50 protein-coding genes, 7 tRNA genes and 1 pseudogene are annotated in these 57,671 nt (G+C 31.7%); 14 read left to right on the plus strand and 44 right to left on the minus strand.

Annotated features, from left to right (window positions below):
* A pseudogene (locus tag ACKTSW_RS08510) lies at positions 1 to 1,321 on the minus strand (hypothetical protein); the annotation flags it as partial.
* Between the two features lie 508 nt (positions 1,322 to 1,829).
* On the opposite strand from ACKTSW_RS08510, the gene ACKTSW_RS08515 reads away from it, so the two are divergent.
* Together ACKTSW_RS08515 and ACKTSW_RS08520 are read left to right on the plus strand one after the other, a co-directional pair.
* Complete coding sequence (locus ACKTSW_RS08515) at positions 1,830 to 2,741, plus strand: LytTR family transcriptional regulator DNA-binding domain-containing protein (RefSeq protein ID WP_408024852.1); 912 nt, start codon at positions 1,830 to 1,832, stop codon at positions 2,739 to 2,741.
* A gap of 545 nt (positions 2,742 to 3,286) precedes the next feature.
* Positions 3,287 to 3,388: an integrase core domain-containing protein gene (locus ACKTSW_RS08520; protein ID WP_408025023.1), complete on the plus strand. Its 102-nt coding sequence runs from the start codon at positions 3,287 to 3,289 to the stop codon at positions 3,386 to 3,388.
* A 296-nt stretch (positions 3,389 to 3,684) separates the two neighbouring features.
* On the opposite strand, the gene ACKTSW_RS08525 is transcribed toward ACKTSW_RS08520, so the two are convergent.
* The 6 genes from ACKTSW_RS08525 to ACKTSW_RS08550 form a co-directional block, all read right to left on the minus strand.
* Complete coding sequence (locus ACKTSW_RS08525; RefSeq protein WP_408024853.1) at positions 3,685 to 4,800, minus strand: C1 family peptidase; 1,116 nt, start codon at positions 4,798 to 4,800, stop codon at positions 3,685 to 3,687.
* Positions 4,801 to 4,870: 70 nt separating this feature from the next.
* Positions 4,871 to 7,270, minus strand: a complete 2,400-nt coding sequence (locus ACKTSW_RS08530) for a TonB-dependent receptor (protein WP_408024854.1) — start codon at positions 7,268 to 7,270, stop codon at positions 4,871 to 4,873.
* Positions 7,271 to 7,385: 115 nt separating this feature from the next.
* Positions 7,386 to 7,468: transfer RNA gene (locus ACKTSW_RS08535), tRNA-Tyr, on the minus strand.
* A gap of 45 nt (positions 7,469 to 7,513) precedes the next feature.
* Positions 7,514 to 7,586 (minus strand) — tRNA-Lys (locus tag ACKTSW_RS08540).
* Positions 7,587 to 7,720: 134 nt separating this feature from the next.
* Positions 7,721 to 8,485, minus strand: coding sequence for an ABC transporter ATP-binding protein (locus tag ACKTSW_RS08545; RefSeq protein WP_408024855.1), 765 nt, complete (start codon positions 8,483 to 8,485; stop codon positions 7,721 to 7,723).
* Positions 8,485 to 9,225 carry an MlaE family ABC transporter permease gene (locus ACKTSW_RS08550; protein WP_408025024.1) on the minus strand — a complete coding sequence of 247 codons (741 nt, stop codon included), beginning with the start codon at positions 9,223 to 9,225 and terminating at the stop codon, positions 8,485 to 8,487. Before ACKTSW_RS08550 ends, ACKTSW_RS08545 begins: the two co-directional genes overlap by 1 nt.
* Positions 9,226 to 9,344: 119 nt before the next feature.
* Here ACKTSW_RS08550 and pafA point away from each other — a divergent pair, with 119 nt between their 5' ends.
* Entirely contained in the window at positions 9,345 to 10,982 is a 1,638-nt protein-coding gene (gene pafA, locus ACKTSW_RS08555) for an alkaline phosphatase PafA (RefSeq protein WP_408024856.1), read from the plus strand.
* Positions 10,983 to 11,085: 103 nt separating this feature from the next.
* Here pafA and ACKTSW_RS08560 read toward each other — a convergent pair whose 3' ends face one another.
* Positions 11,086 to 11,241 carry a YqaE/Pmp3 family membrane protein gene (locus tag ACKTSW_RS08560; protein ID WP_073184478.1) on the minus strand — a complete coding sequence of 52 codons (156 nt, stop codon included), beginning with the start codon at positions 11,239 to 11,241 and terminating at the stop codon, positions 11,086 to 11,088.
* 265 nt (positions 11,242 to 11,506) lie between these two features.
* Here ACKTSW_RS08560 and ACKTSW_RS08565 point away from each other — a divergent pair, with 265 nt between their 5' ends.
* Positions 11,507 to 12,415, plus strand: coding sequence for a hypothetical protein (locus ACKTSW_RS08565; RefSeq protein ID WP_408024857.1), 909 nt, complete (start codon positions 11,507 to 11,509; stop codon positions 12,413 to 12,415).
* Between the two features lie 77 nt (positions 12,416 to 12,492).
* Here ACKTSW_RS08565 and ACKTSW_RS08570 read toward each other — a convergent pair whose 3' ends face one another.
* The 4 genes from ACKTSW_RS08570 to ACKTSW_RS08585 all read right to left on the minus strand — a co-directional run bounded on the left by ACKTSW_RS08570 (position 12,493) and on the right by ACKTSW_RS08585 (position 17,168).
* Positions 12,493 to 14,991 (minus strand): M14 family metallopeptidase, encoded by a 2,499-nt coding sequence (locus ACKTSW_RS08570; protein ID WP_408024858.1) that lies wholly within the window; start codon positions 14,989 to 14,991, stop codon positions 12,493 to 12,495.
* A gap of 118 nt (positions 14,992 to 15,109) precedes the next feature.
* Positions 15,110 to 15,730 carry a thioredoxin family protein gene (locus ACKTSW_RS08575; protein ID WP_408024859.1) on the minus strand — a complete coding sequence of 207 codons (621 nt, stop codon included), beginning with the start codon at positions 15,728 to 15,730 and terminating at the stop codon, positions 15,110 to 15,112.
* 6 nt (positions 15,731 to 15,736) lie between these two features.
* Positions 15,737 to 16,249: a TlpA family protein disulfide reductase gene (locus ACKTSW_RS08580; RefSeq protein ID WP_408024860.1), complete on the minus strand. Its 513-nt coding sequence runs from the start codon at positions 16,247 to 16,249 to the stop codon at positions 15,737 to 15,739.
* 130 nt (positions 16,250 to 16,379) lie between these two features.
* Entirely contained in the window at positions 16,380 to 17,168 is a 789-nt protein-coding gene (locus tag ACKTSW_RS08585) for a S1/P1 nuclease (protein ID WP_408024861.1), read from the minus strand.
* Between the two features lie 122 nt (positions 17,169 to 17,290).
* Between ACKTSW_RS08585 and ACKTSW_RS08590 the strand changes: the two genes are divergently transcribed.
* From ACKTSW_RS08590 to ACKTSW_RS08630, 9 genes are all read left to right on the plus strand, one after another.
* On the plus strand, positions 17,291 to 18,151 hold the full coding sequence (locus ACKTSW_RS08590; protein ID WP_408024862.1) for an SPFH domain-containing protein: 861 nt from the start codon (positions 17,291 to 17,293) through the stop codon (positions 18,149 to 18,151).
* A 29-nt stretch (positions 18,152 to 18,180) separates the two neighbouring features.
* Complete coding sequence (locus tag ACKTSW_RS08595) at positions 18,181 to 18,348, plus strand: DUF4177 domain-containing protein (protein ID WP_408024863.1); 168 nt, start codon at positions 18,181 to 18,183, stop codon at positions 18,346 to 18,348.
* A gap of 1 nt (position 18,349) precedes the next feature.
* Complete coding sequence (locus ACKTSW_RS08600) at positions 18,350 to 18,850, plus strand: hypothetical protein (protein ID WP_408024864.1); 501 nt, start codon at positions 18,350 to 18,352, stop codon at positions 18,848 to 18,850.
* A 139-nt stretch (positions 18,851 to 18,989) separates the two neighbouring features.
* The gene (locus ACKTSW_RS08605; protein ID WP_408024865.1) at positions 18,990 to 19,157 is read left to right on the plus strand and encodes an Arc family DNA-binding protein; all 168 of its coding nucleotides are present in this window, start codon (positions 18,990 to 18,992) and stop codon (positions 19,155 to 19,157) included.
* 96 nt (positions 19,158 to 19,253) lie between these two features.
* Complete coding sequence (locus ACKTSW_RS08610; RefSeq protein WP_408025025.1) at positions 19,254 to 22,454, plus strand: WD40/YVTN/BNR-like repeat-containing protein; 3,201 nt, start codon at positions 19,254 to 19,256, stop codon at positions 22,452 to 22,454.
* A 25-nt stretch (positions 22,455 to 22,479) separates the two neighbouring features.
* Positions 22,480 to 24,399 carry a S9 family peptidase gene (locus ACKTSW_RS08615; RefSeq protein WP_408024866.1) on the plus strand — a complete coding sequence of 640 codons (1,920 nt, stop codon included), beginning with the start codon at positions 22,480 to 22,482 and terminating at the stop codon, positions 24,397 to 24,399.
* A gap of 143 nt (positions 24,400 to 24,542) precedes the next feature.
* A complete protein-coding gene (locus ACKTSW_RS08620; RefSeq protein ID WP_408024867.1) occupies positions 24,543 to 25,196 on the plus strand; it encodes a DUF2490 domain-containing protein in 654 nt (217 codons plus the stop codon).
* Positions 25,197 to 25,257: 61 nt separating this feature from the next.
* Complete coding sequence (locus ACKTSW_RS08625) at positions 25,258 to 26,565, plus strand: DUF819 family protein (protein WP_408024868.1); 1,308 nt, start codon at positions 25,258 to 25,260, stop codon at positions 26,563 to 26,565.
* Between the two features lie 40 nt (positions 26,566 to 26,605).
* Positions 26,606 to 27,307, plus strand: a complete 702-nt coding sequence (locus ACKTSW_RS08630) for a DUF4369 domain-containing protein (protein WP_408024869.1) — start codon at positions 26,606 to 26,608, stop codon at positions 27,305 to 27,307.
* A 64-nt stretch (positions 27,308 to 27,371) separates the two neighbouring features.
* On the opposite strand, the gene ACKTSW_RS08635 is transcribed toward ACKTSW_RS08630, so the two are convergent.
* The 13 genes from ACKTSW_RS08635 to ACKTSW_RS08695 all read right to left on the minus strand — a co-directional run bounded on the left by ACKTSW_RS08635 (position 27,372) and on the right by ACKTSW_RS08695 (position 40,352).
* Positions 27,372 to 28,211 (minus strand): universal stress protein, encoded by an 840-nt coding sequence (locus tag ACKTSW_RS08635; RefSeq protein ID WP_408024870.1) that lies wholly within the window; start codon positions 28,209 to 28,211, stop codon positions 27,372 to 27,374.
* A gap of 82 nt (positions 28,212 to 28,293) precedes the next feature.
* Positions 28,294 to 28,992, minus strand: coding sequence for a sulfite exporter TauE/SafE family protein (locus tag ACKTSW_RS08640; RefSeq protein WP_408024871.1), 699 nt, complete (start codon positions 28,990 to 28,992; stop codon positions 28,294 to 28,296).
* On the minus strand, positions 28,992 to 29,438 hold the full coding sequence (locus ACKTSW_RS08645) for a FixH family protein (RefSeq protein ID WP_408024872.1): 447 nt from the start codon (positions 29,436 to 29,438) through the stop codon (positions 28,992 to 28,994). Before ACKTSW_RS08645 ends, ACKTSW_RS08640 begins: the two co-directional genes overlap by 1 nt.
* An 85-nt stretch (positions 29,439 to 29,523) precedes the next feature.
* Positions 29,524 to 30,945, minus strand: a complete 1,422-nt coding sequence (ccoG, locus tag ACKTSW_RS08650) for a cytochrome c oxidase accessory protein CcoG (RefSeq protein ID WP_408024873.1) — start codon at positions 30,943 to 30,945, stop codon at positions 29,524 to 29,526.
* A 39-nt stretch (positions 30,946 to 30,984) separates the two neighbouring features.
* Positions 30,985 to 31,908, minus strand: coding sequence for a cbb3-type cytochrome c oxidase N-terminal domain-containing protein (locus tag ACKTSW_RS08655; protein WP_408024874.1), 924 nt, complete (start codon positions 31,906 to 31,908; stop codon positions 30,985 to 30,987).
* 14 nt (positions 31,909 to 31,922) lie between these two features.
* Complete coding sequence (locus ACKTSW_RS08660) at positions 31,923 to 32,090, minus strand: CcoQ/FixQ family Cbb3-type cytochrome c oxidase assembly chaperone (protein WP_408024875.1); 168 nt, start codon at positions 32,088 to 32,090, stop codon at positions 31,923 to 31,925.
* Between the two features lie 6 nt (positions 32,091 to 32,096).
* On the minus strand, positions 32,097 to 34,298 hold the full coding sequence (gene ccoN, locus ACKTSW_RS08665; RefSeq protein ID WP_408024876.1) for a cytochrome-c oxidase, cbb3-type subunit I: 2,202 nt from the start codon (positions 34,296 to 34,298) through the stop codon (positions 32,097 to 32,099).
* A 108-nt stretch (positions 34,299 to 34,406) separates the two neighbouring features.
* Positions 34,407 to 34,574: a cbb3-type cytochrome oxidase assembly protein CcoS gene (gene ccoS, locus ACKTSW_RS08670; RefSeq protein ID WP_133537171.1), complete on the minus strand. Its 168-nt coding sequence runs from the start codon at positions 34,572 to 34,574 to the stop codon at positions 34,407 to 34,409.
* Positions 34,575 to 34,733: 159 nt separating this feature from the next.
* The gene (locus ACKTSW_RS08675; RefSeq protein WP_408024877.1) at positions 34,734 to 35,069 is read right to left on the minus strand and encodes a hypothetical protein; all 336 of its coding nucleotides are present in this window, start codon (positions 35,067 to 35,069) and stop codon (positions 34,734 to 34,736) included.
* An 89-nt stretch (positions 35,070 to 35,158) separates the two neighbouring features.
* Positions 35,159 to 36,523: an oxygen-independent coproporphyrinogen III oxidase gene (gene hemN, locus ACKTSW_RS08680; RefSeq protein WP_408024878.1), complete on the minus strand. Its 1,365-nt coding sequence runs from the start codon at positions 36,521 to 36,523 to the stop codon at positions 35,159 to 35,161.
* A 53-nt stretch (positions 36,524 to 36,576) separates the two neighbouring features.
* Positions 36,577 to 37,275 (minus strand): purine-nucleoside phosphorylase, encoded by a 699-nt coding sequence (deoD, locus tag ACKTSW_RS08685; RefSeq protein ID WP_408024879.1) that lies wholly within the window; start codon positions 37,273 to 37,275, stop codon positions 36,577 to 36,579.
* A 34-nt stretch (positions 37,276 to 37,309) separates the two neighbouring features.
* On the minus strand, positions 37,310 to 37,975 hold the full coding sequence (gene deoC / locus ACKTSW_RS08690; protein WP_408024880.1) for a deoxyribose-phosphate aldolase: 666 nt from the start codon (positions 37,973 to 37,975) through the stop codon (positions 37,310 to 37,312).
* A gap of 4 nt (positions 37,976 to 37,979) precedes the next feature.
* Positions 37,980 to 40,352, minus strand: coding sequence for a heavy metal translocating P-type ATPase (locus ACKTSW_RS08695; RefSeq protein ID WP_408024881.1), 2,373 nt, complete (start codon positions 40,350 to 40,352; stop codon positions 37,980 to 37,982).
* A gap of 102 nt (positions 40,353 to 40,454) precedes the next feature.
* On the opposite strand from ACKTSW_RS08695, the gene ACKTSW_RS08700 reads away from it, so the two are divergent.
* On the plus strand, positions 40,455 to 41,141 hold the full coding sequence (locus ACKTSW_RS08700; protein ID WP_408024882.1) for a Crp/Fnr family transcriptional regulator: 687 nt from the start codon (positions 40,455 to 40,457) through the stop codon (positions 41,139 to 41,141).
* A gap of 148 nt (positions 41,142 to 41,289) precedes the next feature.
* Here the strand turns inward: ACKTSW_RS08700 and ACKTSW_RS08705 are convergent, their stop codons facing one another.
* From ACKTSW_RS08705 to rpsU, 19 genes are all read right to left on the minus strand, one after another.
* A complete protein-coding gene (locus ACKTSW_RS08705) occupies positions 41,290 to 42,195 on the minus strand; it encodes a hypothetical protein (protein ID WP_408024883.1) in 906 nt (301 codons plus the stop codon).
* A 279-nt stretch (positions 42,196 to 42,474) separates the two neighbouring features.
* Positions 42,475 to 42,786, minus strand: coding sequence for a DUF3467 domain-containing protein (locus ACKTSW_RS08710; RefSeq protein ID WP_408024884.1), 312 nt, complete (start codon positions 42,784 to 42,786; stop codon positions 42,475 to 42,477).
* 86 nt (positions 42,787 to 42,872) lie between these two features.
* On the minus strand, positions 42,873 to 47,144 hold the full coding sequence (gene rpoC / locus ACKTSW_RS08715; protein WP_408024885.1) for a DNA-directed RNA polymerase subunit beta': 4,272 nt from the start codon (positions 47,142 to 47,144) through the stop codon (positions 42,873 to 42,875).
* A 98-nt stretch (positions 47,145 to 47,242) separates the two neighbouring features.
* Complete coding sequence (rpoB, locus tag ACKTSW_RS08720) at positions 47,243 to 51,052, minus strand: DNA-directed RNA polymerase subunit beta (protein ID WP_408024886.1); 3,810 nt, start codon at positions 51,050 to 51,052, stop codon at positions 47,243 to 47,245.
* A gap of 240 nt (positions 51,053 to 51,292) precedes the next feature.
* Positions 51,293 to 51,667, minus strand: coding sequence for a 50S ribosomal protein L7/L12 (rplL, locus tag ACKTSW_RS08725; RefSeq protein WP_047790108.1), 375 nt, complete (start codon positions 51,665 to 51,667; stop codon positions 51,293 to 51,295).
* A 49-nt stretch (positions 51,668 to 51,716) separates the two neighbouring features.
* Entirely contained in the window at positions 51,717 to 52,235 is a 519-nt protein-coding gene (gene rplJ / locus ACKTSW_RS08730; protein WP_408024887.1) for a 50S ribosomal protein L10, read from the minus strand.
* Positions 52,236 to 52,256: 21 nt separating this feature from the next.
* Positions 52,257 to 52,946 (minus strand): 50S ribosomal protein L1, encoded by a 690-nt coding sequence (gene rplA, locus ACKTSW_RS08735; RefSeq protein WP_408024888.1) that lies wholly within the window; start codon positions 52,944 to 52,946, stop codon positions 52,257 to 52,259.
* A gap of 20 nt (positions 52,947 to 52,966) precedes the next feature.
* Positions 52,967 to 53,404, minus strand: coding sequence for a 50S ribosomal protein L11 (gene rplK / locus ACKTSW_RS08740; RefSeq protein ID WP_133537197.1), 438 nt, complete (start codon positions 53,402 to 53,404; stop codon positions 52,967 to 52,969).
* 64 nt (positions 53,405 to 53,468) lie between these two features.
* Positions 53,469 to 54,017: a transcription termination/antitermination protein NusG gene (gene nusG, locus ACKTSW_RS08745; RefSeq protein WP_408024889.1), complete on the minus strand. Its 549-nt coding sequence runs from the start codon at positions 54,015 to 54,017 to the stop codon at positions 53,469 to 53,471.
* A gap of 2 nt (positions 54,018 to 54,019) precedes the next feature.
* The gene (gene secE, locus ACKTSW_RS08750; protein ID WP_408024890.1) at positions 54,020 to 54,211 is read right to left on the minus strand and encodes a preprotein translocase subunit SecE; all 192 of its coding nucleotides are present in this window, start codon (positions 54,209 to 54,211) and stop codon (positions 54,020 to 54,022) included.
* 52 nt (positions 54,212 to 54,263) lie between these two features.
* Positions 54,264 to 54,336: transfer RNA gene (locus ACKTSW_RS08755), tRNA-Trp, on the minus strand.
* Between the two features lie 60 nt (positions 54,337 to 54,396).
* The gene (gene tuf, locus ACKTSW_RS08760; RefSeq protein WP_408024891.1) at positions 54,397 to 55,584 is read right to left on the minus strand and encodes an elongation factor Tu; all 1,188 of its coding nucleotides are present in this window, start codon (positions 55,582 to 55,584) and stop codon (positions 54,397 to 54,399) included.
* Between the two features lie 75 nt (positions 55,585 to 55,659).
* Positions 55,660 to 55,732 (minus strand) — tRNA-Thr (locus tag ACKTSW_RS08765).
* Between the two features lie 11 nt (positions 55,733 to 55,743).
* Positions 55,744 to 55,816 (minus strand) — tRNA-Gly (locus ACKTSW_RS08770).
* Positions 55,817 to 55,838: 22 nt separating this feature from the next.
* Positions 55,839 to 55,921 (minus strand) — tRNA-Tyr (locus tag ACKTSW_RS08775).
* Positions 55,922 to 55,965: 44 nt separating this feature from the next.
* Positions 55,966 to 56,039, minus strand: a tRNA-Thr gene (locus ACKTSW_RS08780).
* Between the two features lie 98 nt (positions 56,040 to 56,137).
* A complete protein-coding gene (gene hpf / locus ACKTSW_RS08785; RefSeq protein WP_408024892.1) occupies positions 56,138 to 56,446 on the minus strand; it encodes a ribosome hibernation-promoting factor, HPF/YfiA family in 309 nt (102 codons plus the stop codon).
* 13 nt (positions 56,447 to 56,459) lie between these two features.
* Positions 56,460 to 57,350, minus strand: a complete 891-nt coding sequence (locus ACKTSW_RS08790) for a tyrosine-type recombinase/integrase (RefSeq protein ID WP_408024893.1) — start codon at positions 57,348 to 57,350, stop codon at positions 56,460 to 56,462.
* 81 nt (positions 57,351 to 57,431) lie between these two features.
* Positions 57,432 to 57,629 (minus strand): 30S ribosomal protein S21, encoded by a 198-nt coding sequence (rpsU, locus tag ACKTSW_RS08795; RefSeq protein WP_408024894.1) that lies wholly within the window; start codon positions 57,627 to 57,629, stop codon positions 57,432 to 57,434.
* Between the last annotated feature and the right edge of the window lie 42 nt (positions 57,630 to 57,671).

Below are 57,671 nucleotides of genomic sequence, written 5' to 3' on the forward strand. Positions count from 1 at the left end.
GGGTTCCTGCTACTGCATCTTGTACTAGCGTAGTCAAGGTTTCTTGTGCTGCTACTAATGCGCCTAAATTGATTTGGGTAGTAGCTCCATTTTCGTCCGTATAGTCTAAGTTTACTCCGTCTGCATTTAATGCTAAGGTTGTTAGGGTCTCTGCATTGCCTATCAACGTATTTAAATCCAACACTGTTGCTACTCCGTCTTCATCGGTATAGGTAAGGGTTCCTGCTACTGCATCTTGTACTAGCGTAGTTAAGGTTTCTTGTGCTGCTACTAATGCGCCTAAATTGATTTGGGTAGTAGCTCCATTTTCGTCCGTATAGTCTAAGTTTACTCCGTCTGCATTTAATGCTAAGGTTGTTAAGGTCTCTGCATTGCCTATCAACGTATTTAAATCCAACACTGTTGCTACTCCGTCTTCATCGGTATAGGTAAGGGTTCCTGCTACTGCATCTTGTACTAGCGTAGTCAAGGTTTCTTGTGCTGCTACTAATGCGCCTAAATTGATTTGGGTAGTAGCTCCATTTTCGTCCGTATAGTCTAAGTTTACTCCGTCTGCATTCAAAGCCAAGGTTGTTAAGGTCTCTGCATTGCCTATCAACGTATTTAAATCCAACACTGTTGCTACTCCGTCTTCATCGGTATAGGTAAGGGTTCCTGCTACTGCATCTTGTACTAGCGTGGTCAAGGTTTCTTGTGCTGCTACTAATGCGCCTAAATTGATTTGGGTAGTAGCTCCATTTTCGTCCGTATAGTCTAAGTTTACTCCGTCTGCATTCAATGCTAAGGTTGTTAGGGTCTCTCCTCCAGAAACAATAGCTGCTAATGGGGCACTCACTGTATTTCCTTCAGAATCTGTAATTACTAGGTCTGCACCGACAACTGACAAACTCGTATTTGTTGTATTCTTGTCTACTACAGCTGCGATACTTGCTAAAGGAACTCTTGCTGTATTACCATTCTCTAGGGTGATACTTAAATCTGTTCCTATAACACTGAAGTCTGTAATTATCTGGTTATCTAATACTTGAGCATCATCGATAGTTATTAGTCTGTTCCATTTATTATCCAACCAATAATAGTATCCTGGTGTTAAACCTGAGGTTGTACTTATATTAAATACTGTTAAATAATTAATATTACCACCAGATATTGTAGTATTATCTATTATTGAAGTTAATTCCACTTGAGGAATTAAAAGTCCTCTATTAGAGGATTTAATCTCTAATTGCGCTTGTTCAACAGGCACTGTCGTACCAATTCCTACTTGGGCGAATGATACCATACCTGAAATAAGCATTAAAAAAAGTAATGTTTTTTTCACGATTAATTTGTTTTGGTTAATTAATATTCTCACACAATAAAAACATGACAAAACGCTTAAAATAGCGTTAAGATGTATGTAAGTAAAACTCACTTAACCAAAATAAACATGTAATATAAAACACGTATTCAAAAATTCACAAATAAATATTTTTTACACATTACGCGACATAACAACCTGAAAATATGATACTTAAAATACATTACACGCATATAAATACATAAAAATGAACATCATATTCACGTATAAAATATTATTTAATATCTTTGAAATACGAAATTCATCATTTTAGATACATTTTTAATAAAATTTAGAACTTTATACACTAAAAACTAGAAAATTATATGATTCCTGTTTTTTTTTTTGAAAATGGTAATAAATTTAGCAACAAGAATGTTTTAAATAAATGTTAATATTAATTTTAAATAAATCCTTTTTTTGTATTCATTTTATACTTTCATTGGAGGCTTCTTCCTTATAAATTAAGCTAATTTTTCTCTCTCAAACTATGAAAAAATACATTTATTCTTTTTTGAAAGAAGATATCCCTAGGGGGCATCTTTCTTATAATCCAACTAAAACTTCCTTATATATATTTACAATAGTTTTTTACCTTTTATCATTTTTCCAACCATTCGGCTTAAGTACTCTTGAATCTATTCCTTTAATTATTTTAACCACAGGTTATTCAATTATCTCAGTGCTAGGTTATTCTCTAGCCATTACATTATTCAAACCTTTTTATAGACCAAAATGGACTAGATTTCATGAGTTTTTAACATATAACACTGCATTTATATTTATTTGGGCATACATTAATACCTATAGTTATTTTTGTTTTAATTTTTTGTTTACCCAACAATGGCTTGACCTCAAAAATGAAATTATAATATCAGAAGACTTTTATTTAAAAACGTTATATTATACATTAGGAACTGGGTATTTTATATACATTATTTTACGTATTTACGATATTTCATTTTCCTATTTAAACAAAAATAAATACGATGTCTCGAATAATGAATTGAAAAAAATCTCCTTTTTAAAAAAAACAGCTCCAACTATAACCTTAACTGGGAAAAACAAAAATGAAAGCATTACTATGGATAAAGCTTCTTTTGTATGCATCATAAGCAAGGGACACTATGTTAATATTTATTATTTTTGTAAAAACAGTTTTAACCTAAAACAAGAAATCTTTAGGAATTCATTAAAAAATATTGAGTTGCAATTACTACCATTTTCCTTTGCTTATAGATGTCATAATTCCTTTATCATCAATATTAATTTGCTAAAATCTGTTTATGGAAATTCTTATAAATCATATGCTCGCATTGAGCATTTTCCAAAAAAAATACCAATTTCTCAAAATAAAATTTCTTTCATGAAAAATGTAATAAAAGAGAAAAACAAATCTTGATAATACTAAAATATAGTAATCAAATTTGGTACTGTTTTTTAAGCCTCTTTTTTGGAATCTAATATAATTATACCAATTCTGCATTATGTAAGCCATGGTGATATTATATCCTCTTAATGTTGCAGGAATATGATATATGTTTAAGAGCTTAATCATTGGCGCACCCTCCATTAGAACAAAGTGTAGGCTTCCCAAAAATAGGACAGTTTTAAATTCGAGTTTACTAACTTTATTTTGATGAGTACTACTACAAAATTCGTTGTGAAGCTCTAGCAATAAATGCTGGACTTATCTATTCAGCTCGAGCAGTTTTAGAAACACTTGAAAATTTAAAAAAAGAGGTAGGAGTGCCAAAGTATGTTAGATGTGACAATGTTCTAGAGTTTATCTCTAAAACGTTTAAGAACTGATTTGAAAAGAATTTCATAGAAATCAAATATACCATACCTAGCTAGGTAAACCTATGCAAAATGGCTATATAGAACATTTCAACTGCTTTTTTAGAGAAGGTATATATTATTTAAAATGTCTATCAACTATAAAAGATAAGTGATAACTGGAGAGAAGATTACAATTTTAATCATCCTCATAAATCGTTAGGTAATATATCTCCTAAAGAATTTATCCCAGATTTAGAGATACCCTAAAATAGAGAAGTCTACAAAAGAAGGATGCTTTATTTCAAACGCTCATTTGCTTTATTAGCGTGTGCATAATAGTGGTTATTATTGGTGAGCATGCAGTTTGTGAGATGTAGCCTCTTGTTATAACTTTATAAGATGGCGCCTTACCAGTTATGATTTTAAATTGCTATAAAATAAAATATTTTTTTTCTTTATTCGAGCTTCAAAAATCAAACGTAGCCATAGTTACGTCTTCTTTTCCAAAGGAAGAAGAAAGGAAAAAAGGGTGTTTTATTACGAAAATTTTAATTATAAAGGTATTAGTTAATTTCTAATTTGTTTTTCAACTTTGGTGAAATTGCATCTTTATGTAATAAAACAGATATTGTTTTTAATTTATAGTAAGGAACCGACATATATACATAACCTTGATTTCCTTGATTTTTACCCCAAGAGTTCTTTACTTTAAAATAAGTGTTTCCTTTTTGGTCTTTCACCAAACCTACAATATGCATTAAGTGGTCGTCAGTTGTATTAAAGTTTTCAAACTCACTTTGACGTAAACTTGGCGTAATAGTTCTTTCTCCTACTATTTCAGTCAATGCTTTTTTGTTTTCTGTACTACTCGCAGGAATTACTGCTACTCCGTTTTTTGATGAAAATGTTTTTTCTGAAACATCACAATCTAACTCTACTGTATATCCTTTTTTAATTGCCTCTTCTGTTACTGATACTAATTCATCTAAAGAAACATTATAAAATGCCCCATTTGAAAAATTATCTGGAATGTTTAAAATGAATTGGTCGTATTTTTTTGCATGTTCAAAAGAACTAATTGTTACATAGTTTGAAGGGTCTATTTTTACGTATTCTGCAAAAGATTTTGGTGTGTATTGTTTACCTTCAAAAGTAAACTCCTCTTTATTTTTTCCTAAATAGACATTCAACACACTTTCTACTGATTGCTTCCACTTTGGACTTAATTCTCTTGCTGGGTTTTTAATGTAAGCATCCAACATCGATTTTAACACCGCAATCATTTCAGCGTGATTATGCCTATCTTGTCCAAGATCTAAACCTGTAAAAACCTGCTCAGGTACTAATCCATATTTTTCTACTGAATTAATTACATCGTGCGCCAACCCACCTTCGCTAAATTGTGCTTTTCCTTGGCGGTATAAATAATTATTTGCTTTATCAGAATAGGTGTTACGAACCGTATACATTTCAGATAAATCAATGTTTTTACCTGTTAATCTGATAATTTCCGATTCTAAAAAAGAGGTTGTAGAAAAACTCCAACATGTTCCTGTTCTTCCTTGATTTTTAACTTCAGTATCTTCAATATCTTTTACTGTTGAGAATTGATATTTTTGTGCTGAAGTTGAAGTTATACTTAAAAAAGTGAATGCTGCTCCTAATAGAATTTTTTTCATGTTTAAAACCTTATAATAATATAAGACAGCAATTTACTCTTTTTAAAAGAGTATCAAAACTTGAAAACTGTTAAAAATCTACAATAATTCCTATACGCGGTAGAGCCCTACCAGTAGTACTTTCTATTTCTTCTAGAAAATACCTAGAGTTATCATTAGGGTCTGTTACTCTACCATTTTCATCTTCAAGAGGCAATAAAAATGGTTGTTGCTTAGAACTACTAGCATATATATTCTGTACATCTAAATACAAATTAATCGCTGCTTTTTTTAAGAACCATGTTTTATCTACACGTATATCTAATTGTGTGTATGTATCTAATCTTTTTGTATTGAGTTTGGAGTAATCTAAAATTCCTCCGTTTTGCACATCATAATTATCTTTTAAAGAAGATGCTTCTAAATCGTATGGTGTGTATGGTTTTCCTCCAACTAATCGAAATTTTGTTCCTATTTCCCAGTTTTTATTTAGTTTTTTTCCTGCTGTAATTGTTAGTAAATGTTTATTATCCCATGTTGAAGGAATATACCTTCCTTGTGAATTTTTAAATTCACTTCTTACAAAAGTATACGACGCAATTCCGTACAACCCACTATATGATTTTTTCTGAGCTAATAATTCAAACCCATATGCTCTACCTTCAGATATTGAACTAACAGCTTCGTTTCCTATAATTCCAAAATCATCACCTAGGTTCGCTAAACTTATTTGATTTCTTAATGAGAATGGATAATTTTTATACCCTTTATAAAACCCTTCAAAAGTTATTTTTGAACTTGTATTAGGATTATAACTCAATCCGCTTACGAAGTGATCGGATTGTATATACTTCAATCCATTTTTATTCTCAAACTCACTTGCATCATTTTTATATCCTAATACCGTATAAGATGGTAATTGATAATAACGCCCTACTGAAGAACTTACCATCCATTTTTCAGATAGGTTATAACTTAGCGATAACCTTGGAGAAAACTGGTTTAATGGGTTTTTCATTGTTGCATTATAATCGACTCCATCCATTCTAAAACCAACAGAAACTCCTAATTGTTCATCTAAATACCTCTTTGATACTTGCCCAAAAACTCCATATTTAACAAAGTCTATAGTTGAATTAAAATCATAGATTATAACCCCGTCTGAATTTGCATCTTTTTGATAATTACTATTGGTGTATTTTGCAGTTTCTAAATTAAAGCCTAAATTAAAATCAATCTTGTTATTACTAACAAAATTATTTTCATATCGTAGCTTATTCTCTATTTCTTTTGATGAATAATCTAACAACAAATTAGCAGGTGTTTCTTCATTTAAAAAATATTTTACGGCCTTATTTTTCCATTCATTTCTACTGAGCACGAATAAGTGTGTTGAATTTGGTGCAAAATATTTATAACTTGCTCCCACTGTATAATTCCATTGACTATTAACTGGAACTGAGTTTAGAATGATTTTATTTCTTTTAATCGTTTCTAAGTCAGTTTCACCATCATTTACTTCTTTATTAATTTCAAAATCATCAATAGCACCAAGAGCAATTATTGACAACTCACTGTTTTTCGATAACTGTGATTTAATATTTACTTGAAAATCGCTGTATGTTGGTAAAAAAGGAAGTTTTATTAACTTGAACAAAAACTGTAGATATGATTGACGAGCAGAAAACATAAAGGTTGTATTCTTTCCTATAGGGCCATCTAAAGTGATTCCTGCGTCAGAGGTACCTATGGTAGCTCTAGTATTTAATGAATTTGGGTTTCCTCTTTTTTGAGTAAACTCTATAACTGAACTCAAAGTGTTACCTCTATTTGCTGGAAAGGCACTTGAATAAAAATCAACTTTCCGAATTAAATCAGCGTTCATAATCCCTACAGGGCCTCCTGTTGCTCCTTGCGTTTGAAAATGGTTTATTACTGGAACTTCAATTCCATCTAAATAAAATTTGTTTTCAAAAGTAGCTCCACCCCTAATAATAATATCGTTTCTAAACCCAGGGTTTGAAGCTACTCCAGGAAAAGATTGAATAACTTTTAACACATCTCTATTTCCTCCAGGGTTTTTCTCTATTTCTGCTATACCTAGACTTTGAAGTGATAATGGACTGTCTACCGATTCTTTGAACAGTGGTGCTTGTATTTGAACCTCATTTAACTGTGTTGAATCTTCTAGCAACTCTAGAGTTATAAAAGGTGAATTGTCTTTGGTTACTAAATACTCATCAGAAACTAATGTTTTATAACCTATGAAAGAGGTCTGTATCTTATTATACCCCAAAGGTACGTTACGCAATATAAATTCTCCTTTTTCATTAGATACTGCTCCTATTCGTGTTCCATATACCAAAACGTTTACAAAAGGGAGTACTTCTCTCGTTTTAGAATCGATAATCTTCCCTGAGATTTCTCCTTCGTTTTGAGCTATAACTACAAACGATTGAAATAAAACAAATAATACCAATACTTTTTTCATGTATCTACGATTTAAGAGTTAACAAAAATACATATTTTGTTTAACATTAATTAAATTAATTTAAACAAAACTATTTTAAAAACAAAAAAACTCAATCGATATGATTGAGTTTTCGTGGGGAGAGCAGGATTCGAACCTGCGAAGTCGTAAGACAACGGAGTTACAGTCCGTCCCATTTGGCCGCTCTGGAATCTCCCCAAAGCTTTAAAAAAGCTTCTCCGTAAAATAGAGAAGCTTTTCAAGTGACCGGGCTGGGGCTCGAACCCAGGACCCTCTCCTTAAAAGGGAGATGCTCTACCAACTGAGCTACCCGGTCATTTTTTTGCTTTTGCTTTTCTGCGTTTGCGGGTGCAAATATAGAAGGTTTTATTGTTCTCGCAAACATTTTTTTTAATTTATTTTGTTTTTTTTTTGATACTTTTTGTTACTCTTTAATTAACAGAAAGTTATCTAAAAATCATTTAAATATGCTTCTCTAACTTTTTTGAATAAATTAGATGAATACACAAAATCTACTATTGCTTCGTTGTCTGTTTTAAAGATTTCTTTGTGTGACCCTTCCCATGCTTTTACTCCATTTTTAAGAAAAACAATCTTATCTCCTATTTCCATTACCGAGTTCATATCGTGTGTGTTTATTACCGTGGTAATTTGATACTCATCGGTAATCTCTTGAATTAGGTTATCTATAACAATAGATGTTTGAGGATCTAGCCCTGAATTTGGCTCATCACAAAATAAATATTTTGGTTTCATTACTATGGCCCGAGCAATTGCTACACGCTTTTGCATACCTCCTGATAATTCAGGTGGAAACTTTTTGTTTGAATTATCTAAGTTTACACGTTTTAAAACAAGATTCACTCTATCTAGCATTTCACTTTCTGGTTGTTTTGTAAACATTTTTAAAGGAAACATTACGTTTTCTTCTACCGTTTGTGAATCGAACAACGCACTTCCTTGAAATACCATTCCTAATTCTTGTCGAAATTGACGTCTATCTTCTGTTGTCATATCAACATTAGCAAGTCCATCATAAATAATGGTTCCTTCTTCTGGTGTATGCAAACCAATTAATGATTTTAAAAACACGGTTTTACCAGAACCGCTCTGACCAATAATTAAACTTGTTTCTCCAGGTTTAAAGGAGGTTGTAATTCCTTTTAAAATCTCAACTCCATTAAAGCCTTTATGTAAATTATTTACTTCTATCATTAGGTTAATAACATTTGGGTTAAGAAATAGTTTGCGATTACAATAAGTACCGTAGTCCATACTACAGACTGCGTACTTGCTTTCCCAACTTCTAACGAACCTCCTTTTACGTAATATCCGTGATATGAAGGTACTGTTGCAATTAGAAAGGCAAAAACTACTGTTTTAATCAATGCGTAGGTAATTAAAAAAGGGTCAAAATCCATTTGAACTCCTGTAATATAATCTGCTCCTGAAAACAATCCTGATAAGACTCCTGCTACCCATCCTCCAAAAACACCTAAAAACATTCCTAAGATTATTAAAAACGGATAAAAGAAAACGGTTGCTATTATTTTAGGTAAAACTAAATAGTTTAGTGAATTAATCCCCATTACTTCTAACGCATCAATCTGCTCGGTAACACGCATCGTTCCTATACTAGAAGTTATGTATGAACCTACTTTTCCTGCTAAAATAATAGAACAAAACGTAGGTGCAAACTCTAAAATAACTGATCGCTTGGCAGCAAAACCAATCAACGATTTTGGTATAAATGGGCTTTCTAAGTTCAAAGCAGTTTGTAAGGCTATTACTCCTCCAATAAAAAACGAGATAAAAGCTATAATTCCTACAGACTTATGCCCTAACTCATCTATTTCTCTAAACAAAGCTTCACGAAACACCCTTGCTCTTTGAGGCTTTGTAAAAACCTGTTTTAGCATTATAAAGTATTTACCTATATGCTCAATGTAATTCATCAAACCCAATATATTTTCTTTTTTTGCTAAAGTATTAAAAAACCATTAACTCATCCCCTTATTTACAAGTTTTAGCTTCATTTTTATGTACCTTTGAGTTTTAATTTTGGAAAAATAAAATGAGAAAAATAGCTTTTTTGGTGGTTATAATATGTTTAACAAGCTGCTCTCTTAACAACAGAGCAAATACCCAAAAACCAAAACTTGTTGTTGGTGTAGTTATTGACCAAATGCGTTACGATTACCTTACACGTTTTGCCAATAGATATGGTAATGATGGTTTTAAACGCTTGCTAAGAGAAGGGTATTCTTTAGAAAATGCACACTACAATTACATCCCTACTTATACTGCTGTAGGACATACTTCTATATATACTGGAACCACACCTACAAACCACGGAATTATTAGTAATCATTGGTATGATAAATATTTAAAGAAAACGATTTATTGTGTAGATGATGATAATTACAAAACTATTGGTAATGATGGTGATGGAGGTAAAAAATCTCCATACAGAATGTTAACAACAACAGTCACAGACCAATTAAAACTTGCACAAAATATGAATGGTAAAACTATAGGTATTGCCATAAAAGATCGTTCTGCAATTTTACCTTCAGGTCACACAGCTAACGCTGCTTATTGGTTTGACGGTGGTGATAAAGGTCAATGGATTTCTTCTTCTTTTTATTTAAATGAATTACCTACTTGGGTACAAGAGTTCAATGCCTCAGGAAAAGCAGATGAGTATTTAAATAAGCCTTGGGAAACTTTATATGATATTAGTACTTATACACAAAGTATTGATGATGATAATAATTTTGAAGTTACTTTTAAAGGTGAAGAAAAACCAGTTTTCCCTCATGATATTCCAACTTTAAGAAAGAGTAATAACAATTATAGTATTATAAAAGGTATTCCTGCAGGAAATTCTATTACGACCGATTTTGCTAAAGCAGCTATCATAGGTGAAAATTTAGGAAAATCTGAGTATACTGACTTTTTAGCGGTTAGTTACTCTTCTACCGATTATGTTGGGCATCAATTTGGGGTTGCATCTAAAGAAATTGAAGATACTTATTTACGTTTAGATCAAGATTTAGCAGAGTTATTCAAATTCTTAGATACACAAGTTGGAAAGGGTAACTATACCTTATTCTTAACTGCCGATCATGCTGCAGTACAAGTTCCTTCATACTTAGAGTCTTTAAAAATACCTGCGGGTTATGTAAAACCTGTAGCTTTTAAAAACTTTTTAAATGAAATTACAATAAAAAACTTTAAATCTGACGAAATCATTGAGAATATTTCCAACTTCCAAGTTTTCTTAAATAAAGATAAAATTAAAGAGTTAAATCTTGATTACGAAAATGTAGCACAAACCATCGCTGATGAAGCTATTAATCATAATAAGATTTACAAGTCTGTAACTGCGAGAACTATGCAAACTACCACCTTTACTAACGGAATTTTGCATGTGTTACAAAATGGGTATAACCAAAAATTTTCAGGTGATGTAATTTTAGTTCCAAACCCCTCAACTATTGCTAGTAGTTCAAAAAAAGGAACTACACATGGTTCAGGGTATTCATATGACACACATATTCCTATAATTTTCTATGGAAATGGAATTAAACAAGGTGTTTCTAAACAGCTATACGAAATTATAGACATTGCCCCAACCTTATCTAATTTATTACAAATAGAATTTCCAAACGGATGTTCTGGTAAGGTTATTCAAGAGGTTCTTAAATAAAATATTTAGATAGTAAAAAGTAGAAAAAGTGCCATTTTAATAAAAATAAAAATGGCACTTTTGTTTAATTAATTCATTTTCAATACATCTATCTAATACATTGCTAATTCGGGTTATTTAATATAATAAGTGCTGCAATTACTCCTGGAACCCATCCACAAAGTGTTAGTAAAAACACTATAATAATAGATCCACAACCTTTACCTATTACTGCTAACGGTGGAAAAAATATTGCTAATAAAACTCTTAATAAACTCATAGTCCTTTTTTAGTTAGTATACTTAAAAGACGAGTTAATTAGAATTTTGTTACACTTGTGTTAAAAACATATAAGCTTACTTAATCTAACTAATATATTCTGCCGATGCATGCAAACTGCTTTAAAAGGAAATTATTTGCTGTGATATAAGAATGTCAATATATTTGAGAATTATTTAATTTTAAATTCAAAAAAATTGACATTTTCGAAAAAGAATATTTTGTATCTATTAAGAGTATTTTGTAGGTACTACATTGCCCTTCAAATGTTTTCTTATGCATTTGCTAAAATCCTTAAAACACAATTTAATTTAGGTTTTTCATCAACCATTGATGAGAATGTAAACAGCTTTAATGGTTTAATGCTCACTTGGCATTATTATGGTTATTCTAGAACTTATGGGTTAATCATTGCAGGCGTTCAAATAGCATCAGCTTTACTCTTATTATTTAGAAAAACTGAACGTATTGGTGTTTTACTTTTTCTAAGTTTTATGGTGAATATTTTATTAATAAATTACTTTTATGAAATTGATGGTGCAAAACCTATGTCAATTCAATTAACAATCATGGGTTTATTCCTTTTGTTTTCTGATTGGAAAGCCTTGACAAACTACTTTCTAAAATCTACTTCAAAAGAGTCTATTATTCCTGAATTAATACCCGCAAAGATAAAAATTCTTTATTGGTTAAAATTCCTAATCATTCCTTGTATGATACTATACGGGTATATACACATCAATAACCTTAAAGAAGAATACATGGTTAAAAACGAACTTTTTGGAGTATGGGAGATTACCCCAAGAAACACTAAAACCAAGATTGACAAACTTTATATTGAATTTAACAATAGAGTAAAGGTTAGGGATACATCTGATAATTTCTATTATGGAAAAATAGAACTCGATGACAAAAGCAAAAAATTAAAGTTTAAAGTAAAACATTACTCCGATAGAGCCTATAACTTTATTCAAGATAGTTTAAAAAAATTGAATGTTAAAGAAGAGAATCTTAAAGAAACAAAGGGTAATATTAGAGAATTCTACAATAACAAAAATAATACTCTACCTATAGAATTGAATTTTAAATACGAATTAAAAAATGATTCTTTGATTTTATTAACTGAAAAAAGAAAAAATACTTATTTAAATATTACTGATAAGTATAAAAATTAATAAAACTAAGCAGCTTATAAACCATTAATTTATAATTATACTATTTATCTCCATCTACCTCACACAAACCACTACCACTACATCAACTTCCCAAAGAAAATAGCATTCATCAATAATTTGTTAGTTCCAAACCAAAAACCTCTAAAATTAGTATTGTCTGTAAAAACGATTACCCTTCCACTACCTAAGTGCCCTGCTTTAAACGGAACGGTGTTTTTCAATTCCTTTAAGTTCTCTTTTGAAATATAACCACTCAATAGCGGATTACTTGTATACTGAATAGGGTTATTATAACTTTTTGTGTCTGGTTGAATAAACTGTTTTGTGTTTCTAAACAAGGCTATTTTATCGTTTTTATACCCAAAGCTTATTGGATGCGAACGATCTAGTTTCGCTTCAAAAATAGCTCCTCCTATTACTTGCGCTCCTGATTGTAACGAACGGTTTTCAAATGACACATTCTTTATAGAATCTATTTTAGTTTTATTAAACTTTACATTAATAAACCCTTTGTTAGATAACCAATTTACTGCATTTCGATATCCAATTAACACTCCTCCATCACGAACCCACACTTTTAGTTTCTCTACTAAATTCTTATCAATAGAGCGACTATTAGGAACAATAATCGTCGTATACTTATCAAGGTTTACTCTCGTAGCATAATCGGTATCTAACTTTGTTAGTTTCATATCGTAACGTTGATCTAACAAATGCCAAATCTCTCCTGCATCGTAACTCGTTACTCCTTTTCCAACCAACATCGCTACTTTTTGCTTTTTAACAGCTTCAAAATTTCTACTTCCTAAATCAATTCCTTCGTTCAATCCTGTAGACACTCCTTTAATTTCAATATGATTTTCATTCGCTATTGTACCTAAGAAATCAAATAATTCATTTCCATTTAATTTTTGATTTTGAGCTGGTATAAAAATAGTTCCGTAATCATACGAATTACCATCGTTTACAAACTCTTTCATCGCTACCTTCGCTCGCAATCCTTTTTCTAAAATCGTATTTAACGCTTTAGGAGTACTATACTCATTCCAAGAAAATAAGTAGCCTACACTGCTTTTTTGTTGAATTGTTCCTTGTTTTAATTGTAATTGAGCCACCTCAGCTCCTGCTTTTGATAATGAAACATTATCAGCAAAATCAACTCCAAACGCATGATTAAACGTCCACGCAGATACATCATAAAATAAACTATCTTTAAATGTAGTTCGTACATCAAACATTGCTTTTACCAACCCGTGATTTTTTTGATTCATAGGTACTACATAGCTATATCCTTTTTTAAATTCTTTTCCGTTTGATGTAAAATCTTCTTTTAACTCGTGGAGTTTTATTTGATGACGTTGTAAAACCTCCGCTAAATGATTTGTCTTTACAGCATCTTTTTCATCGCCAAATACAATAGCTTTATTAATTGCTGAGCTTCTTGAATTTTTATAAAAACCTTGTTGATATTGTAAGATTTTAGTTCGCATGTTTTTAGCAGCTTCTAGTGTTGACAATGCTGCTGTAAATTGATTGCGAATGGTAAACGGAAAGGTTAATATTCCGTTCTCACTTTCTTGTGCATGACCACGAGAACTTCCTTGTTCAAACAAAATTCCGATTCCTCCATTAATATCTGGAAAAGTAGAGCCTTTTCCATAATAAAAATCATCAAAACTTTCTTCTGAATAATACGTTGAACCAATTTTATCGAATGCTTTTGCATGATAGGTTGCAATTTCTCTGGTTAACTCTTGATTTTTTTTTGGTGTTAACGGATTGGTTCTACTCGGAATTCCTGGTTGAAAAAAGAACGTAGAATTCGTTCCCATTTCATGATGGTCGGTCAAAATATTAGGTAACCATTTATGAAAAGTTTTAATTCTTACTCTACTCTCTGGCAACTGAACTGGTAACCAATCACGATTCATATCAAACCAATAATGATTAGTTCTTCCTCCTGGCCAAACTTCATGATACTCTCTGTCATTCGGATCAGAATTTATATTATTTGCTTTGTTTGTATTTGCCCAATACGCAAAACGCTGCAATCCGTCAGGATTTAAAGAGGGGTCAAAAAGAATAACCGAATTATTTAGTAACTCTTCTATTTCTTGTCCTTCTGCAGCCGCTAAATAATAAGCTACCGCTAATGCTGCATTTGAACCACTTGCTTCATTTCCATGTATAGAGAATCCTTGATATACTATAATCGGACTGTCAGTTACGTCCACAGAAATATCATTTGTTGCTGCTATATGATTTTTTCTTATTACGTCTAAGTTTTGATGGTTTTTTGGTGAGGTAATCGTTAACAACATCAATGGTCTTCCTTCATACGTTCTTCCTCTATTTTCAAGTGTTACTCTATCAGAAGCATTTGCTAGTGTTTTCATATACTCTACCAATTTATCATGCGTTACATGCCACTCTCCTACTTCATGTCCTAAAACTGATTTTGGGGTTGGAATATTTTGGTTATAAACAACATTTTTTGGTAAATAATAACTCAAATCTATTTTTTGAGCAAAAAGCGCTGTATTAACAAACAGTAGTAATACTAATAATTTCTTCATTATTTTTTGTACTTTATTTTACTATTGACTATAAAATTAGCTTTTGAAATATAATAATGAGTAAAATCCCGCTGTTTATGCGGGATTTACCATTCTTATTTTATCTTTATCTATTCAATTACAGGTTTCTTTTATCTTTAATAGAGCATCCTATAGCTCTTGTATCTGTTTTTGTTGGTTTTTCTCCTTTTAACAATGCATTTACAGCAGCTTCAACAAAGCGTTCTTTTACATTTTGTTCGTTACGTGAGCTATCATCTATAGCTCCTATATACTCAACTATTAACTTATCATTTCTTTTGTTCAGAATATATACATGAGGAGTTTTTGTTGCTCCATACTCAGGGTATACTTTCTGACCTTCATCAAATAAATAAGGGAATGTAAACCCTTTTTCTTTGGCACGTACTTTCATTGCTTCAAAACTATCTCCTTTTGATACTTCTGGGTCATTCGGATTAATTGCTATTACAGGGAATCCCTTCCTTTTATATTTTTTATCTAAAGCAATTAATCTATCTTCATTAGCTACAGAATATGGACACATGTTACAAGTAAACACAACTATAAACCCTTTTGCTTCTTTATAATCTGCTAAAGAAACCATTTTACCATCTATATTTTTTAATGTAAAGTCTGAAGCTTCATCTCCTACTTTATAACCTCTGGAATTGTCATAAGTAAATGCTGAGATAGATGCAACCACCAATAACATCAATATTATTTTAATTGTCTTCATAATTATTTAGTTTAAAAAGGTTTGTAACTCGTTTTGCAACTCTTCATAGCTAAAGGTTCGTTCGTAAAATTTTCTTTTCTTAGAGTTATAAATTAATGTAGCTGGTATAGCTCCTGACCATTCGCTAGCAATATCTCTAATCCAAAATTGCTCATTTGAATCTTCAAAATGTACAATTTTTGACTGTAATTTTTTCTTTTGTATAAATGGAATTAGATTCGTTTCTATTTGTTTAGAAAAATCTAGACTCACCAAAACAACCTCAACATCTTTATCTTTATATTTCTTATACAGTTTTTCAAAAGCAGGTAACTCTTTTACACAAGGCATACACCAAGTAGCCCAAAAATTAACTACATAGGTTTTATTATTTTTTTTATGTAAAAAAGGCTTTAACTCTTCGTAGTTTAATGTTGTTATTTTAATTCTTTTAGAGGTGTTTTTAGCTTGAGCATTAGTTATTGTAACACTTAAAAGAGCTATTAATATAAATATAAGCAAGAATTTACTTCTAAACATTTTTATTTGATTTCCCTCAAAATTAACTGTTTATCACATTAAAAAAAATAGAATTAACTAAATATTAACAAGAAAAAGCTCGGAAATATATTTTCCGAGCTTTTTTCTGTTTGTCATTTACCTTGTTGTACTAACAAAAAATTTCATTTAGTAATTTAGCTAAACGTAAACCTCCTTTTTGCAATTGCTCTCTTACTACAGGAAAATATATATATGAATAACGGTAACGTAAATTTTCTCCTACCTCGGCAGATTTATATACTCTTTTGGTAATTTTATGAGTATCATACATCCAGTCTAACACATCTCCCTTCTGAATTACTTTGATTTGTTCTTTTGATAAATCTTTAGTATTATCAGCAAGTTCAATATAGCTCATATCCCATTTATTTATTAAGTTTTCATCCCAAACTCTATGCAAATTAGAACCTTTTCCATGCCATTGAACTTGGATAGTGTTACCTCCTTTGTCTTCTTTTTGTCCAATATGCATAGGCTGGTGTAAATCTCCTATTAAATGTACTAACATCTTTAAGTAAAAACGTTTATCTTCAACTGTACTATTTTTATCTTTCAATACCTTTACACATTCCCCTAAACCTGTAATTAAATCTCCCTTCGGGTTTTTTTCTTCATCTTCATAACGAGCATCTAAAGGCATATTTACATAATGCCATGTATAAAATTTACCAAACTTTTTTCTGTCAGATTTTATTTCATCTGCATAGGTAGATACAAATGCTAAACTTTCACCTTGAAGTAATTTATCTATTTTCTTTTTAGCTCTTTTTGTCAAATACTTCTCTGCTATTTTTCCTGTTGCCCTGTGTCCTGTTGGTCCCCAAACATCTTCATTATTAGCTATAGATGAAACACTTACTAAAAAAGCTGCAAACACTATTAAAAATTTTGTTTTCATGTATCTTATAAATTAAAAGTATGACGCTAAATTATAAAATATTTACTCAAAAATTTGGAAATACCAAAATTTAAATCATATCTTTGTGATATCATTTTAATATCAATTTAAATAAAACAAACATGAAAGCAGAAAAAATCATCAAACCAGCAAACGGATATGTAATGTTTTTTATAGTTCTTATTCTATTTATAACGGGGATTACTCTATCTATAAAAAATGAAACTCCTATTTATTTACCTATTAGTATTCTTGCTTTTATACTAACTTTAGGTTTTATTTTAGTAAACCCCAACTCTTCTAAAGTCTTATTATTCTTTGGAAAATATGTAGGTACAGTTAAACAAAATGGCTTATTTTGGGCAAACCCTTTATATAAAAAGAAAACTGTTTCATTAAGAGCTAGTAACTTTGACAGTGAACGTTTAAAAGTGAATGACAAATTGGGGAATCCTGTAATGATAAGTACCATTTTAGTTTGGAGAGTTACCGAAACTTATAAGGCTGCTTTTGATGTTGATAATTATGAAAACTTTGTTCGTGTTCAAACAGATGCTGCTGTACGTAAATTAGCTAGTATGTATCCATACGATAATTTTGCTGACGAAGGACATGAAGAAGACATCACACTTCGCTCTAGCGTAAATGAAGTAAGTGAAGCTTTAGAAAAAGAATTAGAGGAACGTTTAGCTATTGCTGGTATTGAGGTTTTAGAAGCACGAATTGGTTATTTAGCCTATGCACAAGAAATTGCAAATGCTATGCTGAAGCGTCAACAGGCTACTGCCATTGTTGCTGCTCGACATAAAATTGTGCAAGGAGCTGTTGATATGGTTGATATGGCACTAGAAGAGCTAAGCAAAAAAGAAATTGTTGATTTAGATGAAGAACGTAAAGCTGCCATGGTTAGTAACTTATTAGTTATTTTATGTGGAGACAAAGAAGCTTCACCTATAGTAAATGCAGGAACTTTAAATCACTAAATTATAAAAAGGAATAAAGACAACTAAAAATGAAAGAATACAAAATTATACATAGAAGATTCAGTTGGTCTAATGGAAGACAAAAGTTTGAAGATGAAATTAACAATTATGCTAAACAAGGTTGGCAAGTTACTAGTGCTTACCATGTAAGTGATGGTAATATTGAGGTTATTTTAGAAAGAGATAAAAACCGATAGAATGAAAGTTTTTAAAGAAGAACAACGATTTACACAATCATGGTTGCTTATTCTATTGACAATAAGCATAGTAGTTCCTGTTACTCTTATTATCAAAGAATATATGAAAGAAAACTCAACTATGGATACAGTCGAGTTTGTATTAACATTACTTGGCATCATCTTGTCTATTACATTTATATACTTCTTTAAACTAACCACCAGAATAGATGAAATTGGAATTCATTACCAGTTTTTCCCTTTTCACCTATCGATGAGAAAAATTGCTTGGATAGAAATTAAAAAAATACATGTTAGAAAATATGACCCTATAGGTGAATATGGAGGCTGGGGTTTAAAAGGTGGTTTTCTTTGGAATAAAAGAAAAGGAATAGCCATTAATATTTCTGGAAACATTGGCATTCAATTGGAACTTAAAAACAGTAAAAAATTATTGATAGGAACCAAAAAAGAACAAGAAGCAAAACGTGTATTAGAAAACTATCAATATAAAATCAACTAACGATGATACAAGTAATCACCATTACTATAGTATATATTTTAACTTTTATAATCTCTTTACTATAAATTAAAAAGAAAATTGAAATTGTTTTTTTGTAACTAATTTTTACGTTTCAAAAAAACACTATTAAAAGCACAATATGGCAAAAAAGAAAGCCTTTGCACTACGTATTAATGAAGAAATGTTAAAAGCCATTGAAAAATGGGCCTCTGATGAATTTCGATCTACCAATGGACAGATTGAATGGATGCTTATGCAATCACTTAAAGAAGCCAAAAGAGAATTAAAAAAGAAAGAAGAAGAATAACAAATCTTAAGAACTTGTTAAAAAAAACGTCCAATTTTATTGGGCGTTTTCTATTTTGTACATTGTACAAACTTAAAATACATGCAACTAACCATTATGAAAAACCTTTTTTATTTACTGTTTATAACCTTTTCTTGTACTCTTTTTTCTCAAGAATTTTCAATGGATTTAGTCAAAAACATGAAACCAAGAAATATTGGCCCTGGAGGAATGAGCGGGCGTGTTACAGCAATTGACGTTGTTGAATCCAATCCTGATATTATGCTTGTTGGTACAGCCTCAGGAGGTATTTGGAAATCTACTTCAGGAGGAATTAAATGGGAACCAATTTTTGATAAAGAAGTAACAGCCTCTATCGGTGCTTTAGCCATACAACAATCAAACCCTAGCGTAATTTGGGCAGGAACTGGTGAAGGAAATCCTCGTAATAGTTTAAATGGTGGTTACGGAATTTTCAAATCTCTAGATGGTGGTAGATCGTGGAAATCAATGGGATTAGAAAAAACACGACACATACACCGTGTAGTTATACACCCTAACAATCCAGATGTTGTTTACGTAGGTGCAATTGGATCTCCTTGGGGTGAACATAAAGAACGTGGCGTATATAAAACTACCGACGGTGGTAAAACTTGGAAACAAATTTTATTCAACAATAATAAAACAGGTGCTGCTGATTTAATTATGGACCCATCCAATCCTAATAAACTAATAGCTGCCATGTGGCAACACAAACGTGACCCTTGGTTTTTTAAATCAGGAGGAGAAGGAAGTGGTTTGTACATTACCCATGACGGTGGCAATAACTGGAAGAAAATTACCGAAAAAGAAGGCTTCCCTAAAGGCGAACTAGGTAGAATTGGTGTAGCAATCGCTCCTTCTAACCCAAATACTGTGTATGCTCTTGTTGAAGCAAAGAAAAATGCTTTGTATAAAAGTGAAGATGGTGGTTTTTCTTGGAAAAAAATTAATGATAAAAAAGGCATTGGAAATAGACCTTTTTACTATTCAGAAATTTATGTAGATCCTCAAAATGAGCATAAATTATACACTGTTTTCACCTATGTGAATGTTTCTATTGATGGTGGAAAAAACTTTAAACAACTCATGCCTGCTTATGGAGTTAACAATGGTATTCACCCAGACCATCACGCTTGGTGGATTCACTCTAAAAATGGAAAATTTATGATTGATGGAAACGATGGAGGAATGAATGTTACCAAAGATGGCGGTAAAACTTGGCGTTTCATTGGTAATTTACCTGTTGCTCAATTTTATCATATAAATGTAGATAATGAGTTCCCTTACAATGTATATGGCGGTATGCAAGATAACGGTTCTTGGAGAGGGCCAGCTTATGTATGGAAAGCACAAGGAATACGAAATTCTTATTGGCAAGAGATTAGTTTTGGAGATGGTTTTGATGTTATTCCTGATAAAGACGACTCGCGTTATGGCTGGTCTATGAGTCAACAAGGATATGTATCTCGCTACGATTACAAAACAGGAAATAATTACACCGTTCGCCCAACACACCCTGATGCTACTATAAAACTACGTTTTAATTGGAACGCTGCTATTAATATTGATCCTTTTGATAATTCCACACTATATTTTGGAAGCCAGTTTGTACACAAATCAACCGATAAAGGGTTAACATGGAAAGTAATTTCTCCAGACTTAACTACAAATGATAAAAGTAAACTCAAACAATCAGAAAGTGGTGGGTTAACCATGGATGCTACTGGTGCAGAAAACTACTGTACCATTTTAGTTATTGAGCCATCTTCTATAGAAAAAGATGTATTGTGGGCTGCTACTGATGACGGACAAGTACACATCACTAAAAACGGGGGAGCTATATGGACAAATGTTTCTGGAAATCTAAAAGATTTGCCAAAAAATAGCTGGATTACACAAATAAAAGCATCAAACAAAAATAAAGGAGAAGCTTTACTGGTAGCAAATGATTATAGACGCTTTAACTACAAACCCTACACTTATAGAACGAAAAATTATGGAACAACCTGGGAACGTATTGTTGATGAAAATGATGTAAAAAGCTATGGCTTATGTATTGTAGAAGACCCTATAGAACCTAATTTACTTTTCTTAGGAACTGATGATGGTTTATACATTTCTTTAAACGCTGGAAAAAAATGGACAAAATGGACAGAAGGATTCCCTACCGTTCCTGTAAAAGATTTAGTAATTCACCCAAGAGAACACGATTTAGTTATTGGTACTTTTGGTAGAGCAGCTTGGGTATTAGATGATATTCGTCCATTAAGAGCGTTAGCTAAAGATAAAACTATTCTTGCCAAAAACATTGAACTATTCACTCCACCAACCGCCTATCAAGCAGCATATCAACAACCAACAGGTAGTCGATTTGGTGCCGATGCTATTTATAATGGTGAAAACAGAAGTCGTGGTGCTTTAGTGCAATTCTACATCAACAAACCAAAAACAAAAGAGAAAACCGATAAAAAAGAAGGCTCTAAAAAAACAACTCAAAAAGAAACTGAAAATAAAGTAAAATGGGATTCTATTAAATTTGAAATTTTTGATGGAAATCGATTAATTAGAACACTAAAAAGAAAAACTCCTAAAGAAAATGGAATTCACAAAGGTGTTTGGTTTATGGATGAAAAAGGAGTTGCTAGACCTTCAAGAACCATTAAAAAACAAAAAAGTGAACCTAGTGGTGTAAGGGTAAAACCTGGTGCTTACAGAATTAAAACTACATTTGGAGATCAAATCTCTGAACAAAACATCACGGTAAAATTCGATCCTAGATTAACTATTTCTCAAACGGCTATCAATCAAAAATACAATACAGGTAAAGAACTTGAAAAGTATCAAAATATTATTGCAGATGCAGTTAAACAATTGGTTGAAAGTAAAAACATAGTTAATAGTTATAAAGTTAAGTTTACTAAAAAGGATAAAAAAGCCTACAAAGAACAAATAAAAAATTCAACCGAAACTATTAAAAAAATTGATAGCTTACTTGATATTTACTTTGGCAAAGTTGATAAACGTCAAGGAATTATCCGTAACCCAGATCCTACAGTTACCCAAAGATTAGGTACGGCAAATTGGTACGTAAATAGTAGATTCGGTGAACAAACCACTACTGAAAAACAATTAATCAATCAATTTAAAGGAGCTTTTAAAGAAGCTATTGAAAAAACCAATGCTTTTTTTGATAAAGACTGGAAAGAATATAAAGTTGAGGTAGAAAAAATAGATTTATCTCCGTTTAAAGAAACTGAAAAATTTTCTGTAGAATAAATTCGAATTAACTAAACCTTATATAATGAAAAGAATAACCTTACTATTAGCTATTACTATTATAGCTAGTGCTTGTAAAAAGGAGCAAAAAAAGCCAACAGAAATTGTTGAAACACTCAAAGAATACTCTATCGAACAAATGATGGATAACGAAAGTGTTTTTGGAGGAAGTTTTTCACCTGATAATTCAAAATTACTCGTAACCAGTAATCGTTCTGGAATTTATAACATGTATACAGTTTCTAAAGCTGGGGGTGAATTTGAACCAATAACAAAATCAGACAGCTCTTCTGTTTTTGCAACATCTTATTTTCCAAAAGATGAGAGAATGTTATTCAGAATGGATAATAATGGTGATGAAATTTATCATATCTTTTTAAGAGAACTTAATGGTAACATTAAAGATTTAACACCTACTAAAGGTGCTAGAGCAGGCTTCTTTGGTTGGGCAAAAGATGAAAAAAGTTTCTTTTTTACTTCAAACAAAAGAGACAATCGTTTTATGGACCTATATGAAATGGATCTTGAAACGTTTACTCCAAAAATGATTTATGAAAATAAAGAAGGCTATAATGTAGCAGCAATATCAAACAACAAAAACATACTAGCACTAAGCAAAACGGTTAACACCAACGATAGCGATTTGTTTTTGTTTGATAGAACCACCAAAGTAATCACAAAAATTAATCTTACATTGAGTGGTAATTCAGCAGCTGATTTTTCTATTGATGATACTGATTTTTACTACACAACAGATGCAGAAGGTGAATTCGCTACCTTAATGAAATATACCATTAGCACTAATGAAACAGAAAAAGTGTTAGCAAAAGATTGGGATATTTCTGGAAGTTATTTTACCAACAATGGAAAATATAGAGTTACCTATATTAACGAAGATGCAAAAAATGTAATTGAAGTTTTTGATGTTGCTGAAGATAAAAATATAACCTTACCAAATGTTAACGGAAAAAGTATAACCAGTGTTGGTTTTTCTAGAGATGAAAGCATAATGCGTTTTTACGCAGGAGGCTCTAACTCTCCATCAAACCTTTATGTATATGATTTAGCAACTCAAAAACAAACACAGCTAACCGATGTGCTAAACAAAGATATTAATCCTAATGACTTGGTAGAAGCAAAAGTAATTCGCTACCCTTCTTTTGATGGAGTCACGATTCCTGCAATTTACTATTTACCTCATCAAGCTTCTGAAGCTAACAAAGTTCCTGCTTTAGTTTGGGTTCATGGAGGTCCAGGAGGGCAATCACGTCAAAACTTCAATTCTAGAATACAATATTTAGTAAACCATGGATATGCTGTTTTAGCGGTAAATAATCGTGGAAGTAGTGGTTATGGTAAAACCTTTTTTACTATGGATGACTTAAACCACGGTGAAAAAGACTTACAAGATTGTGTAGAAGGAAAAAACTGGTTAGCAAACCAACCAGAAATTGACGCTAAAAAAATAGGAATCATCGGAGGGTCTTATGGTGGTTATATGACAATGGCTGCATTAACCTATACTCCTGAAGAATTTGCTGTTGGGGTAAACATTTACGGGGTTACAAACTGGATGCGTACTTTAAAGAGTATTCCGTCTTGGTGGGAATCTTTTAGAGAAGCTTTATACAAAGAATTAGGAGACCCTTATTCTGCCGATTCAGTAAGACTTAAAAGAATTTCTCCTTTATTTCACACCGATAAAGTAACCAAACCTTTAATGGTATTACAAGGAGCTAAAGACCCTAGAGTTTTACAAGTAGAGTCTGATGAAATTGTAGCTGGAGTTAAGAAAAATGGAGTTCCCGTAGAGTATGTTCTTTTTGATGATGAAGGGCATGGTTTTGTTAAAAAGGAAAATCAAATAGAGGCTAATAGTAAAATCTTACAATTTTTAGACACCTATTTAAAGAAAGAAGAACCTATAAAAAATGACAAATTATAAACAAGTTAGCGCAATTTTAACACCCTAGTTTTTCGTAAGAAAAACCTGGTTTTTATTTTTGCTTATATAACAATTAAATCTCCTGCATATACCGAATAATATACAGGGGATTTTTAATATAACAAACAACCTCTTTAACAATTATGAAAAAGTTTACTTTATTAATTATCACTTTATTTTCATTAAACAATTTCGCTCAACAATCAGCAACACCAAACCCTACAAAAGAATTAGGTGTATGGTATATGTACAACGGGTCTCATCTAGTTTCTAATAAGTTTAGCTTAAAAACCATGGCACATTTCCGCTTCTTTGAAGTTGGAGATGACATGCAACAATTTATTGGACGTTTAGGTGGTAATTATAAATTTAATAAAACCATAAGCGCGACTGTAGGATATGCTTTCTTAAATACTGATAGAACTTTTGATGTTGATGCGGGCGACTTTAACGAACATCGTATTTATGAAGACCTAAATGTAAATCATAAAATAGCTAGTTTAAACGTAGCACATCGTTTTAGAGGAGAACAACGTTTTTTTGAATCAACAACAGGAAATTTTTTTCGTTATCAATTAGCTTTAAGTCATCCTATTGATAAAAATTGGTCTACTTATATATACAATGAAGTCTTTTTAGATTTTGAAGGAGAAAACTATAATCAAAACTGGTTAGGAACGGGAGTTAAATATAAAATATCAAGCAATGTAAAACTTCAAGCTGGGTATCAACTAATACATGTAAACGAGATTGGTAACTTTAATAGAATTCAACTAGGAGTTGCCATTAGTAATTAGTACAGGCCATAGAAAATAGACCTAACTAATATTTCATACTTTAGTGGCAAATTATTTTTAAATGAAAACTCCTCTTTTTACAAACGATGCAATCGTATTCGGTATTTTAATGATTTCGTTAGGTTTTGTATTTTATACAGAATCAAAAACTTCAGGATTTTGGCATAAATTTTATAAAATAGTACCAGGTTTATTCATGGCTTATTTTATCCCTGCTATATTTACTACTTTAGGAGTTATTTCTCCAGAATGGGAAACTACCAGTACTGCAGGTGAAGTAGTAAAAAACAAGTCACAACTGTATTATGTTTCTAGTAGATTTTTATTACCAGCTGCTTTAGTTTTAATGACATTAAGCATTGATTTAAAAGCTATTTTCAACTTAGGTTCAAAAGCATTAATTATGTTTTTTACAGGGACTGTTGGGATTGTAATTGGAGGACCTATTGCTATTTTATTAATCTCTGCTGTTTCACCAGAAACAGTTGGCGGAGCAGGATTTGATGCCGTATGGAGGGGACTTTCCACTTTAGCTGGAAGTTGGATTGGAGGTGGAGCTAACCAAACTGCTATGCTAGAAATTTACCAATATAATCCTGCTAAATATGGAGGTATGGTATTTGTTGATATTGTAGTTGCTAATATATGGATGGCTATTTTACTAATAGGCATTGGTAAAAAAGACAAGATTAATAAGTGGTTAAAAGCTGATACCTCAGCTATAGAAGATTTAAAAGAAAGAGTATCTAATTTTACGCAAAGCGTAAAAAGAACTCCTACTTTAACCAATTTTATGATTATGCTAGCTATTGCTTTTGGCACTGTAGGTCTTGGGCATTTAGTTGGAGCATATTTAAGCGACGTTTTTTCTTCATTAACTGCAAATATAGAATCTCAAACTTGGAGAAGTATCTTCTCTTTTCTAGGTTCTAGCTTTTTTTGGTTAATTAGTATATCAACTATTGTAGCTGTTATTCTTTCTTTTACAAAAGCAAAAAATTACGAAGGTGCTGGGGCTAGTAAAATAGGAAGTATATTTATTTATGTATTAGTAGCAACCATTGGTATGAAAATGGATTTAACTTTAATTTTTGAAAATGTTAATCTAATTTTCATTGGTTTAGTATGGATGTCTATTCATGCAGGACTCTTAATTTTAGTTGCTAAATTAATCCGTGCTCCATATTTTTTCTTAGCCGTGGCTAGCCAAGCAAATGTAGGGGGTGCCGCTTCTGCTCCTATTGTAGCACAAGCTTTTCATCCTTCATTAGCAACTGTAGGTGTTTTATTAGCTGTATTTGGTTATGCAATTGGTACTATTGGTGCAATTGTGTGTACAATTTTAATGGAAATAGCCTCAAAAGTTTAAGAGAAATCTGCATATTTGCAACAGACAAATTTTGAATTCAATGAAGAAAATTATTGCTCTTTTCGCAATTGCACTTGTTGCTTTTGCTTGTTCCTCTAAAAAAGAGGGAAATATGATTGTAAAAGGTCAAATTAAAGGATTAAAAAAAGGTACTTTATACCTTCAAAAAATGAAAGATACTTTATTAGTACCTGTTGACTCTATAGCCTTATTAGGTGATGATAAATTTATATTAACAGACAATGTTGATTCTCCCATAATGTACTACTTAACTTTTGATGGTAATACTAAAGATAAACACCTTATGTTTTTTGGAGAAAAAGGAGAAATTACTATAAACGATAACATTGAAGAGTTTGGTTTTAATCCAGAAATAAAAGGTTCTAAAAACCAAGAAATCATGAACAAGTTTCGTGAAATGGATGATAAATTTAAAAATCAACGATTAGATTTTATTAAAAAAGAATTTGAAGCTCGTCAAGCTAAAGATGATGAACTCTTAAAACAGTTAGAAACTGATTATAATAAAATGATACGTCGTCGTTTTTTATTCTCAACAAACTTTGCTATCACTAACGCTGATAGTGAAGCTGCTCCTTATATAGCTTTATCTGAATTATATGATGCAAATATTCAACTTTTAGATACTATTAATAATAGCTTAACCGACAAAGTTAAAAATTCTGAATATGGTAAACGTTTACAAAAATTTGTAGACAAAATAAAAACTATAGAAAAATAATAGTTTCTACTATTACAAAATAAAAAGTGCATTCAAATGAATGCACTTTTTATTTTTAGTTGTTTTACTGAATTTTAAAAGATAATACAGGTAGTTTGCTATGATTGGCAATATCTTCGGAAATACTTCCTTCAAAAAAGTGATTTATTCCTTTTCTGCCATGTGTTGCTACTACTAAAACATCAAAATTTCTTTTGTCTGCATAATAAAACACTCCTTTTTCTATAGAGTAGTCAGAAATGATTTTCACTTTAGAAATACTTTCTTCATAACTCTCATCTGTTTGACTGAAAAAATATTTCATTTTTTCTTCTAATTCTTTAGAACTTTTAAACTTAGATGAAGGAGTACTTACATACACTATTTCTACATTAGCATTAAACTTACTAAAGAATGTTTTAGCTTTCATATATGGTTTAATATCTTCATCAGAGAAATCACATGCAAATAATATATTTTCTAACTTTTTGGTTAACGGCTCTTCTTTAATTACTAACACCGGTACATTTGCATAACGAATTACTTTTTCGGTATTAGATCCTACTAACATTTCTTTAACTCCTTCTACTCCTTTCGAACCCATAATTATTAAATCTGCTCCCTCTTCTCTAGCTAACTCATCTAATTCACTAAAAATTTTAAAGTGTTTTATAATAGGGGTAACTTTTACATCTGATAAATAATCTTTCTGTAAAAAATCAGTAAATCTTTTTTCTGCTAGTTTTAAATAAAAAATCATTTCTTTTTGCACAGCACTTTGTGATTGACTAATTACTGCATTAGATAGCTCAAGCATGTGTACGGCTAATATCTCAATATCACTATCTTTTGCTAAGAAAGCTGCAGTTTTCAAAGCATTTTCAGAGTATTTAGAAAAGTCTAAAGGGACAATAATTTTTTTCATTTTTTGTTATTTTAGGGTTTAACATTATACCATAAAGTTACCTAAACTTTATTAGTAATACCATGACATTTATCATTATTTTCTAATGACAGCCTTCTACTGAATTATGAAAATCGGTAATAGGAAGTGGAGATACATAAGGAATTCCTAATCCTAAACCTCTTAGGATAAACAATATTCCTATAAATATTACAACATAAGGTATCGCTTGTTGTACTCGTTTTCGTACTAATTCATTAGTAAAATTACCAACATATACAACAGCTGTCATTAATGGTATTGTTCCTAAGCCAAAGAGAAACATATATAAGCTTCCTGATAGCATATTTGTTGTGTTTAATGCTCCAAAAACTGCCATGTACACCAAGCCACATGGTAAAAACCCATTTAAAAAACCAATTGTAAAAAAAGTATCATTTCTTTTTTTCTTTAGCTCTTTTCCTAAAGAAGATTTCACCTTTATTACCAACTTATTTATTGGATTTGAAAAATTATATTTTTGAAAAGTTTTAGGTAAAAGAATTGCTAAAATCATTAAAACACCAACAATAATTGAGAGCTGCTGCTGAAACCCGAAGAAATAAAACCCTTTTCCTAGTAACCCAAATAAGAAGCCTATTAAACTATAAGTGAATAAGCGCCCTAAATGATAACTAGTAATTTGAAAAAATTGTTTTACTTTATTGGTTCTGTCAAAGGGTAAGATAAAGGCTATAGGGCCACACATACCAATACAGTGAAAGCTTCCTAATAAACCAAATATAATTGCTGAAAGAAACATTAGTACACCAACTCTTTCTGAAATAAATAATCTTTACTTTTGTATTTCCAGGAAATTGTTATGTTCCAACGACCACCCAATAAACGTTTCTCAGGCACGAGCAAATATGTTTCGGAAATCGAAATAGGCATTTCGAAATCCAATTGTTTATCAGATGGTCTGTATAGGAACACTTTTCCTTTTATATCTTTAGGATTAAAGTCTATTGGAAAATAGACTTTTAATCCTTCTGATACTTTTTCAATTTCAATATTCTTTTTTAATTCTTTTGCATTTTTTGTTGCATTAATTTTATCTTGAAATTCTAATTCTTGCTGATAATATTTTTCAGTTACTAAATCGTGATTATAGTTTTTTCCTGTACTCATGATTATTACAAAATACATGATAAAACCTATAAACCCTATTATTGCAATTACTATACCCGTACCCCAGTTTAGTTTCATTTTATTTAGTTTTTAATGTTATCGTGTGTGACACGAAACAATTTATTTTTTTTACGTTCTCATCTCAAATTCTTTCAATGAATTTTTATCTATAACTTCTTGGTCCTAAAAAATTAGTTGTAGTTGTTTCAATAAGTTTATCTCCACTAAATATTCCTATTTCTAGTTTTTCTTTTTCTTTTTCCATTTCAGATTGATGTAACTCAATAAAAAGGGTTCCTTCTGCTAATCCTTGTTTAGGAACTTCAAAGTTTTGATGCGTTACCATTTCTATTGTTCCTTTGTGAGATAATAGTTTATAACTCACATCATCTATCTGTTCGGTGGTTTTGTTTACTACTTTAAATGTATAAATATTACTAATAATTCCGTTTTCTTTATGCTGATACAGTTGCCCTGGCAATCTCAAAATGGTAGCTTCTACATCATTTCTTAAAAACAACATTCCTACTAAAATTCCTGTTAAAATGAACAGTACCGCAGAGTATCCTTTCATTCTTGCCGTGAACTTAAAAGGCGTTTTCTTAACAATGTTTTCTTCACTTGCATAACGAATTAACCCTTTTGGTAACCCTACCTTTTCCATCATATGATCACATTCATCAATGCAAGCGGTACAGTTTACACACTCTAACTGTGTTCCATTACGAATGTCTATTCCTGTAGGACATACATGTACACATTGAAAACAATCAATACAATCTCCTTTCCCTGTGGTTTCCCTATCTTCATTCTTTTTAAACTTACCTCTTCCAGTTTTTCCTTCTCCTCTTACATGGTCATAAGCTACATTAATCGTTTTATTATCTAACAGTACTCCTTGCAATCTACCATAGGGACAAGCAATTATACATACTTGCTCTCTAAACCAAGCAAAAACAAAATAAAACACACCTGTAAAAATCAGCAATGATATTAAAGTACTAATATGATTAAGTGGGTTTCCTGTTATATAACTTATTAGCTCATCAGATCCTATTAAATATGCTAAGAAAACGTTTGCTATAATAAAAGAGATAATAAAAAAGACAATCCATTTTAAAATTCTTTTTCTAATTTTTTCAGCATTCCATGGTTGTTTTGCTAAACGGATTTGTTTTCCTCTATCACCATCAATTACATATTCAATTTTTCTAAAAACCATTTCTAAGAAAATAGTTTGAGGACAAATCCACCCACAAAAAATTCGCCCAAACACAACTGTAAAAAGAATAACAAACACCACTCCTGTTATCATAGAAATCACCATTAGGTGAAAATCTTGTGGCCAAAAAGGAAACCCGAAAATATTAAACTTACGTTCTAAAACATTGAACAGTAAGAATTGATTTCCATTTATTTTTATAAAAGGTGCCGACAATAAGAAAGCTATTAAAAAATAACTTACATAACTACGGTATTTATAAAACCTTCCACTAGGCTTTTTAGGAAACACCCAAGCTCTATTCCCTTCATCGTTTATAGTACCTATACTATCTCTGAATTGTTCATTCTTGGGTGTTTCCATATCAACTACTAAAAACTAATTTGTAACAAATTATACCTGCTATTGAATACTATCTTTTGACTGTTCCTCTATTGGTTCTGTAACAGTAGGTGCTTCACCTTCTTCTTTATATAATTCTCCTTGAGGTTGTTTTGGTTTTGCTGGAGTTGTTCCTTGTAAAGAAATGATATAACTCGCTACCTTTTGAATATCTTTTGGTTTTAACGTTTTATTCCAAGCAACCATTCCTTTACCATCTCTACCTCCATTAGAAATCGTATTAAAAATATTTTTTATACCTCCTCCTAAAATCCAATATTGGTCGGTTAAATTTGGACCAATACCTCCACCTCCATCTGCAACATGACATGCTGCACAATTTAAGTTGTATACTGCTTTTCCTCTGCTTAAATCACCTGCATCTGTTAACACAGTTGCTGTTTCAGCATCGATAATTGCTTCATTAGAATTTGATTGAAATACGGCTAGCTCTCTTTTAGCTTTTTCAACAGCTTGTGCATACTCCATTTCTTGATTATTTGCTCCTAACACATGATATCTTATTAAATATACGGCAGCAAAAACAATTGTTGCATAGAACATGTATAACCACCATGGTGGTAAGTTATTATCTAACTCTTTAATTCCATCATAGTTATGATCAAGAATAATTTCATCTTCCTCTTCTATCGCTTTAGCAGCTGTCCATTTATTAATAATTTTCTTTACCCAAGCCCAATTATCAATCTCTTCAGGTTTAATACCTTCTTTTTCAAATTGAAGTTGTTCCGCTTTTTGTTGTGCAACAACATTTAAAGCTTCTTTTAAGATAACTACAGTTACAAGTGCTATAATGGCTATCCATACTAACGGGTTTTCATACAAACTAAAAGGATTCTCGTATGATTTAATTGCAGTAGCAATAGCAAAAAAGGTTACTGCAACAAAAATGATATATGCTATAGATTGAAAATATTTTTTCATCTTGTTTAATTTTACTAATTATCTAATGGCAAATTACTTACCTTACTTATATACTCTCTTTTGGCTGTGAATACCCACCAAAATAATACTACAAAAAACGTAAAGAATATGGTTAGTGAAATAATTGGGTACACTTCAATACCTGCAATTGTTTCCATATGATTTTTTACAAACTTTAACATGATTTTTTAGTTTTTAGCGCTTAATTGATCTTCTACATCTTTAACCTTAATATCGGTACCTAATCTTTGTAAGTAAGCGATTAGGGCTACTATTTCTCTATCTTTCATTTCAATGAAAGTTTTTTTATTTTCTTGAGCATATTTCTTATCTGCTTCATAATTTGTTGCAAAATCAGGGTCAGCATATAAGTTTTCTTGAATTTTTGCTCCTTGCGTTTCCATACTTGTTTGTGCGTTTGCTATATCTTCTTCGGTATAAGGAACACCTAAACTCACCATCGCTTTCATTTTACTTTCAGTATCGGTTTTATCTAGTTTATTTCTAACTAACCATTGATATGCAGGCATAATAGATCCTGGTGATGTACTTTGTGGATCGTACATATGATTTAAGTGCCAACTATCGTTATACTTTCCTCCCACTCTTAACAAGTCTGGTCCTGTACGTTTAGACCCCCATAAGAATGGATGATCATATACAAACTCTCCTGCTTTTGCAAATTCTCCATAACGCTCTACTTCTGATCTAAATGGACGTACCATTTGTGAGTGACATCCCACACATCCTTCACGGATATAAATATCTCTACCTTCTAATTCTAATGGAGAATATGGTTTAACACTTGTGATAGTTGGTATGTTAGATTTTACTAATAAAGTTGGTATGATTTGAACAACACCTCCAATTAAAATCGCTATAGTTGCATAAATAGTTAATTTAATAGGTCTTCTTTCTAACCAAGTATGCCAACCTTCTTTAGATGTTCTATGTTTAGATACTTTTGTTAATGCTGCTGCTTCTGCTAATTCATCAGTAACTCCACTTCCTGATCTAATTGTTTTAACAATGTTGTATAACATTACAAAGGCTCCAAGGATGAATAAACTTCCTCCAATAGCACGCATCCAATACATTGGAATAATTTCATTTACGGTTTCTAAGAAGTTACCATACGTTAATGTTCCGTCTGGATTAAACTGTTTCCACATTGATGCTTGTACAAACCCTGCTACATACATTGGTAATGCATACATAATGATACCTAACGTTCCAATCCAAAAGTGGAAGTTTGCCAATGCTATAGAGTATAATTTTGTTTTAAACATTCTTGGTACTAACCAATATAACATTCCAAAGGTTAAGAAACCGTTCCATGCTAAGGCACCAACGTGTACGTGCGCAATAATCCAATCACTAAAGTGTGCAATTGCATTTACATTTTTTAATGATAACATTGGCCCTTCAAAAGTTGCCATACCATACCCTGTAATCGCAACTACCATAAATTTTAATACCGGGTCTACTCTTACTTTATCCCAAGCTCCACGAAGAGTTAATAATCCGTTAATCATCCCCCCCCAAGATGGTGCAATTAACATCACAGAAAATGCAACGCCTAAGTTCTGAGCCCAATCTGGTAATGATGTATATAATAAATGATGAGGTCCTGCCCAGATATAAATAAATATTAACGACCAAAAGTGTACAATAGATAATCTATACGAATATACAGGGCGATTTGCTGCTTTAGGTACAAAATAATACATTAACCCTAAAAACGGGGTTGTTAAAAAGAATGCTACCGCATTATGTCCATACCACCATTGTACTAATGCATCTTGTACCCCCGCATATACTGAATATGATTTAAGAAAACCTACTGGTAATGCTAAACTGTTAAATATATGTAATACAGCTACAGTTACAAAGGTTCCTAAATAAAACCAAATAGCTACGTATAAATGTCGTTGTCTTCTTTGAAAAATAGTCCAAATCATATTAACTCCAAATGCTACCCATACCAATGCAATAGCAATGTCTATTGGCCATTCTAATTCAGCATACTCTTTAGAGCTTGTATATCCTAAAGGTAACGTTATCGCTGCTGCAACAATTATTAATTGCCACCCCCAGAAATTAAAGTTACTTAAAAAATCACTCGCCATACGTGCTTTTAACAATCGCTGTAACGAGTAATAAACTCCCGAAAAAATGGCATTTCCTACAAAAGCAAAAATCACTGCATTTGTATGTAATGGTCTTAAACGCCCAAAACTTAACCATGAAATTCCATCAGTTAAATTTGGGAATAAAAACATAAAAGCCAATAACAATCCTACTGAAAAACCTACTATTCCCCATAGTAAGGTTGCGTAGATGAATTTTTTTACGATCTTATTATCGTAATAAAATTGTTGCATTTCCATAATCTATTTGAATTTAATATCTATTGTTAGTTCTTTAATTATTTATAGTTTCATTATTCTTTAAGTGACTTATATATTGCTTAAAAAATTACTTTTTATATGAACAGCTTAAGACTTTTTTGTTTCTTCTTTTACCAGTTCATCATCAAACAACATACGAACTGATGGTGTGTACGAATCATCATACTGTCCATTTTTTACTGAAACAATAAATGCTATAAAGAAAATAATAGCCACTAAAATACTTAGTGTAAGTAGTAAGTAAATAACGCTCATATCTTGCCTGATAATTATAGTTCAAAAGTAGGTGTGAAGACTTTCTTAAAACATGACTTTTGTCATGTTTCAAAATTTGTTTTGAAATTATTTAACCCTAAAAAAAAGGGTTTTATATTCAAAAATATAAAACCCTTTTTTTATTAAGCACTCTAAAGTTTATCTCAAAACCCTTTTTAACCCTATCATTAAATTTCTTTCCAAAATCTCATATTTCCCATCTGATAAAAACAACTCTTTTATTTCTTCAAATAGGGTATTTATTTCTTCTTTGTCGTAGTTTAAATTTTTAAGTGATTCATTAATTTTCTGAATACTTGTGTAGTCATTATCTTTTTCAAACTCATTGTGCATTTTTTTATATATTTCTTTGTTTGTTTTTAACGAAATAGTTTCAAGTTCTTCTTTTGTTTCTTTATAATCTGCATTTATACAATAAATAAAAAGATAAGTTTGTAGCTCTTCCTTTGACCAATTTACTTCAATATTTTTCATGACATACGGTTTTTAGGTTTACTTAAATTTAATTATTTTTTAGGTAGACACACAATGATATTTATCATGAACCATTAATTAACAAAAAGTTATATAGTCATTGAAAACAGTTTAGTTTCTGGTTGTTTTTCATGTAATTTTTTATCGAATGCCATACAAATATTACGTACATATGGTCTTGCTTTTTCAGGAACTTTTAACTTGTTTCCTTTAATAAAAACAAGCCCATCCTGTATCATTTCTTCTAATTTTTCTATGTGGTTTTCTACATTTTCAATCTGTAACGAATCTTCTTCCCAGGAAGTGGAAAAATGACACATAATATTTAAGATGTGTTTTCTAATAATTAAATCTTCTTCTGATAATATATGCCCTCTAAAAACAGGGATTTCTCCATCATTTACAATTCTTTCGTACTCTTTTACCGTTTTTACATTTTGTGCAAACCCATACCAAGAATCAGATATTGATGACATTCCTAAACCAATCATTAATTGCGTTTTATTAGCAGTATACCCCATAAAATTACGGTGCAATGTTTTCTCTTGAGTGGCCTTGTATAAACTATCTGTTGGCAATGCAAAATGATCCATTCCTATTTCTACATACCCCATTTCTGCAAATAATTCTTTTCCTATTTCATACAGTTCTCTTTTTTCTTCATTCTTAGGTAAATTATCTTCATTAAAACCTCGTTGACCTACTCCTTTTACCCATGGTACATGCGCATAACTATAAAACGAAATTCTATCTGGTTCTAATTCTTTTGTCTTGTTAATAGTGTAAATCACATTTTCTTTCGTTTGAAATGGAAGTCCAAATACTAAGTCGTGACTAATAGATGTATACCCTATTTTTTTTGCCCAATTGTGTACTTTTTGTACATTTTCAAAAGGCTGTACTCTATGAATAGCTTCTTGTACTTTTGGATTATAATCTTGTACCCCAAAACTTACTCTTGTAAAACCTAAATTGTATAAAGTTTGTAAATGCTCTTTTGTGGTATTATTGGGATGTCCTTCAAAACTAAACTCATGTTCTGGATGTTTTTCAGCATTGATAAAAATCCCATCAATTAATTTTTTTAATTGGGTTTCTGAAAAAAATGTTGGTGTTCCTCCTCCTAAGTGAATTTCCTTTATCACAGGTCTTTCATCAACTAAATTAACATATAACTTCCACTCTTTTAAAACTGTTTCAATATATGGATCTTCCATTTCATGTCGTTTTGTTATATGTTTATGACAAGCACAAAACGTACATAAACTTTCACAAAATGGTAAGTGAATATATAAGCTAATTCCTTCTGATGAGTTGCTTTCTATAAACGATTGTTTAAAAGTTTTAATCCATTTTTCTTTTGAAAAAGTATCATTATTCCAATACGGAACTGTTGGATAGCTTGTATATCTAGGGCCTGGAATGTTATATTTTTGTATTAGTAAATTTTTCATTTATTTATTTTCTTAAAGGTTATTAAAACCTCTTCCTGCTACTAGAAATGTAATTACGCCAATTCTAGAGCTATTTCTATCATTTCTTTAAAAGTTTGTTCTCTTTCTTCTGCAGTAGTTCTTTCTCCTGTGACTAAACTATCTGAAATCGTTAAAATTGATAATGCATTTACTTTATATTTTGCTGCAACGGTGTATAATCCGTTGGTTTCCATTTCGACACACAACACTCCATAAGATGCCCACTTTTTATAGCTTTCAAATTCATCTGCATAAAACTCATCTGAACTTAAAATGTTTCCTGCTTTTAATGGAATTTCTTTTTCTTTTGCTGCATCAACAGCCTTTTGAAACAACTCAAAACTTGCCGTTGGTGCAAAATCAGCCCCGTTAAAACGGATTGTATTTAACCCTGAATTAGTAGACGCTGCCATAGCAATAACAATATCACGGATTTTTACTTCTTTTTGATAAGAACCTGCAGACCCAACTCTGATTAAATTTTTAACTCCGTACTCATTAATTAATTCATGTGCATAGATTAATGCAGAAGGAATCCCCATACCTGTTCCTTGTACAGAGACTCTTTTTCCTTTATAGGTTCCTGTGAATCCTAACATCCCTCGAACATCGTTATAACAAACAGGATTTTCCAAAAATGTTTCTGCAATCCATTTTGCACGCATAGGATCACCTGGTAATAAAACAGTTTCTGCTATTTCTCCTTTTTTTGCTTCTATATGTACGCTCATTCTTTGTTTTTTTTAATTATTAAAAACCGCTGTGTTAATACTGATCTTTATCAGAGATACCACTAGTTACTAAAGCTACTCCTGAAGAAGTTCCTAAACGAGTGACCCCAATTTCTACATACTTCTTAGCTGTTTCTATATCTCTAATACCTCCTGCTGCTTTTATCTGAGCCTTTCCGTCTACAACACTATCCATAATCATAACATCTTCAAAAGTTGCTCCTCCTGTACCAAAACCTGTGGATGTTTTTACAAAATCAGCTCCAGCTTCTACAGCTAGTTGACTTGCTACTTTAATTTGTTCTTTAGATAAATAGCAGTTTTCAAAAATTACTTTTAAAACATTTTCACCTATTTCTTCTTTAATCAATCTAATTTCTTTTTCTACATAGTTTTCTTCTCCATCTAACAATTTTCCGATATTAATTACCATATCAATTTCTGAAGCTCCCTTTTTTATGCAATCTTTAGCTTCAAAAACCTTAGCCTTGGTTGTCATTCCTCCTAATGGAAAACCTATTACTGCTGCTACTTTTACTTCTGAACCTTGTAACTCTTTAGCTGCTAACTCTACATAACATCCATTTACACAAACTGCATAAAAATTATATTCTTTAGCTTCGTTACATAGTTTTACAATATCAGTTTTTATAGCTGTGGCTTTTAGTAAAGTATGATCTATATATTTATTAATCTGCATATTTTTATTTTATTTTTCTTCCTAATACATTGGTAGCTATGGTTGTAAATATAACTACGCTAATTGAACTCAGCGGCATTAAAATGGCTGCTATTACTGGCATTAACTGACCTGTTATCGCAAAATAAAGTCCTATAACATTATACATTAAAGATAGTAAAAAACAATATTTTATAATTTTTATCGCTTTTTGTGATGTTTTTATGTAGTTTTCTATCTCACTGAATTTTGAAGCGTCTAGAATAGCATCACAAGCTGGTGAAAACACATTTATGTTTTCTGACAATGCTATTCCTACATTACTTTGTGCTAGTGCACCTGCATCGTTTAAACCATCACCAATCATCAACACACTTTTCTTTTTTTCTTGTAATTCTTCTACGTAGTGTAATTTATCTTGTGGTTTTTGATTGAATAGAAATGCAGTTTTCTCTGGTAATAATTCCTCTAAAAATTCTTTTTCTCCTTCATTATCTCCTGAAACTACTGATAAATCATAATTCTTACTTAAATCAAAAAACAAGTTCTCAACTCCTTTTCTATAAGCATTCTTAAATATATATTTTCCTTTGTACTCGTTATTTACACTAATATGAACTGACGTATCTAGGTTTGATTGTTCTTTTGCGTTTTTCACAAAAGAAGATGAACCTATTTTTATAGTTGTTTGCTGGTATTTTGCTTCAATTCCTTTTCCTATATGTTCTTGATAACCATTAACAGGCAACATTTCTTCTTCTAAAGAAGTATATAGCATTCTACTTAATGGATGATTTGATGATCTTAGAGAGCTTTTTAATATTGATTTTTGAGTTTTATCTAATTCTTTTCCTTGATACGTTATTGTATTTTCTTTATTCGTAGTAAGTGTACCTGTCTTATCAAAAATTACTGAATTTACAGCTGCCAACTGTTCTACTACTGTAGCATTTTTTAAATAGAATTTCTTTCTTCCAAAAATTCGCAACATATTTCCTAAGGTAAATGGTGCTGCTAATGCAATAGCACACGGACATGCTATAATTAATACTGACGTAAATACATTTAATGCTACACTTGAATCGTGATACAACCAAAATACTGTAGATAAAAACGCTATTGACAATACAATTATCGTAAAGTTTTTACTGATTTTATCAGTTAAGGTTTTGAATGATGAGTTTTTATCTTTTTGAAATACATCGTTACTCCATAACTGTGTTAAATAACTTTGTGAAACTGAAGCTAGCACTTCCATTTCTATACTTCCTGATAGTTGTTTTCCTCCTGCAAATAATTTATCTCCTGACTTTTTATTTACAGGAACTTCTTCGCCTGTAACAAAGCTATAATCTATTTTTGCTTCTCCGCTAATTAAAATCCCATCAACAGGAATTAACTCTTGATTCCTAATTAATAATCTATCTCCTTTGTTAACGTCATAAATTTGTATACTTTCTTCTTTATTATTACTAATTATTTTGGTTACAGCGATTGGAAAATATGATTTATAATCACGCTCAAATGATAAGAAATTATAAGTCTTTTGCTGAAAAAACTTCCCTAGCAACAAAAAGAAAACCAACCCTGTTAAACTATCAAAAAAACCTGTTCCTAAATCAAGAACTATTTCTGCTGTACTGCGTATAAATAATACTAAAATTCCTAAAGCAATTGGAACATCAATATTTAAAATTTTTGAACGAAGTCCTTTGTAAGCAGAAATGAAATAATCTTGTCCTGCATAAAAAACTACAGGAAGTGAAAATATAAACATTAACCAACGGAAGATTCCTTTGTATTGTTCTAACCAATACTCGGATACCTCGAAGTACTCTGGAAACGATAAAAACATCACATTTCCAAAAGCAAAACCAGCTATTCCTAGCTTATAAATTAAGCTACGATCTACTTTTTTCTTACCAATCTCGTAATCTTCTAAGCTTATATAAGGTTCATAACCAATAGAGCTTAATAGTAATACGATTTCTTTTAATGTAATTTTTTCAGTATTGTAAGTAATTCTGACTGTTTTCTTCGGAAAATTAACCTGTGATGAAGTTACATACTTTTGTAATTTATGTAAATTTTCTAACACCCAAATACATGAGCTACAGTGTATGTGTGGAATGTATAAGTTTATTACCTGAACATTCCCATCGTTAAATTCTAATAGTTTATCTACAATGGGTTCATTATCCAAGAAATCATATTTTCCTTGTATCTCTTCAGGTATTGCTCCTGGATTGTTTTGAAAATCGTAATAACAAGTTAAATCGTTCTCTGAAAAAATTTCATAAACTGTTTTACATCCATTACAGCAGAAAAATTTATCTTCTACTGTAATTGTTTTTGTATCGCACTCGTTACCACAATGAAAACATGTTGTGCTTTCCATATTTACTCTTTTGCCTAGTGCAAATGTCCAATAAGGCATCAAATTAAAACATGATAATTGTCAGGTTTTGCGTATATTTGAGTAGTAAAAAAGGGCATATTTATGAGTAAGTGTGAGCAATGTATCATTCGAGAATTCAACTCTTTGAAGGCTTTAACTAAAGATGAGTTAATAAGAATCACAGGGTGTAAAACGTCTAAGAAAATAAAAAAAGGAGAAGTTCTTTTTGATGAAGGTGAGTACATTAATGGTGTATTTTGTATTAAAGATGGTGTTTGTAAGGTTTCTAAAATGAGTGATAATGGTAGAGACCAAATTATTCATTTAATTAAAAAAGGAGATATCATAGGAGAACGTAGTTTAATTAACAATGAAGCTTCTAATTTAAAAGCTATCGCAGTTAATGATATGGAAGTTTGTTTTATTCCAAAAGAAGAGATTATTAGAGATTTAGAAAGTAATACTGATTTTTCTTTAGACCTTTTAAGAAAAATGGCAAACTCACTAAAGAAAGCAGATGATGTTATTGTTGACATGGCTCAAAAAACTGTAAAACAACGTTTAGCTGCTACACTTTTGTTTTTAGAAACAAAGTTTGATAAAAATGATAATGGCTCTATAAAAGTTAACTTATCTAGAGAAGATATAGCTAATATTATAGGTACAGCAACTGAAAGTGCTATTCGTTTACTTTCAGAATTTAAAAAGAAAAAACTAATCGATTTAAAAGGTAAAGAAGTATTTATAACCGATATAAAAGCTTTAAAAGACCTTTCTGAAGGTTTTTAATTTCGTTAATTTTAATTCTGTTTCATAATAACAGTTTGAATTTAAAACTGTCCTGTTTTTGGGGAAGCCTACACTCTTCTACAAATGTACTAATTGATTTAAATGATTTGTTTTTCATTTTTTTGAAATATTTAAATTAATAATTAAGTTACTTAAATAATTTATTCATTTTATGATATTTCCATATATCATACTCAACACTAGGAAGACCTATATTTAATTCCTTTCTATTCTTATTATAGAAAGCATAATCTTCCTTTTTCAAAAAAGGAGTATTATAAGTTCCGTAGATTTGAGGTTTACCGCTATATAAATACATTTGATCTACCATTCTTGCATAAACAAAAGGAGAGCAAACACCGTTTAACACAAAATCTTTTACTTTTGGAAGAAAAAAATTTTTTCTTATTTTTTCATTTGTATGAAGTAATAATACTTCTGGGTTAATTATTTCAAAATCTATTAAATGATTTCCAATAACAAATTCATTAGGGTATATTTTTTTTAAAAAAAGATCTTTGAGAATTTTTTCATTCTTTAAATCAATTTTCATAAGCTTTTCTTCTTTGTCAGCTTTATCATAATAAGTTCTATAATATTGATCATCTTCAATAAGTGAAGCTATCTTTAATCTTAAATTTAAATCTATCTTTTTCATATAAACTTTCCTTAAAGAATCATATTCTCTACCAAGTTTATATTTATCATAATAAATATTAAGCAATGAATCATTAATTATAATATCTTTTATACCTCCGTGATTAGAAAAGTAACATTCAAGTTCATTTTTCCTTATTTTTTTCCCTGAATTAACTTTACTTTTTAAATAAGTTAAATATTCTGAAGTTGTAAATCCATTTTTAGACTCATATTTAGAAAATAAATCATCAAGTATTTTATACGACTCTTTATTTTTACCAGCAAAGAACAAACTATCAGCCTTATATACATTAAAGAAATAATTTTTGTAACTTTCTTCTTTTTTATTTACATCTTGTGCACTTACACAATTTGTAAGAACAGTCAGCAATATTAAAAAAAAGTTTTTTTTCATTTTAAGAACTATTTTTAGAATAAAGGTTTTGAATTAAATTATCAGTATTATTAAATACTTTTCAACATCCAACAACTATTATTACAATAAATTTTCTACCCTTATTTTTTGTTAATTATATAGAATAGCAATTATTCAATTTTTTTGCTAATTAATTTAAATTACAAGTAAAATAAAAATATTTTACGTTTTATTTTAATGAGTCGTTTACTTTTTTTTAAACAAGAAAAACCTACACTAGTATCTAGAGTAGGTCTTTACTTCCTTAAGTTTTAACTTTTAAGCTTCACCCGTAGTACCTCCAAAATTCATTGGAATTGGTGGTTGCTCATAATCTTTTATTTCACCGTGAGCTTGTTCAAACTTACGAATATTGTCTGCTAAAGCTTTTGATAAACGTTTTGCATGTTGTGGAGTTAAAATAATTCTTGATTTTACTTTTGCTTTAGGTACACCAGGCATAATATTTATAAAATCAACTATAAACTCTGATACCGAATGATTTATGATAGCTAAATTACTATAGGTTCCTTCTGCTACTTCTTGATCTAACTCTATATTTAATTGCGGTTCTTTCTTATTGTCTTCCATAATTATTAAATATTATTTATTAAAAAAGTAAGGGTTTAGAGCTGTAAGAACTCTAAACCCTTGGTATTATTTATAAACTTACGTTTTTATAAACTTTGTTCAATCTCATCCTTAGGTCCAACTATTATATCTTCGTAAGCTCTCATTCCTGTACCCGCTGGTATACGTTTACCAACAATTACATTTTCTTTTAATCCTTCTAAGGTATCAATTTTACCATTTACAGCGGCTTCATTTAATACTTTAGTTGTTTCCTGGAATGATGCTGCAGAGATAAATGACTTCGTTTGTAATGATGCTCTAGTAATACCTTGTAATACTTGTTCAGCTGTTGCTGGTTGAGCATCACGTGCCACTACTAAGTTTTTATCTTCTCTACGTAATAACGAGTTTTCATCTCTTAATTGACGAGCTGAAACTATTTGTCCTGCTTTTAAACTTGCAGAATCACCAACTTCTTCAACAACTTTCATTCCGTAAATAGCGTCATTTTCTTTAATAAAGTCAATTTTATGAACTAATTGATTTTCTAAGAATAAAGTATCTCCTGAATCAATAATTCTAACTTTACGCATCATTTGACGTACTACTACTTCGAAATGCTTATCGTTAATCTTTACCCCTTGTAAACGATATACTTCTTGAATTTCATTTACTAAGTATTCTTGTACTGCTGAAGGTCCTTTAATATTTAAGATATCTATAGGAGTAATTGCTCCATCAGATAATGGCATTCCTGCTTTAATAAAATCGTTTTCTTGAACTAAGATTTGATTAGACAACTTAATTAAGTATTTCTTAATCTCTCCAGTTTTAGACTCGATAATAATTTCACGGTTACCACGCTTAATTTTACCAAATGATACAACTCCATCAATTTGTGCTACTACTGCTGGGTTAGAAGGGTTACGTGCTTCGAATAACTCTGTTACACGTGGTAAACCTCCTGTAATATCTCCTGCTTTACCAGACTTACGAGGAATCTTAACTAATATTTTACCTGATTCTACTTTATCTCCATCACTTACCATTAAGTGTGCTCCTACTGGTAAACTGTACGAACGTAAAGCATTACCATCAGCATCTTCAATAATTAATGAAGGAATGATTTTCTTATTCTTAGAATCTGTAATTACTTTTTCTTGGAAACCTGTTTGTTCGTCAACTTCTACAGAGAAGTTAATTCCTTGTTCTAAGTTATCAAACTTAACTTTTCCTCCGAACTCAGAAACAATAACTCCGTTAAATGGATCCCATTGACATACAGCATCTCCTTTCTTAATTGTCTTTCTATCTTTATCAAAGATGATAGAACCATAAGGAATAATGTTAGTACTTAATACAATTCCTGTTTTCTTATCTGTAATTTTAATTTCTGCTGTACGAGAAATTACGATATCTACTTCTTCTCCTGCTGAATCTTTACCTTTAACAGTACGTAAATCATCAATTGATACAGAACCCTCGAATTTAGCAATTAACTTATTATCTTCAGATATATTTCCTGCTACCCCTCCAACGTGGAATGTACGTAATGTTAACTGTGTACCAGGTTCTCCAATAGATTGTGCTGCAATTACACCTACTGCTTCACCTCTTTGAACTTTTTTACCTGTTGATAAGCTTTGTCCGTAACATTTTTCACAAATTCCTCTTTCAGACTCACAAGTTAATGCCGAACGTACTTCTACTTTATCAATTCCTGAAGCTTCAATTCTATCAGCTGATGCTGGTGTAATTAACTCTCCAGCTTCAACTAGTAAATCATCAGAATTTGGTGCGTATACATCGTATAATGCTGTACGTCCTGTAATTCTCTCGCTTAAAGGTTCTACGATTTCATCATTTTTCTTTAATGGAGCTACTTCTAACCCTCTTAAAGTACCACAATCTACTTCGTTTACAATAACATCTTGAGATACATCTACTAAACGACGTGTTAAATATCCTGCATCGGCTGTTTTTAATGCGGTATCAGCAAGACCTTTACGTGCACCGTGCGTTGAGATAAAGTATTCTAAAATTGATAATCCTTCTTTAAAGTTCGATAAAATCGGGTTTTCAATAATTTCTCCACCTCCGGCAGTAGATTTTTTAGGTTTTGCCATTAATCCACGCATACCTGTTAACTGACGAATCTGTTCTTTAGATCCACGTGCTCCAGAATCTAACATCATGTATACTGAGTTAAATCCTTGTTGATCTTCACGTAAACGCTTCATCGATAATTCTGTTAATCGGTTGTTGGTAGATCCCCAAACATCAATTACCTGATTATAACGTTCTTTCTGGGTTAACATACCCATGTTATAGTTCATAATGATTCCATCCACTTCTTTGTTCGCTTCAGCAATCATTGCTTGTTTTTCTTCTGGAATAATGATATCTCCTAATGAGAATGATAAACCTCCTTCGAAGGCATATTTATATCCCATGTTCTTAATTTCATCTAAGAATTTTCCTACCGAAGGAATATTTGTAACTTTTAAAATGTTACCAATAATTCCTCTTAATGATTTCTTAGTTAAAACTTCATTGATATACCCAGCAGCTTCTGGTACAACTTCGTTAAATAAAACTCTACCTACTGTAGTTTCGATAATCTTAGTAACTTGTTTACCTTCTTCTACGTCTTGAGTACGTACTTTTATACCAGCATTTAAGTCTACTTTATCTTCGTTTAAAGCAATAATAACTTCTTCTGGTGAATAGAAAGTTAATCCTTCTCCTTTAATAGGCACTTCAGGAGTTGACTTTCTTTCTTTAGTCATATAGTATAACCCTAAAACCATATCCTGAGACGGTACCGTAATTGGTGCTCCGTTTGCAGGGTTTAAGATATTGTGAGAAGCTAACATTAATAATTGTGCTTCTAAAATAGCTTCTGGTCCTAATGGTAAGTGAACCGCCATTTGATCTCCATCGAAATCGGCGTTAAAGGCTGTACACACTAATGGGTGTAAACGAATTGCTTTACCTTCAATTAATTTCGGTTGGAATGCTTGAATACCTAAACGGTGTAAAGTAGGGGCACGGTTTAATAAAACTGGATGTCCTTTAATTACATTTTCTAAAATATCCCAAACAACTGGTTCTTTTCTATCTATAATCTTCTTTGCAGATTTTACTGTCTTAACAATTCCTCTTTCGATTAACTTACGAATAACAAAAGGTTTGTATAATTCAGCTGCCATATCTTTTGGCAATCCACATTCGTATAATTTTAACTCAGGTCCAACAACAATTACCGAACGTGCAGAGTAATCAACACGCTTACCTAATAAGTTTTGACGGAAACGTCCTTGTTTACCTTTTAAACTATCAGATAATGATTTTAAAGGTCTGTTAGACTCCGTTTTTACTGCTGATGATTTACGTGTGTTATCAAATAATGAATCTACTGATTCTTGTAACATACGTTTTTCATTACGCAAAATTACTTCAGGTGCTTTAATTTCCATTAATCGTTTTAAACGATTGTTACGGATAATTACACGACGATATAAATCATTTAAATCAGAAGTAGCAAAACGACCACCATCTAATGGTACTAATGGACGTAATTCTGGTGGAATAACCGGAACTACTTTCATAATCATCCATTCTGGATTGTTCTCTCTATTCTTTTGAGAATCTCTGAATGCTTCAACAACATTTAAACGCTTTAATGCTTCGTTTTTACGTTGTTTAGAAGTTTCAGTGTTTGCTTTATGACGTAACTGATATGATAACTCATCTAAATCGATTCTTTCTAATAAATCGATTAAACATTCTGCTCCCATTTTAGCGATAAACTTATTAGGATCAGAATCTTCTAAGTACATATTTTCTTGTGGAAGCTCATCTACGATATCTAAATACTCTTCCTCTGTTAGAAAATCCATTTTTTGTAATGGCTCTCCTTCAGTGTTTTTAGCAATACCTGGTTGAATTACTACATAACGCTCGTAGTAAATAATCATATCTAACTTCTTAGATGGTAAACCTAAAAGGTACCCCATTTTGTTAGGTAATGATCTAAAATACCAAATATGTGCTACTGGCACAACTAAGTTGATATGACCTACTCTATCTCTACGTACTTTTTTCTCAGTAACTTCAACACCACAACGGTCACAAACGATACCTTTATATCGAATTCTTTTATATTTCCCACACGCACACTCATAGTCTTTTACAGGACCAAAGATACGCTCACAAAACAACCCATCTCTTTCTGGTTTGTGTGTACGGTAGTTAATAGTTTCTGGTTTTAACACCTCTCCTTTAGAAGCCTCTAAAATAGACTCAGGTGATGCTAGACCTATTGAAATTTTGTTAAACTTCTTAACAGTGTATTTTTCGTTTTTTCTTGCCATGATAATGGATTCGAATTAAAAATAAATGTCTTATAATAAGACTGATATTGAAAAAATGATTTGTCTCAGAGCATTTGCTCTGAGACATTTCACTGTGATTATTCTTCTAACTTAACGTCTAAACCTAAACCTTTAAGTTCGTGCATTAATACGTTAAATGATTCTGGTAAACCTGGTTCTGGCATTTCTTCTCCTTTAACGATAGATTCGTAAGTTTTAGCTCTACCTAATACGTCATCAGATTTTACAGTTAAGATTTCACGTAAGATACTTGATGCACCATATGCTTCAAGTGCCCATACCTCCATCTCACCAAAACGTTGACCTCCAAACTGAGCTTTACCTCCTAATGGTTGTTGTGTAATTAATGAGTATGGTCCAATAGAACGTGCATGCATTTTATCTTCAATCATGTGTCCTAACTTAATCATGTAAATTACACCTACTGTTGCAGGTTGGTCAAAACGTTTACCAGTACCTCCATCATATAAGTATGTGTGTCCGTAACGCGGTATTCCAGCTTCGTCTGTTAACGTATTGATCTCATCAATATTTGCTCCATCGAAAATAGGTGTTGCATATTTTTGACCTAATTTTTGACCTGCCCATCCAAGAACAGTTTCATAAATTTGACCAATATTCATACGTGATGGTACGCCTAATGGGTTTAATACAATATCAACTGGTGTTCCGTCTTCTAAGAAAGGCATATCTTCTTGACGTACAATACGAGCAACAATACCTTTGTTTCCGTGACGTCCTGCCATTTTATCTCCTACTTTTAATTTACGCTTCTTAGCTACATAAATTTTAGCTAATTTTAAAATTCCTGCTGGCAATTCATCTCCTACAGAAATTGTGAATTTCTCACGACGTAAAACTCCTTGTAAGTCGTTTACTTTTATTTTATAATTGTGAACTAATTCTACAACTAAATCGTTTAACTCCTTATCGGTTGTCCAAGTTCCATTTAAATGTGTAAAGTCTTCAACAGAGTTTAACATTTTTTGAGTGAACTTTTTCCCTTTTGGTAATACTTCTTCTCCTAAGTCATTAAATACTCCTTGTGAAGTTTTACCAGATACCAAGTTGAATAATTTTTCTACTAAAGTATCTTTTAATATTTCAAATTTAGACACGTACGATGCTTCTAAAGCTGCAATTGCTTCTTTATCACGAGCACGCTTGTTCTTATCTTTTACTGCACGTTTGAATAATTTTTTATTAATTACTACCCCTCTTAATGATGGAGAAGCTTTTAATGATGCATCTTTTACATCACCTGCTTTATCACCAAAGATAGCACGTAATAATTTTTCTTCAGGAGTTGGATCAGATTCTCCTTTTGGTGTAATCTTACCAATTAAGATATCACCTGGGTTTACTTCTGCTCCAATACGAATCATTCCGTTTTCATCTAAGTCTTTTGTAGCCTCTTCAGAAACGTTAGGAATATCGTTTGTCAATTCTTCTGCTCCTAATTTTGTATCACGAACATCTAATGAATATTCATCAATATGTATAGATGTAAAGATATCTTCACGAACTACTTTTTCAGAAATTACAATCGCATCCTCAAAGTTATACCCTTTCCAAGGCATGAAGGCTACTTTCATATTTCTACCTAAAGCTAATTCTCCTTTTTGTGTAGCATATCCTTCACAAAGTACTTGACCTTCTTCAACTCTATCACCTACTTTTACAATTGGTTTTAGGTTAATATTAGTACCTTGATTGGTTTTTCTAAACTTAATTAAGTCATACGATTTTTCATCAGAGTCAAAGCTTACCATACGCTCTTCTTCTGTTCTATCATACTTAATTGTTATTTTATTAGCATCTACATACTCAACTACTCCTGCTCCTTCTGCATTAATTAAGATACGTGAATCTTTTGCTACTCTACGCTCTAAACCTGTACCTACAATTGGAGATTCTGGACGTAATAATGGAACTGCTTGACGCATCATGTTTGATCCCATTAATGCACGGTTAGCATCATCATGTTCTAAGAAAGGAATTAATGATGCTGAAATTGAAGCAATTTGGTTTGGAGCAACGTCCATATAATTAATTGCTTCTGGGTTTTCAACTGGAAAATCACCTTCTTCACGAGCAATAACTCTATCACGTTGAATCTTACCGTCTTCAGCTACTGGTAGGTTAGATTGTGCAATCTTCATTCCTTCTTCCTCTTCTGCACTTAAGTAGATAGGATCTTCATTTTGAACTATACCTCCTTCTACTTTTTTATATGGAGTTTCAATGAATCCCATATTATTTACTTTAGCATAAACAGCTAAAGAAGAGATAAGTCCAATGTTTGGTCCTTCAGGTGTTTCAATAGGGCATAAACGACCATAGTGAGTATAATGAACATCACGAACCTCAAAACCTGCTCTTTCACGCGATAAACCTCCAGGCCCTAAAGCTGATAAACGACGTTTATGTGTAATTTCTGCTAATGGATTTGTTTGATCCATGAACTGAGATAACTGGTTGGTACCAAAAAAAGAGTTAATTACTGATGATAATGTTTTTGCATTAATTAAGTCGATTGGAGTAAATACTTCGTTATCACGAACATTCATTCTTTCACGAATAGTACGTGCCATACGAGCTAAACCTACACCGAACTGACCTGCTAATTGTTCTCCTACAGTTCTAACACGACGATTAGATAAGTGATCGATATCATCTACTTCAGCTTTTGAATTGATTAACTCAATTAAATACTTAATAATAGTAATAATATCGTTCTTAGTTAATACCTTCTGATCTATATCTTCATTTAACTGAAGTTTGGTATTCATTCTAAAACGCCCTACTTCACCTAAGCTATAACGTTGCTCTGAAAAGAATAATTTTTCAATAATTCCTCTTGCAGTTTCCTCGTCTGGCGGTTCAGCATTACGTAATTGTCTATATACATGCTCTACAGCTTCTTTTTCAGAATTAGTAGGGTCTTTTTGTAATGTATTATGAATGATAGCATAATCTGCTTGCTGGTTATCTTCTTTGTGTAGTAACACAGTTTTAGCTCCAGCTTCGATTATTTCATCAATGTGTTCTTTTTCTATAATAGTATCACGATCGAAAATTATTTCGTTTCGCTCGATAGATACAACTTCACCTGTATCTTCATCTACGAAATCTTCGTGCCAAGTTTTTAACACTCTTGCTGCTAATTTTCGCCCTAATACTTTCTTTAATCCTGCTTTAGAAACTTTTACTTCTTCAGCTAAATCAAAGATTTCTAAAATATCTTTATCTCTTTCAAAACCTATGGCTCTGAATAATGTTGTTACTGGTAATTTTTTCTTTCTATCAATGTAGGCATACATTACCTGATTGATATCAGTGGCAAATTCTATCCAAGAACCTTTAAAAGGTATTACTCTTGCAGAATATAATTTAGTTCCATTTGCGTGGAATGATTGGCCAAAGAATACACCTGGTGATCGGTGTAATTGTGACACTACAACTCTTTCTGCACCATTAATTATAAAGGTACCTGAGTTTGTCATATAAGGAATTGTACCTAAGTAAACATCTTGAACAATTGTTTCAAAATCTTCGTGTTCTGGGTCGGTACAATATAATTTTAAACGTGCTTTTAGAGGTACACTATGAGTTAATCCACGCTCTATACATTCTTGTATGCTATATCTTGGTGGATCTACAAAGTAGTCTAAAAATTCTAAAACAAATTGATTACGTGTATCTGTAATCGGAAAGTTATCCATGAAAGTTTTATACAAACCTTCTTCACCTCGCTCTTCAGCTTTAGTTTGCAATTGGAAGAAATCTTGGAAAGATTTCACCTGAATATCTAAAAAATCTGGATAATCAGTCCCTAACTGCGATGACGCGAAGTTAATTCTTTCAGTAGTATTTATCGTTGCCAAAAGAGATGCTATTTTTAATTAAAAATATTATTTTTGAAACTCATTTGTTTCAATACTGCAATTTTAATTGCTTTTACTGATTAAAAATCAGCACTTTATAATCGTAAGGTCACAATTAAAAAACATTGTGAAAATAAAGAACGAATATATACACAAAATGGTTTAGGTCTAAAAACATTAGTTTTTAGTACCTAAACCTTTATTGTTTTTTCCCGTTTTGTTACAAACCGGGACTATAGCTTACTTAAGCTCTACCTCAGCTCCTGCTTCTTCTAAAGACTTTTTAAGACCTTCTGCCTCATCTTTAGACACTCCTTCTTTAATTGGAGCTGGTGCGCTATCTACAATACCTTTAGCTTCTTTTAATCCTAATCCAGTTAATTCTTTAACTAACTTAACAACTGCTAATTTAGAACCTCCTGCTGCTTTTAAGATAACATCAAATTCAGTTTTCTCTTCTGCTGCATCTCCACCACCTGCTGCTGGTCCTGCTACTGCTACTGCTGCTGCTGCTGGCTCAATACCATATTCTTCTTTTAAAATATCAGCTAATTCATTAACTTCTTTTACTGTTAAGTTAACTAATTGCTCTGCGAAATCTTTTAAATCTGCCATTTTAATTGTTTTTAAAAATTTTATTTATTTAGTTTATTAGTGCGCGTAATTATTTTTCTGATAATGTTTTTAAGATACCTGATAACTTACCACCACCTGATTGTAATGCTGAAACAACATTCTTAGCAGGAGATTGTAATAAGGTAATAACATCTCCAATAAGTTCTTCTCTAGACTTGATGTTAACAAGTGCGTCTAACTGATTATCACCAATATAAACAGCCTCTTCAACATATGCTCCTTTTAATAAAGGACGGTCTTTTGATTTTTTTCTGAACTCTTTGATAACTTTTGCTGGTGCATTAGCTGCCTCAGCAATTAACATTGAAGTATTTCCTTTTAATACATCTGGTAATTCTCCAAAATCTTTATCAGAAGCTTCCATTGCTTTTGAAAGCAATGTGTTTTTCACAACAGCCAATTGTACGTTTGCTTTAAAACAAGCTCTACGTAAGTTAGATGTAGTTGCTGCATCTAAACCAGAAATATCTGCTAAATAGATGGTACTTGTATCTGCTAATTGTGCTGTTAAATCTTGTATTACTTGTGATTTTTCCTCTCTAGTCATAATTAAAAAGTTTTAACTGCCTTACAATACAGATTTTTCATCTATTGCAACACTAGGACTCATAGTTGAAGACATAAATATGCTCTTAATATAAGCTCCTTTTGCCGCAGTTGGCTTTAATTTAATAAGTGTTTGCAATAACTCATTTGCGTTTTCCTCAATCTTCTTAGCATCGAAAGATACTTTTCCAATTGCCGCATGAACGATACCAGTTTTATCAACTTTAAAGTCAATTTTACCGGCCTTAACTTCAGTTACTGCTTTTGCTACGTCCATTGTCACTGTACCTGTCTTTGGGTTTGGCATTAAACCTCTTGGTCCTAAAATACGACCTAAAGGACCTAACTTACCCATTACACTTGGCATAGTAATGATAACGTCTACATCAGTCCATCCTCCTTTAATTTTTTGAAGGTATTCATCTAATCCAACATAATCAGCGCCTGCTTCTTGAGCTTCTGCTTCTTTATCTGGAGTAACTAATGCTAAAACTTTTACATCTTTACCAGTTCCATGAGGTAATGTTACAACTCCACGAACCATTTGATTAGCTTTACGAGGATCTACTCCTAAACGCACTGCTAAATCAACTGATGCATCAAATTTTACGTTTGTAATCTCTTTAACTAATGCTGATGCATCTTGTAAGCTATAAACTTTAGAGCTATCTACTTTAGCACGAGCTTCTTTTTGCTTTCTAGTAATTGCCATTTCTAAATATCTTTTAAAGTTTAAGCAGGTGCATCACCTGTTACTGTTAATCCCATAGAACGAGCTGTTCCAGCAATCATTCTCATTGCAGACTCTAACTCAAAGGCATTCATATCTACCATTTTGTCTTCTGCAATTCCACGAATTTGATCCCAAGAAACGCTTGCTACCTTTTTCCTATTAGGTTCTCCTGAACCTTTCTTAATTTTGGCCGCTTCTAATAATTGTACTGCGGCTGGTGGAGTTTTTACAACAAATTCAAATGATTTGTCTGTATAAACTGTAATAACAACTGGTAAAACTTTACCTTGTTTGTCCTGTGTACGAGCATTAAACTGCTTACAGAACTCCATGATGTTAACACCGGCAGCACCTAAAGCGGGTCCAACTGGTGGCGACGGATTCGCTGCACCTCCCCTAACTTGTAGTTTAACTAATTTACTTACTTCTTTTGCCATTGTTTAAGATTTAACGATGCGTTTAAATTGGAAGCTTAAACTCATCTAAATATAGGTGTAACAATTATATTTTCTCTACTTGCATATAGTTTAATTCTAATGGTGTTTTTCTTCCGAAAATTTTCACCATTACTTCTAACTTACGCTTTTCTTCATTTACTTTTTCAACAGTTCCATCAAATCCATTGAAAGGACCATCTATTACCTTTACAGTTTCTCCAACCGAATAAGGTATTGCAATGTTCTCATCTTTAACAGAAAGTTCATCTACTTTACCTAACATTCTATTTACTTCAGATTTACGCATTGGAACTGGCTCTCCTCCTTTAGTTTCACCTAAAAAACCAATAACTCCTGTTACTGATTTAATTACGTGAGGAACTTCTCCTGCTAAATTAGCTTCTACCATTACGTAACCTGGAAAATAAACTCTTTCTCTGTTAATTTTCTTACCGTTTCTTACTTGAATAACCTTTTCTGTTGGAACAATTACTTGGTTCACATAATCAGACAACCCATGACGAGCAATTTCTGTCTCGATATAAGTTTTTACCTTATTTTCTTGACCTCCTATAGCTCTAACCACATACCACTTCATCACTGAATCAGCCATTATTAAAACATTTTAAAGAAATTATCTAACCCAGTTTGAAAAACCTTATCTATACCTGCTACAGCCAAAGCAAAAACAATTGTAAATGCTGCAACTACTACAGTTGACTTTTGAGCCTCTTCTCGAGAAATCCAAGTCATGTTGGTATTTAATTCTTCAAAAGAATCTTTAATGTATTGTACAAAGTTACCCATATTTTATCCTTTTAACGAGTTGCAGTTTACACTACAACTCGTTCTAGTTTTGCACGGGTTGAGAGACTCGAACTCCCGACACCTGGTTTTGGAGACCAGTGCTCTACCAACTGAGCTAAACCCGTATTTCAAAGGAGTCTCCTCTTTATAAAAGAGACTCCTTATTCTTTATTATTAAACTATAATTAGTCTAAGATTTCAGTTACCTGACCAGCTCCTACTGTTCTACCTCCTTCACGGATAGCAAACTGTAAACCTGTATTTAATGCGATAGGTTGGATTAAATCAACTGTAATAGTTAAGTTATCGCCTGGCATTACCATTTCTACTCCATCAGGTAAATTGATATTACCAGTTACGTCAGTTGTACGTACGTAAAACTGTGGACGGTAGTTATTATGGAATGGAGTGTGACGTCCACCTTCTTCTTTCTTTAAGATATATACCTCAGCTTTGAACTTAGCATGTGGAGTAATAGAACCTGGCTTACAGATTACCATTCCTCTTTTAATCTGAGTCTTTTCAATACCTCTTAATAAGATACCTGCGTTATCTCCTGCCTCACCTCTATCTAAGATTTGACGGAACATTTCGATACCTGTTACAGTAGATGTTAATTTTTCATCTCCCATACCAATAATCTCTACAGGATCTCCAGTATTAATAATACCAGTTTCGATACGTCCAGTTGCTACTGTACCACGACCTGTAATAGAGAATACATCTTCAATAGGCATTAAGAAATCTTTTTCAGTATCTCTTGGTGGCTCTTCGATCCAAGTATCAACAGCTTCCATTAATTCTAAAACTGTATCAACCCATTTTTGCTCTCCATTTAATGCACCTAAAGCAGAACCTGAAATAACAGGACCATTATCTCCATCGTACTCATAGAAAGATAATAAATCTCTTACTTCCATTTCTACTAACTCTAATAACTCCTCGTCATCAACCATATCAACTTTGTTTAAGAAAACAACGATACGTGGAATACCTACCTGACGACCTAATAAGATGTGTTCACGAGTTTGTGGCATTGGACCATCTGTAGCAGCTACTACTAAGATAGCTCCATCCATTTGTGCAGCACCAGTTACCATGTTTTTTACGTAATCGGCGTGACCTGGACAGTCAACGTGTGCGTAGTGACGGTTAGCTGTTGCATACTCTACGTGAGAAGAGTTAATTGTAATACCTCTTTCTTTTTCTTCTGGAGCGTTATCGATTTGATCAAAAGCTCTCTGCTCAGAAAATCCAGCATCTGCTAATACTTTAGTAATTGCAGCAGTTAAAGTAGTTTTACCGTGATCTACGTGACCAATAGTACCTACGTTTAAGTGCGGTTTCGAACGATCATAAGTTCCTTTTGCCATGATTATTAATTTTAATTCTTAGTTAAATATATTTAGTGTTATTTTTAAACTCTTGTCAAATAAACTCTAAAATAGAGCCAACAACGGGATTTGAACCCGTGACCTCATCCCTACCAAGGATGCGCTCTACCAACTGAGCTATGTCGGCAACGAATTTAGAGCGGGAGACCGGGTTCGAACCGGCGACATTCAGCTTGGAAGGCTGACGCTCTACCAACTGAGCTACTCCCGCAATTTTACTGTTAAGATTTTTGTGGGGAGAGCAGGATTCGAACCTGCGAAGTCGTAAGACAACGGAGTTACAGTCCGTCCCATTTGGCCGCTCTGGAATCTCCCCTAACAATCTTAAATCAAACTTTTAATGAACTTTTGTTCTTTTAGAGCCGATGGAGGGACTCGAACCCACGACCTGCTGATTACAAATCAGCTGCTCTAGCCAGCTGAGCTACATCGGCTTTTGTTATAAAAAAAACAATCCGCTATTTCTAACGGACTGCAAATGTAAAAAGTAATTTTTAATTTTTAAAACTTTTTTTGTTATTTTTTATTGTTTTTATGATACTAGTACATCCTTTGATTTTTCTTTTGATTTTTGTAATTGTCGTTTTAAAGATTCAACCGATACACTAATACCTTCTTCGAAGGTTTTATTTTGTTTTTTCACTATTAACTCATTTCCTGGAATATTAATTTTCACTTCTGTAATTTTATTTTCTTTCTCACTCGTCTTTTGCACTTTTAAAAACACTTCTGCATCAACGATCTTATCATGAAATTTTTCTAATCCTCCTATTTTTTTCTCAATGAAATCAATTAGTTTTTTGTCTGCTGAGAAGTTTACTGATTGCGTGAATACCTTCATAATTGTTCGATCTTTAAATTGACTCTCTAGGATGAGCCTTGTTATACACTTTTTTTATTTGCTCCAAGTTATTATGCGTATATACTTGAGTTGAGGCTAAACTTGAATGCCCTAGTAATTCTTTAACCGAATTTAACGACGCACCGTTATTAAGCAAATGTGTAGCAAAAGCATGCCTTAATACATGGGGGCTTTTTTTAGCTTTTGTAGACACTTTACTAAAGTACAAATTTATTATTCTGTACACAAGGGTTTCATAAATTTTAACCCCTTTTTTAGTTACAAAAAGCACTTCAGAATCTACTGTTTTTAATTTTATTTTTTGATTTAAATATTCTTCTAATGTTTTATAAACTGATGGTAATATCATTACATACCTTTCTTTACTTCTCTTGCCTAATATTTTTATTGTTTTGTTTACGTGATTTATATCTTTCTCCTTAATATTTACAAGTTCTATTCTCCTCATTCCTGTCGAATACATCATTTCTATTATCAATCGATCTCTCACAGATTCAAAATCAGAGTTGTTTTTTATTAATTTTAAAACGTCTTCTATTTCATTTTGGCTGAATGGTGTTTGTATCTTCTTTTGAACTTTTAATGCCTTGTGATTAACTAATGGATTTAATTTTATTTTTCCTATTTTTTGCAAAAATTTATAAAACGATTTTAAAGAACTTACTTTCCTGTTTATACTTCTATTTGAAACTTCGTTATTCACCAAACTAACAATCCATACTCTAATTTGATTATAATGAACATTCTCTAAATCCACCTGATTAAATTCAATTTCACAAAAATCTGTAAACGCAATTAAGTCTATTTTATAGGCTTGAATTGTGTTTTTTGAATACCTTCTCTCAAACTCTAAATACTCCAAAAAAGCTTCTACTAGCATCATTTATTTTATTTATTAATTGAATATACAAAAAAAACCTGTATTGATATCAATACAGGTTTTTATATGTTTTAGGAATAATTACTATCCTACTTCTTCTTGAGTTCTTAATCTTTGAACGTAAGATGCTTTAATCATTTGAGCACGCTTTGCTACAGATGGTTTTGTAAACTGTTTTCTGTTACGTAATTGCTTCATCTTTTTTGTACGATCAAATTTACGCTTATAACGTTTTAACGCTCTATCGATATTCTCTCCTTCTTTAACTGGAATGATTAACATATTTTTGCACCTCCTTTCATCGTAGTATTTATATTAAAAAAC

Source organism: Tenacibaculum sediminilitoris, assembly GCF_964513795.1.
GTDB lineage: Bacteria > Bacteroidota > Bacteroidia > Flavobacteriales > Flavobacteriaceae > Polaribacter > Polaribacter sediminilitoris.

Bases quoted from the DNA above. Each gene is read 5' to 3' on its own strand.
- ACKTSW_RS08705 (WP_408024883.1), bottom strand. From the start codon at position 42,195: ATGAAAAAAAACTTTTTTTTAATATTGCTGACTGTTCTTACAAATTGT.
- ACKTSW_RS08695 (WP_408024881.1), bottom strand. From the start codon at position 40,352: ATGGAAAGCACAACATGTTTTCATTGTGGTAACGAGTGCGATACAAAA.
- ACKTSW_RS08645 (WP_408024872.1), bottom strand. From the start codon at position 29,438: ATGAAACTAAACTGGGGTACGGGTATAGTAATTGCAATAATAGGGTTT.
- ACKTSW_RS08605 (WP_408024865.1), top strand. From the start codon at position 18,990: ATGGCAAAAAAGAAAGCCTTTGCACTACGTATTAATGAAGAAATGTTA.
- tuf (WP_408024891.1), bottom strand. From the start codon at position 55,584: ATGGCAAAAGGAACTTATGATCGTTCGAAACCGCACTTAAACGTAGGT.
- rpoC (WP_408024885.1), bottom strand. From the start codon at position 47,144: ATGGCAAGAAAAAACGAAAAATACACTGTTAAGAAGTTTAACAAAATT.
- deoC (WP_408024880.1), bottom strand. From the start codon at position 37,975: ATGCAGATTAATAAATATATAGATCATACTTTACTAAAAGCCACAGCT.
- ACKTSW_RS08545 (WP_408024855.1), bottom strand. From the start codon at position 8,485: ATGATAGAAGTAAATAATTTACATAAAGGCTTTAATGGAGTTGAGATT.
- rplL (WP_047790108.1), bottom strand. From the start codon at position 51,667: ATGGCAGATTTAAAAGATTTCGCAGAGCAATTAGTTAACTTAACAGTA.
- ACKTSW_RS08565 (WP_408024857.1), top strand. From the start codon at position 11,507: ATGTTTTCTTATGCATTTGCTAAAATCCTTAAAACACAATTTAATTTA.
- ACKTSW_RS08630 (WP_408024869.1), top strand. From the start codon at position 26,606: ATGAAGAAAATTATTGCTCTTTTCGCAATTGCACTTGTTGCTTTTGCT.
- ACKTSW_RS08625 (WP_408024868.1), top strand. From the start codon at position 25,258: ATGAAAACTCCTCTTTTTACAAACGATGCAATCGTATTCGGTATTTTA.
- ACKTSW_RS08620 (WP_408024867.1), top strand. From the start codon at position 24,543: ATGAAAAAGTTTACTTTATTAATTATCACTTTATTTTCATTAAACAAT.
- hemN (WP_408024878.1), bottom strand. From the start codon at position 36,523: ATGAAAAATTTACTAATACAAAAATATAACATTCCAGGCCCTAGATAT.
- ACKTSW_RS08525 (WP_408024853.1), bottom strand. From the start codon at position 4,800: ATGAAAAAAATTCTATTAGGAGCAGCATTCACTTTTTTAAGTATAACT.
- ACKTSW_RS08710 (WP_408024884.1), bottom strand. From the start codon at position 42,786: ATGGAAGACAATAAGAAAGAACCGCAATTAAATATAGAGTTAGATCAA.
- ACKTSW_RS08595 (WP_408024863.1), top strand. From the start codon at position 18,181: ATGAAAGAATACAAAATTATACATAGAAGATTCAGTTGGTCTAATGGA.
- ACKTSW_RS08570 (WP_408024858.1), bottom strand. From the start codon at position 14,991: ATGAAGAAATTATTAGTATTACTACTGTTTGTTAATACAGCGCTTTTT.
- pafA (WP_408024856.1), top strand. From the start codon at position 9,345: ATGAGAAAAATAGCTTTTTTGGTGGTTATAATATGTTTAACAAGCTGC.
- ACKTSW_RS08600 (WP_408024864.1), top strand. From the start codon at position 18,350: ATGAAAGTTTTTAAAGAAGAACAACGATTTACACAATCATGGTTGCTT.
- ccoS (WP_133537171.1), bottom strand. From the start codon at position 34,574: ATGAGCGTTATTTACTTACTACTTACACTAAGTATTTTAGTGGCTATT.
- ACKTSW_RS08675 (WP_408024877.1), bottom strand. From the start codon at position 35,069: ATGAAAAATATTGAAGTAAATTGGTCAAAGGAAGAGCTACAAACTTAT.
- ACKTSW_RS08700 (WP_408024882.1), top strand. From the start codon at position 40,455: ATGAGTAAGTGTGAGCAATGTATCATTCGAGAATTCAACTCTTTGAAG.
- rplK (WP_133537197.1), bottom strand. From the start codon at position 53,404: ATGGCAAAAGAAGTAAGTAAATTAGTTAAACTACAAGTTAGGGGAGGT.
- ACKTSW_RS08615 (WP_408024866.1), top strand. From the start codon at position 22,480: ATGAAAAGAATAACCTTACTATTAGCTATTACTATTATAGCTAGTGCT.
- rplJ (WP_408024887.1), bottom strand. From the start codon at position 52,235: ATGACTAGAGAGGAAAAATCACAAGTAATACAAGATTTAACAGCACAA.
- ACKTSW_RS08530 (WP_408024854.1), bottom strand. From the start codon at position 7,270: ATGAAAAAAGTATTGGTATTATTTGTTTTATTTCAATCGTTTGTAGTT.
- ACKTSW_RS08580 (WP_408024860.1), bottom strand. From the start codon at position 16,249: ATGTTTAGAAGTAAATTCTTGCTTATATTTATATTAATAGCTCTTTTA.
- nusG (WP_408024889.1), bottom strand. From the start codon at position 54,017: ATGGCTGATTCAGTGATGAAGTGGTATGTGGTTAGAGCTATAGGAGGT.
- ACKTSW_RS08585 (WP_408024861.1), bottom strand. From the start codon at position 17,168: ATGAAAACAAAATTTTTAATAGTGTTTGCAGCTTTTTTAGTAAGTGTT.
- ccoN (WP_408024876.1), bottom strand. From the start codon at position 34,298: ATGGAAATGCAACAATTTTATTACGATAATAAGATCGTAAAAAAATTC.
- ACKTSW_RS08660 (WP_408024875.1), bottom strand. From the start codon at position 32,090: ATGTTAAAGTTTGTAAAAAATCATATGGAAACAATTGCAGGTATTGAA.
- ACKTSW_RS08610 (WP_408025025.1), top strand. From the start codon at position 19,254: ATGAAAAACCTTTTTTATTTACTGTTTATAACCTTTTCTTGTACTCTT.
- ACKTSW_RS08560 (WP_073184478.1), bottom strand. From the start codon at position 11,241: ATGAGTTTATTAAGAGTTTTATTAGCAATATTTTTTCCACCGTTAGCA.
- rplA (WP_408024888.1), bottom strand. From the start codon at position 52,946: ATGGCAATTACTAGAAAGCAAAAAGAAGCTCGTGCTAAAGTAGATAGC.
- ccoG (WP_408024873.1), bottom strand. From the start codon at position 30,945: ATGGAAACACCCAAGAATGAACAATTCAGAGATAGTATAGGTACTATA.
- ACKTSW_RS08635 (WP_408024870.1), bottom strand. From the start codon at position 28,211: ATGAAAAAAATTATTGTCCCTTTAGACTTTTCTAAATACTCTGAAAAT.
- rpsU (WP_408024894.1), bottom strand. From the start codon at position 57,629: ATGTTAATCATTCCAGTTAAAGAAGGAGAGAATATCGATAGAGCGTTA.
- ACKTSW_RS08515 (WP_408024852.1), top strand. From the start codon at position 1,830: ATGAAAAAATACATTTATTCTTTTTTGAAAGAAGATATCCCTAGGGGG.
- ACKTSW_RS08790 (WP_408024893.1), bottom strand. From the start codon at position 57,350: ATGATGCTAGTAGAAGCTTTTTTGGAGTATTTAGAGTTTGAGAGAAGG.
- ACKTSW_RS08590 (WP_408024862.1), top strand. From the start codon at position 17,291: ATGAAAGCAGAAAAAATCATCAAACCAGCAAACGGATATGTAATGTTT.
- ACKTSW_RS08655 (WP_408024874.1), bottom strand. From the start codon at position 31,908: ATGAAAAAATATTTTCAATCTATAGCATATATCATTTTTGTTGCAGTA.
- hpf (WP_408024892.1), bottom strand. From the start codon at position 56,446: ATGAAGGTATTCACGCAATCAGTAAACTTCTCAGCAGACAAAAAACTA.
- ACKTSW_RS08550 (WP_408025024.1), bottom strand. From the start codon at position 9,225: ATGAATTACATTGAGCATATAGGTAAATACTTTATAATGCTAAAACAG.
- secE (WP_408024890.1), bottom strand. From the start codon at position 54,211: ATGGGTAACTTTGTACAATACATTAAAGATTCTTTTGAAGAATTAAAT.
- ACKTSW_RS08640 (WP_408024871.1), bottom strand. From the start codon at position 28,992: ATGTTTCTTTCAGCAATTATATTTGGTTTATTAGGAAGCTTTCACTGT.
- ACKTSW_RS08575 (WP_408024859.1), bottom strand. From the start codon at position 15,730: ATGAAGACAATTAAAATAATATTGATGTTATTGGTGGTTGCATCTATC.
- deoD (WP_408024879.1), bottom strand. From the start codon at position 37,275: ATGAGCGTACATATAGAAGCAAAAAAAGGAGAAATAGCAGAAACTGTT.